Annotated in this window: 45 protein-coding genes and 2 pseudogenes; 20 read left to right on the forward strand and 27 right to left on the reverse strand. The window is 59.0% G+C overall.

The window, feature by feature from the left end:
* The 4 genes and pseudogenes from PHV01_RS08925 to PHV01_RS08940 form a co-directional block, all read left to right on the forward strand.
* Nucleotides 1–579 (forward strand): annotated as a pseudogene (locus PHV01_RS08925) (1-deoxy-D-xylulose-5-phosphate reductoisomerase); the annotation flags it as partial.
* A gap of 27 nt (nt 580–606) precedes the next feature.
* The gene (gene rseP / locus PHV01_RS08930; RefSeq protein WP_337290809.1) at nt 607–1,737 is read left to right on the forward strand and encodes an RIP metalloprotease RseP; all 1,131 of its coding nucleotides are present in this window, start codon (nt 607–609) and stop codon (nt 1,735–1,737) included.
* 1 nt (nt 1,738) lies between these two features.
* Nucleotides 1,739–2,815, forward strand: a complete 1,077-nt coding sequence (ispG, locus tag PHV01_RS08935) for a flavodoxin-dependent (E)-4-hydroxy-3-methylbut-2-enyl-diphosphate synthase (protein WP_337290810.1) — start codon at nt 1,739–1,741, stop codon at nt 2,813–2,815.
* 104 nt (nt 2,816–2,919) lie between these two features.
* Nucleotides 2,920–4,611, forward strand: coding sequence for a proline--tRNA ligase (locus PHV01_RS08940; protein ID WP_337290811.1), 1,692 nt, complete (start codon nt 2,920–2,922; stop codon nt 4,609–4,611).
* Between the two features lie 110 nt (nt 4,612–4,721).
* Here the strand turns inward: PHV01_RS08940 and PHV01_RS08945 are convergent, their stop codons facing one another.
* From PHV01_RS08945 to PHV01_RS08955, 3 genes are all read right to left on the reverse strand, one after another.
* On the reverse strand, nt 4,722–5,411 hold the full coding sequence (locus PHV01_RS08945; RefSeq protein ID WP_337290812.1) for a hypothetical protein: 690 nt from the start codon (nt 5,409–5,411) through the stop codon (nt 4,722–4,724).
* A 194-nt stretch (nt 5,412–5,605) separates the two neighbouring features.
* Nucleotides 5,606–7,018 (reverse strand): aspartate ammonia-lyase, encoded by a 1,413-nt coding sequence (locus PHV01_RS08950; RefSeq protein WP_337290813.1) that lies wholly within the window; start codon nt 7,016–7,018, stop codon nt 5,606–5,608.
* Between the two features lie 17 nt (nt 7,019–7,035).
* Nucleotides 7,036–7,548: a DNA polymerase ligase N-terminal domain-containing protein gene (locus tag PHV01_RS08955; RefSeq protein ID WP_337290814.1), complete on the reverse strand. Its 513-nt coding sequence runs from the start codon at nt 7,546–7,548 to the stop codon at nt 7,036–7,038.
* Between the two features lie 338 nt (nt 7,549–7,886).
* Here PHV01_RS08955 and PHV01_RS08960 point away from each other — a divergent pair, with 338 nt between their 5' ends.
* Genes PHV01_RS08960 through PHV01_RS08970 form a run of 3 tightly spaced genes read left to right on the forward strand, consistent with a single transcriptional unit; the run spans nt 7,887 to nt 10,283 of the window.
* Nucleotides 7,887–8,519, forward strand: a complete 633-nt coding sequence (locus tag PHV01_RS08960) for a uracil-DNA glycosylase (protein WP_337290815.1) — start codon at nt 7,887–7,889, stop codon at nt 8,517–8,519.
* A 31-nt stretch (nt 8,520–8,550) separates the two neighbouring features.
* Complete coding sequence (locus tag PHV01_RS08965; protein ID WP_337290816.1) at nt 8,551–9,246, forward strand: HAD family hydrolase; 696 nt, start codon at nt 8,551–8,553, stop codon at nt 9,244–9,246.
* Nucleotides 9,243–10,283: a hypothetical protein gene (locus PHV01_RS08970; RefSeq protein WP_337290817.1), complete on the forward strand. Its 1,041-nt coding sequence runs from the start codon at nt 9,243–9,245 to the stop codon at nt 10,281–10,283. The genes PHV01_RS08965 and PHV01_RS08970 overlap by 4 nt, the downstream gene beginning before the upstream one ends.
* Before the next feature lie 436 nt (nt 10,284–10,719).
* On the opposite strand, the gene PHV01_RS08975 is transcribed toward PHV01_RS08970, so the two are convergent.
* The 16 genes from PHV01_RS08975 to amrS form a co-directional block, all read right to left on the reverse strand.
* Nucleotides 10,720–11,103: a hypothetical protein gene (locus PHV01_RS08975; protein WP_337290818.1), complete on the reverse strand. Its 384-nt coding sequence runs from the start codon at nt 11,101–11,103 to the stop codon at nt 10,720–10,722.
* A 64-nt stretch (nt 11,104–11,167) separates the two neighbouring features.
* Nucleotides 11,168–13,327 (reverse strand): secretin N-terminal domain-containing protein, encoded by a 2,160-nt coding sequence (locus tag PHV01_RS08980; protein ID WP_337290819.1) that lies wholly within the window; start codon nt 13,325–13,327, stop codon nt 11,168–11,170.
* A gap of 81 nt (nt 13,328–13,408) precedes the next feature.
* A complete protein-coding gene (locus tag PHV01_RS08985) occupies nt 13,409–13,990 on the reverse strand; it encodes a hypothetical protein (protein WP_337290820.1) in 582 nt (193 codons plus the stop codon).
* A gap of 1 nt (nt 13,991) precedes the next feature.
* The gene (gspM, locus tag PHV01_RS08990; RefSeq protein ID WP_337290821.1) at nt 13,992–14,555 is read right to left on the reverse strand and encodes a type II secretion system protein GspM; all 564 of its coding nucleotides are present in this window, start codon (nt 14,553–14,555) and stop codon (nt 13,992–13,994) included.
* Complete coding sequence (gene pilM, locus PHV01_RS08995) at nt 14,552–16,000, reverse strand: pilus assembly protein PilM (protein ID WP_337290822.1); 1,449 nt, start codon at nt 15,998–16,000, stop codon at nt 14,552–14,554. Before pilM ends, gspM begins: the two co-directional genes overlap by 4 nt.
* The gene (locus tag PHV01_RS09000; protein WP_337290823.1) at nt 15,997–17,097 is read right to left on the reverse strand and encodes a hypothetical protein; all 1,101 of its coding nucleotides are present in this window, start codon (nt 17,095–17,097) and stop codon (nt 15,997–15,999) included. The genes pilM and PHV01_RS09000 overlap by 4 nt, the downstream gene beginning before the upstream one ends.
* A 5-nt stretch (nt 17,098–17,102) precedes the next feature.
* Nucleotides 17,103–17,849, reverse strand: coding sequence for a prepilin-type N-terminal cleavage/methylation domain-containing protein (locus PHV01_RS09005; RefSeq protein WP_337290824.1), 747 nt, complete (start codon nt 17,847–17,849; stop codon nt 17,103–17,105).
* Between the two features lie 21 nt (nt 17,850–17,870).
* On the reverse strand, nt 17,871–18,314 hold the full coding sequence (locus PHV01_RS09010; protein ID WP_337290825.1) for a type II secretion system protein: 444 nt from the start codon (nt 18,312–18,314) through the stop codon (nt 17,871–17,873).
* 96 nt (nt 18,315–18,410) lie between these two features.
* A complete protein-coding gene (locus PHV01_RS09015; protein ID WP_337290826.1) occupies nt 18,411–18,965 on the reverse strand; it encodes a GspH/FimT family pseudopilin in 555 nt (184 codons plus the stop codon).
* A complete protein-coding gene (gene gspG / locus PHV01_RS09020; protein ID WP_337290852.1) occupies nt 18,955–19,455 on the reverse strand; it encodes a type II secretion system major pseudopilin GspG in 501 nt (166 codons plus the stop codon). Before gspG ends, PHV01_RS09015 begins: the two co-directional genes overlap by 11 nt.
* Nucleotides 19,456–19,528: 73 nt before the next feature.
* On the reverse strand, nt 19,529–20,755 hold the full coding sequence (locus PHV01_RS09025) for a type II secretion system F family protein (protein WP_337290827.1): 1,227 nt from the start codon (nt 20,753–20,755) through the stop codon (nt 19,529–19,531).
* A 194-nt stretch (nt 20,756–20,949) separates the two neighbouring features.
* Nucleotides 20,950–22,665 carry a type II secretion system ATPase GspE gene (gene gspE, locus PHV01_RS09030; RefSeq protein ID WP_337290828.1) on the reverse strand — a complete coding sequence of 572 codons (1,716 nt, stop codon included), beginning with the start codon at nt 22,663–22,665 and terminating at the stop codon, nt 20,950–20,952.
* 237 nt (nt 22,666–22,902) lie between these two features.
* Nucleotides 22,903–23,775, reverse strand: coding sequence for an SDR family oxidoreductase (locus PHV01_RS09035; RefSeq protein WP_337290829.1), 873 nt, complete (start codon nt 23,773–23,775; stop codon nt 22,903–22,905).
* A gap of 129 nt (nt 23,776–23,904) precedes the next feature.
* The gene (locus tag PHV01_RS09040) at nt 23,905–25,686 is read right to left on the reverse strand and encodes an ABC transporter ATP-binding protein (protein ID WP_337290830.1); all 1,782 of its coding nucleotides are present in this window, start codon (nt 25,684–25,686) and stop codon (nt 23,905–23,907) included.
* Nucleotides 25,683–27,482: an ABC transporter ATP-binding protein gene (locus PHV01_RS09045; protein WP_337290853.1), complete on the reverse strand. Its 1,800-nt coding sequence runs from the start codon at nt 27,480–27,482 to the stop codon at nt 25,683–25,685. Before PHV01_RS09045 ends, PHV01_RS09040 begins: the two co-directional genes overlap by 4 nt.
* A gap of 248 nt (nt 27,483–27,730) precedes the next feature.
* Nucleotides 27,731–28,786, reverse strand: a complete 1,056-nt coding sequence (gene amrS, locus PHV01_RS09050) for an AmmeMemoRadiSam system radical SAM enzyme (RefSeq protein WP_337290831.1) — start codon at nt 28,784–28,786, stop codon at nt 27,731–27,733.
* Between the two features lie 198 nt (nt 28,787–28,984).
* Here amrS and PHV01_RS09055 point away from each other — a divergent pair, with 198 nt between their 5' ends.
* From PHV01_RS09055 to PHV01_RS09075, 5 genes are all read left to right on the forward strand, one after another.
* Entirely contained in the window at nt 28,985–30,715 is a 1,731-nt protein-coding gene (locus tag PHV01_RS09055) for an NAD-dependent malic enzyme (RefSeq protein WP_337290832.1), read from the forward strand.
* Between the two features lie 218 nt (nt 30,716–30,933).
* A complete protein-coding gene (locus PHV01_RS09060) occupies nt 30,934–31,767 on the forward strand; it encodes a hypothetical protein (RefSeq protein ID WP_337290833.1) in 834 nt (277 codons plus the stop codon).
* 214 nt (nt 31,768–31,981) lie between these two features.
* On the forward strand, nt 31,982–32,371 hold the full coding sequence (locus PHV01_RS09065; RefSeq protein ID WP_337290834.1) for a hypothetical protein: 390 nt from the start codon (nt 31,982–31,984) through the stop codon (nt 32,369–32,371).
* A gap of 339 nt (nt 32,372–32,710) precedes the next feature.
* Nucleotides 32,711–32,908, forward strand: a complete 198-nt coding sequence (locus tag PHV01_RS09070; protein ID WP_337290835.1) for a type II toxin-antitoxin system HicB family antitoxin — start codon at nt 32,711–32,713, stop codon at nt 32,906–32,908.
* Entirely contained in the window at nt 32,905–33,078 is a 174-nt protein-coding gene (locus tag PHV01_RS09075; RefSeq protein ID WP_337290836.1) for a type II toxin-antitoxin system HicA family toxin, read from the forward strand. Before PHV01_RS09070 ends, PHV01_RS09075 begins: the two co-directional genes overlap by 4 nt.
* Nucleotides 33,079–33,188: 110 nt before the next feature.
* Here the strand turns inward: PHV01_RS09075 and PHV01_RS09080 are convergent, their stop codons facing one another.
* From PHV01_RS09080 to PHV01_RS09100, 5 genes are all read right to left on the reverse strand, one after another.
* Nucleotides 33,189–33,602, reverse strand: a complete 414-nt coding sequence (locus tag PHV01_RS09080) for a CBS domain-containing protein (RefSeq protein WP_337290837.1) — start codon at nt 33,600–33,602, stop codon at nt 33,189–33,191.
* A gap of 52 nt (nt 33,603–33,654) precedes the next feature.
* On the reverse strand, nt 33,655–35,268 hold the full coding sequence (locus PHV01_RS09085; protein ID WP_337290838.1) for a thiamine pyrophosphate-binding protein: 1,614 nt from the start codon (nt 35,266–35,268) through the stop codon (nt 33,655–33,657).
* 6 nt (nt 35,269–35,274) lie between these two features.
* Complete coding sequence (locus PHV01_RS09090) at nt 35,275–35,976, reverse strand: ATP-binding protein (protein WP_337290839.1); 702 nt, start codon at nt 35,974–35,976, stop codon at nt 35,275–35,277.
* A 58-nt stretch (nt 35,977–36,034) separates the two neighbouring features.
* Nucleotides 36,035–36,910, reverse strand: a complete 876-nt coding sequence (locus PHV01_RS09095) for a PfkB family carbohydrate kinase (RefSeq protein WP_337290840.1) — start codon at nt 36,908–36,910, stop codon at nt 36,035–36,037.
* 129 nt (nt 36,911–37,039) lie between these two features.
* Nucleotides 37,040–37,312 (reverse strand): cupin domain-containing protein, encoded by a 273-nt coding sequence (locus tag PHV01_RS09100; RefSeq protein ID WP_337290841.1) that lies wholly within the window; start codon nt 37,310–37,312, stop codon nt 37,040–37,042.
* A gap of 178 nt (nt 37,313–37,490) precedes the next feature.
* Here PHV01_RS09100 and PHV01_RS09105 point away from each other — a divergent pair, with 178 nt between their 5' ends.
* The 8 genes from PHV01_RS09105 (at nt 37,491) to def (ending at nt 44,921) form a co-directional block, all read left to right on the forward strand.
* Nucleotides 37,491–37,730, forward strand: coding sequence for a hypothetical protein (locus PHV01_RS09105; RefSeq protein ID WP_337290842.1), 240 nt, complete (start codon nt 37,491–37,493; stop codon nt 37,728–37,730).
* A gap of 31 nt (nt 37,731–37,761) precedes the next feature.
* Nucleotides 37,762–38,661 carry a deoxyribonuclease IV gene (locus tag PHV01_RS09110; RefSeq protein WP_337290843.1) on the forward strand — a complete coding sequence of 300 codons (900 nt, stop codon included), beginning with the start codon at nt 37,762–37,764 and terminating at the stop codon, nt 38,659–38,661.
* A gap of 182 nt (nt 38,662–38,843) precedes the next feature.
* A complete protein-coding gene (gene ftsE / locus PHV01_RS09115) occupies nt 38,844–39,551 on the forward strand; it encodes a cell division ATP-binding protein FtsE (protein ID WP_337290844.1) in 708 nt (235 codons plus the stop codon).
* A gap of 54 nt (nt 39,552–39,605) precedes the next feature.
* A complete protein-coding gene (gene ftsX / locus PHV01_RS09120; protein WP_337290845.1) occupies nt 39,606–40,502 on the forward strand; it encodes a permease-like cell division protein FtsX in 897 nt (298 codons plus the stop codon).
* Between the two features lie 23 nt (nt 40,503–40,525).
* Nucleotides 40,526–41,761 (forward strand): peptidoglycan DD-metalloendopeptidase family protein, encoded by a 1,236-nt coding sequence (locus PHV01_RS09125; RefSeq protein WP_337290846.1) that lies wholly within the window; start codon nt 40,526–40,528, stop codon nt 41,759–41,761.
* 90 nt (nt 41,762–41,851) lie between these two features.
* Nucleotides 41,852–43,195, forward strand: coding sequence for a S41 family peptidase (locus PHV01_RS09130; protein ID WP_337290847.1), 1,344 nt, complete (start codon nt 41,852–41,854; stop codon nt 43,193–43,195).
* A gap of 138 nt (nt 43,196–43,333) precedes the next feature.
* Nucleotides 43,334–44,407 carry a tRNA (adenosine(37)-N6)-threonylcarbamoyltransferase complex transferase subunit TsaD gene (tsaD, locus tag PHV01_RS09135; RefSeq protein WP_337290848.1) on the forward strand — a complete coding sequence of 358 codons (1,074 nt, stop codon included), beginning with the start codon at nt 43,334–43,336 and terminating at the stop codon, nt 44,405–44,407.
* Nucleotides 44,408–44,417: 10 nt separating this feature from the next.
* Nucleotides 44,418–44,921: a peptide deformylase gene (def, locus tag PHV01_RS09140; protein WP_337290849.1), complete on the forward strand. Its 504-nt coding sequence runs from the start codon at nt 44,418–44,420 to the stop codon at nt 44,919–44,921.
* A gap of 14 nt (nt 44,922–44,935) precedes the next feature.
* Here def and PHV01_RS09145 read toward each other — a convergent pair whose 3' ends face one another.
* From PHV01_RS09145 to PHV01_RS09155, 3 genes and pseudogenes are all read right to left on the reverse strand, one after another.
* Nucleotides 44,936–45,973, reverse strand: a complete 1,038-nt coding sequence (locus PHV01_RS09145; protein WP_337290850.1) for a peptidylprolyl isomerase — start codon at nt 45,971–45,973, stop codon at nt 44,936–44,938.
* Nucleotides 45,970–49,410, reverse strand: a complete 3,441-nt coding sequence (gene mfd, locus PHV01_RS09150; protein WP_337290851.1) for a transcription-repair coupling factor — start codon at nt 49,408–49,410, stop codon at nt 45,970–45,972. The genes PHV01_RS09145 and mfd overlap by 4 nt, the downstream gene beginning before the upstream one ends.
* A 9-nt stretch (nt 49,411–49,419) precedes the next feature.
* Nucleotides 49,420–49,640, reverse strand: a pseudogene (locus tag PHV01_RS09155) (D-glycero-beta-D-manno-heptose 1-phosphate adenylyltransferase); the annotation flags it as partial.

The raw sequence follows: 49,640 nt of genomic DNA on the forward strand, positions 1-49,640 counted from the left end.
AAAGAGGCGCTGCAGCACCCGACATGGATCATGGGGAAGAAGATTACCATCGATTCGGCTACCCTCATGAATAAGGGGCTGGAAGTCATCGAGGCCAGTTGGTTCTTTTCTCTCACGCCGCAACAGATCGACGTGATTATTCATCCGCAGAGCATCATCCATTCGATGGTAGAGTTCATAGACGGGGCGATCCTGGCTCAGATGGGGGTGACGGATATGGGATTGCCGATCCTGTACGCCCTCTCATACCCTGACCGGCTTCAGACTCCACTGCCGCCCCTCGACCTGAACGCCCTGTCGGCTCTGACATTTGAACCGGTTGACCACGAGAGGTTCCCCTGCCTCGGATTCGCCTATCAGGCGCTCCAGGCGGGTGGAACCTATCCGGCCGTTCTCAACGCAGCCAACGAAGTGGCGGTAGACCTGTTTCTCTCCGGACGGGTCACCTTCCCTGACATTCCCGCCCTGATCGCTAAAGCGATGGACAGTCACCGAGGTCGCAAGATCGATTCTCTTGAAGATGCCCTGGATGCCGATCGCGAGGCTCGGAGGCTGGTTTTTGCGGCACTGCAAAACTAAGGCAAGGAGAGGGGCTTGTACGTTGGTATGATAGCCTCGGCATCTACGGTTGCTCTCAGCCTCTTAGATGTAGTCGATCCACGACCATTCCTTTCGCGTCTTGACTATCTCCTTTGGGCTGTCCTCGTCCTGGGCGCGCTCATCTTCGTCCACGAGCTCGGTCACTTCCTAGTCGCCAAGCGGGCGGGAGTCAAGGTCCTGAAGTTTTCCCTCGGTTTCGGCCCAAAGATCATCGGGCTCACGCGCGGCGGGACCGAATATCTCCTGTCCGCCATCCCGCTTGGCGGCTATGTCAAGATGCTGGGCGAGGATCCGAAGGAAGAGGTCGCCGACCCGGAAGGATCATTTTCCGCAAAACCGGTCGGGTGGCGCTCGCTGATCATCCTGGCCGGCCCTGGATCCAATCTTCTCCTTGCCGTCACCATTTTCTGGGTTGTCTTCACGGTCGGCGTCCCGACTCTCGCTACCAAGGTGGGGGAGGTGATGCAGGACTTCCCGGCGCACGAGGCCGGCGTGCTGGTCGGCGATCGGATCAAGGCGATCGACGGGCACCCCATTGAGAAGTGGGAGGAGTTGGCAACCCAGATCCATAAAAGCCCCGGGCGGCCTGTTCGTCTAACAGTCGAAAGAGCAGGAAACCGGTTTGATCTGGTAGTGGCTCCAAAGGCCACTCGTCAGAAGAATCTGTTCGGGGAGGAGCAGGAGATCGGTCTGCTTGGTATCGCGCCGGCAGAAGAGTTCCTGATCGAGCGAGCCAATCCAGTCACCGCATTTGCAAGAGCGATCTACAAGACGTACGATCTCAGCCGCCTGATCCTGCTGACCTTTGTCAAACTGATCCAGGGCGTTGTCCCGGCCAAGACGATCGGCGGACCGCTCCTTGTGGCGCAGATGGCCGGCCAGCAGGCGCGTCTGGGCATCTTGAACCTCCTGTTCTTTACGGCGCTGCTGTCCATCAACTTGGCGATCCTGAATCTGCTTCCGATCCCTATTCTGGATGGGGGGCACCTGTTCTTCTCGCTGATTGAAGCCATTCGCGGTAAACCAGTTAGTCTGCAGAAGCGAGAGATGGCCCAGCAGGTCGGATTAGCCCTGTTGGTGGCTCTGATGATTTTTGCCTTCTACAACGATATCTTCCGCCTGCTTGGAAGACAGTAACATGATTGAACGACGTGAGACGCGGCAGATTCAGGTAGGAGCAGTCAAGATCGGCGGTCACGCGCCGATATCGGTCCAGTCGATGACGAAGACCGACACGCGGGACGTCCGGGCCACGGTGGACCAGATCTGGGCATTGGAGGTGGCCGGATGCGACATCGTGCGGGTCGGTGTCCCGGTCAAGGAAGCCGCAGAAACGCTGGGCGAGATCCGCAAGCAGATCCGGATCCCCTTGATTGCCGATATCCACTTCGACTATAGGCTTGCCCTGATTGCCCTCGAACAGGGAGTAGACGGCCTCCGTCTCAACCCCGGCAACATCGGGGACCGTTCTCGTGTGGAGGAGATCGTCAAGGCAGCAGCCGAGCGAAAGATTCCGATCCGCATCGGCGTGAACGGCGGATCCCTGGAGAAAGACCTGCTGACCAGGGATGGCGGGCCAACGCCAAAGGGAATGGTGGAGAGCGCCCTACGCCACATCCGGATTCTCGAAGATCTGAACTATCCTGAGATGAAGATCTCACTGAAGGCCTCCGATCCCCTGATGATGATTGAGGCCTATCGCCTCCTGGCGGAAGAGATCGAGTACCCCCTCCATCTTGGCGTCACAGAGGCCGGAACGCCTGGGGTGGGAACGATCAGGTCGGCCGTCGGTATCGGAACACTGCTTGCCGAGGGGATCGGCGACACTATTCGGGTGTCGCTCTCGGCCGATCCCGTCGAGGAGATCAAAGCAGGAGTCGAGATCTTGAAGTCACTCGGTCTTCGAAAGGGCGGGCTGACCTTTGTCTCCTGCCCGTCTTGCGCGAGGGCCGATATCGATCTGGTTGCCATGGCCCAGGAGGTGGAGCGGCGACTGGCTGGGATCACCAAGGAAATCCACGTTGCCGCGATGGGGTGCGAGGTGAACGGACCTGGGGAGGCCAGAGCCGCCGACATCGGGGTCGCCGGTGGTAAGGGGATCGGCTGGATTTTCAAAAAGGGAGAGGTGATCCGGAAGGTCAAGGAGTCGGAGATCGCCGATGCCCTGATAGAAGAGATCAATAAGATGGTGGTAGAAGGCGACGGCCAGCCGTAAAAGCGGGAGTGGATGGCCGATCGGCGGCGAGCGAGGGAGGATGGACAATCCAATCCTCCTTTTGTTTTGGCTGATTAGATAGAGATGAAACGACGGGTGTTGCCATGCGCTGGACAAGGTCACTAATCCCAACCCTGAAAGAAGAACCAGCAGAAGCCGAAGCGATCAGTCACACGCTGATGCTCCGGGCCGGCTTGGTCCGGCAACTCGCGGCCGGGATTTACGTCTACCTACCGCTCGGGCAGCGGGTCATGGACAAGGTAAACGGTATCATCCGCGAGGAGATGAACCGGATCGGTGGGCAGGAGATTACCATGCCGATCCTGCACCCGGCCGAGTTGTGGCAGCAAACCGGACGATGGACGGCCATCGGTGAGGAGATGTTTCGGCTGCAGGATCGTGGCAAGCGTCAGATGTGCCTGGGGATGACCCATGAAGAGGTCATCGCCTGGCTTGCAGCCCGAGAAATCCGGTCATACCGGGATCTTCCGCAGATCTGGTACCAGATCCAGACCAAGCTCCGGGACGAGGCCAGGCCCAAGAGCGGTATCCTCCGGACGCGGGAGTTCCTGATGAAGGACTCCTATTCCCTTGACCGGGATGAGAAAGGGCTGGAGAGGAACTACGAGCTTCACAAGGAGGCCTACGGTCGCATCGTGACGCGGTGCGGCCTGTCCTGTCACGTCGTCGAGAGTGATCCTGGGATGATGGGCGGTGCAACCGCGCACGAATTCATGGCGCCGAGCGAGGCCGGAGAGGATGAGGTTGCCCTCTGTGAGCGCTGCCACTACTCGGCCAATGTCGAGATGGCTATCTCCAGACCGCGAAGCCCGGTATTTCCCGAATGGCCCCTCGAAGAGATCGCCACACCGGACGCCCGAACCATTGAAGAGGTATGCCGGTTCCTGAATATCGATCCGGCGCTGACTATCAAGTCGTTACTGCTTGTAAACTGCGATGGACCGCTTCTGGCTCTTCTGAGAGGCGATCAGCGACTTCACGAACGAAAGCTCGCACGCGTGACCGGAGAGGTTCGCCCAGCCCATCGCGATGAAGTTGTTGCCTCCCTCGGGGCCGAGCCTGGCAGTATCGGTCCCGTCGGGGTGAAGCTTCCCATCATCGCCGATGAGTCGTTGCGCGAAGGCCGGTATGTCGTCGGGGCCAACAAGAGCGGTTTCCACCTGCGTGGGATCGTACCAGGCATTCACTTTCAGCCCAGGTGGGCCGACATTCATCAGACCAAAAGCGGGGATGGGTGTCCGCATTGCGAGGGGAGTCTCTCTATCGAGCGCGTGATCGAGGTGGGAAATATCTTTAAGCTCGGGACAAAATATTCGACCCCTCTCAAGGCGATGTATCTGAATGAGGCCGGAGAGGAGCGTCCCATCGTTATGGGGAGTTATGGGATCGGGCCGGCCCGGATCGCCGCTGCCGCGATCGAACAACACCATGACGAACTTGGGATCGTCTGGCCCCCGGCCATCGCGCCCTTTCAGCTTCATCTGCTGCCGGTCAACGTGCGGGACCAGAAGCTGGTTGAACTGGCCGAGGCGATCTATACTCAACTGACCAGGGAGCGGATCGAGGTCCTATATGATGACCGAGATGAGCGCCCAGGCGTAAAGTTCAAGGACGCCGATTTGCTTGGTCTGCCTCTTCGAATGACCGTCGGGACTCGTGCCCTCAAGGAGGGGATGGTTGACTTGAAGATACGAAAGGCCGGCGAGGAGGTACAGGTCCCACTCTCTGAAGCGGTCGCCAGGGCGCACACCATCCTTTCTCACCTTTCTGATTAACAACCCAAAAATAAACCCCCCACCAGAGTCAGGTCTCTGCTGGAGGGTCCATCATTTTACGTCTGTTCGGCTACAATAGAGTTTCCGGATGAGGACCGTGGCGCCCCTTTTTAGGCCGGTTTCTTCCGCCTGCCGTTCATATAGAATCTTACGACCAATACCAAGGCGAAAATCGCCAACAATGAACCGGCCATCTGAAACCCAAGATTTGAGAAGAACCAAGGAAGACGGCTCTGCGCCCGTACCGCCAAGCCCACCGTAAAGGGGAAGCTGTAGGTAGGATCAACGGCATGCATCTGCGCTTCTGTCGGATCGGTCCCTGGCCCGTGGGTGTGGCTGACCCGCTGCCACTCCCCGATCTCGGAACCGCGATGAGGTTTGTGGGCAATGCCAGGACCTACCTTTTCCAATGTCATGAGGGCGATGTAGTGACCAGCCTTGAGGATCTCGGTATCGATCCGTATCGACCCATCACCGTACACAGCCGGCGGAAGAGAGAAGACCGTGTGCGAGTGCGCGCTATCGCCCTTGTCCTCGTGGGCCCCAACAGCCTCAACAATCCGGACAGAGATGGGAAGCTGTCGCATCTCTTCATTGTACAGGTCAAAGGCGATAGAAAACTTACCCGTCTTCGGGACGCCTTCGCAGTAGGACTGAAACTCCTTCTTTACCTGCGCCGAACCCACTTCGTGCAGTAAAGGAATCATGCCCGAACCTACAATCTCCTGATAGGCTGTAAAGTGAACGGTATAGTGGCCCTTCAGGGCGGTACAGGCATCCGCTGCATCCCAGTCGCCCATCGTATCACCACCACCATGACCACGAGCCTGAGATGCCCAGAAAACGGGCAGAAGTACAGCGCATAATAACAATATGAAGCGTTTCATTGTATTCCTGCTCCTCTCCCATACTAATCTAGGGCGCTCGTTCCCCGCCGTCAAGCTCAATATCCCCACTAGATCAGCAGTATATGGGATGTCTCTCCGTCAGACCATCACGATGACTTATCCAGCTTGCCTGGCAGGCCGGGCTCGGTCAGTTTCATCGGATCCAGGATCTGGATTATCTGAGCATCGGTGAGCAGCTTTTCCTCGCGGACGATGTCGATGATCGTCTTTTGCTCTCGTGCGGCGCGCTTTACTACCTCTGCGGCCCTAGCATAGCCGACCAACACATTCAATGCTGTCGCCAGCGCCATACTACGCTCGGCATAGCGGCGACATCGGTTGGCGTCGGCAACAATGCCGCCGACACAGCGGTCAATAAAAACCCGGATAGCATTTTTCAGGATCTCAATCGACTGGTGGAGATTATAGGCCATAACCGGCATCATGACGTTCAGTTCAAGCTGTCCGGCCTGGACCGCCATCGAGACGGTCAGATCGTTACCGATAACCTGAAAGCAGACCATGTTCAGCATCTCAGCCATAGAAGGGTTGATCTTACCCGGCATGATCGAGGAACCTGGCTGCACCGCAGGCAGCTTGATCTCGGCCAACCCGGTGGTGGGACCTGAGGTCAGCAGACGCAGATCGTTGCAGATTCGTGTAAGTTCAAGCGCCAACAGCCTCAGGGCTGATGAGGCCTCGGCGATAGGGAGATTCGACTGCATCGCTTCGCGCATGTCGGGCGCATTGCGCCATGCGATTCTCGTCCAGGCCTGCAGGTACCCCACCAGCCTGGCACGATATTGTGGGTGAGTATTCAGGCCGGTACCGGCCGCGCTCCCGCCGACCCCCAACTCTTCAAGCGATTGCGCCGCGGCAGCGATCCGCTCCCCACATTTTCCGATGGTCACGGCATAGGCCGCGAACTCCTGCCCCAAACGAATCGGAACGGCGTCTTGTAAATGTGTTCGAGCCGATTTCAGGATACCGTCAAACTCCTTGGCCTTTTCGGTCAGGGCGGTCTGTAGATCGTTCAGGACCGGCAGCAGCTCTGCAAGCAATAGGCGGCCAGCCATCCGTATGGCGGTTGGAAAGACGTCGTTGGTGGACTGAGCCATATTCACATGGTCATTGGGATGAACAATCGTATAGTCCCCCTTCTTCCCACCCAACAGCTCGATGGCCCGGTTGGCCAGGACCTCGTTCACGTTCATGTTAAAAGATGTCCCGGCACCTAGCTGGTAGACGTCTACAACAAACTGATCACGGAGCTTGCCGGTCAGGACCTCGTCGGCCGCCGCTGCGATCACCCTGCTGATCTCCGGCTTCAAGAGCTCCAGGTCAGCGTTGACCAGCGCGGCCGCCTTCTTCACCAGAACGATCGCCTCCACCATCCGAGGGTGCATCTTGAGGCCGCTGATAGGGAAATTCTCCATCGCCCGTACCGATTGCAGGCCATAATAGACCTCGGCCGGTACCTCCTGTTCCCCTAATACGTCCTTCTCGATTCGCGTCGCCATCTTTTTCTCCCTGGCGGCTATAAGGTTTCACACGGTGGAATCTTCACCGCCAGCGCCTTGAGTCGAGTCGGCGTGAGTTCACTCCTGAGCGTCCAGGCAGGATCGGCATACTGATCCCTTTTCTTCATCAGCAACCATTCCTTCCCGGTCTCGCCCCTGGCGAACCGGGCCAGCGCGAACGCCCCCTTCAGTTTCTGCCCTCTCAAAATGAACGCGAATTTCCCCGCTGCCATCTGCGCCTCTGGTAGCCCCGCCTCGCTCATTCCGTAGGTCCCGTGGTCCCAGACTACCACGGGTCCAGCGCCGTAGCTCCCCTCCGGGATGATTCCCTCAAAGTCGATATACTCCAACGGGTGATCCGCAACCATCATGGCCAGGCGCTTGTCAGCAGGATTCAGGGATGGACCTTTGGGAACCGCCCACGATTTGAGGACCCCGCCCATCTCGAGCCGGAAGTCATAGTGTAGCCGCGACGCCCTATGTTCGTGGACGACAAACCGTAGCGTCATGCTTACTGTGGGTTTCACCATCTTCTCGCATCTTCCCTGAAAGTAATCTCAATCCTTCCGGCATTATGTCATAAGTAAAAGTGGTGGAGCAAATATCTCGTGGCGTTCACCATTGATGCGGTTGCCCGCCTCGCATCCGCGTAGTAGAATGGCGCAGTGTCATTTTCCAGCGTAACGAAGCGGCGATTGAGTTGGCTGCAGGACGGGTTTATAACTCGCATTTACCACCGGAGTGAGGTGACGACACCATCAGCGCGAGCGTAGATGAAAAATCACTTCAGCATCATCTCACTTGCGAGACGCGCGGGCTGGAGACACTCTGCCAACAGGTCATCGCCTGTCGACGCTGCCTGCGGCTGGTGCAACATCGGGAGTGGACAGCTCAAGAAAAGGTACGGCGGTACCGCGAGTGGGAGTACTGGGGGCGACCGGTCCCCGGATTTGGCGATCCGGCCGCGCGCCTACTCGTGGTCGGCTTGGCGCCCGCCGCTCACGGAGGCAATAGGACTGGTCGGATCTTCACCGGGGATCGAAGCGGAGACTTTCTGTATCGGGCCCTCTATCGGGCTGGGTTCGCCAACCAGCCAACCTCAATCGATCGCAACGATGGCCTTCACCTCACGGATTGCTATATCACTGCCGTTGTCCGATGCGCCCCACCAGACAACAAGCCAACCCCAATCGAACTTAAGCGCTGTCTCTCCTTCCTCCTGGAGGAACTCACGCTGCTCCGGCAGGTCCGGGTGATCGTGGCCCTGGGCCAAATCGCCTTTCGGGCCTGCCTGGATGCCTTGGAGGCTCGTGACGTTCCACTCCCGACCCCCAGGCTCCACTTCCGGCACGGGCAGGTCACGGCCCTTCAGAATGATCTCGTACTGGTAGCCTCGTATCATCCGAGCCAGCAGAATACCCAGACCGGCAGGCTGACCGAGGTGATGTTTCAGCAGATCTTTGACGTAGGAAGGCGCTATCTGGATCCGCACTCGGGTTGACCAGACACACAATCACAACACAGTGAGTAAGATGCAAAACAAGGCGCGAGGCATCCTGTTGGATTTTGATCATACCCTCTTTGATACCGATCGCTTCTTCTGGGTCGATCTCAAGTCCGCCTTTGCCCGCTTCGGCATCCCCGATGACGCCTGGGAAAAGAGCTACGAGGCGATCTGGCCATCAGGATATTCGTTGGAGAAGCACCTCGAAAAGCTTGCGCGCCTCGGCACGGTTGCTGATTCTTCAACAGCACAGGCGATGCTGGAGGCCCTTAAGAGTGCCTTCTCAGATCTCCAACCTTATCTTTTTCCTGATGTCCTGGAGTTCCTGGATGCTGCGCGATACCGCGGGTTCGAGTTGATCCTCCTCTCCTTCGGTGATCCGGCCTGGCAGAGCTACAAGGTGCAGGCCTCCGGGCTCACGCCATACTTCACGCAGATCTTGTATACGGCCAAAGAGGCGGGCAAGGCAGCATTATGCGCTGAGTGCGCACTGGAGTACGGAGAACTTTACGCTATCGATAACAATCCGGCGGACCTTGATGCCATGAAGGCGTCTACCCCACGGTTGCAGACGTATCTGATCTGTCGTGTGGAGCCATCCCTCCTTGAGGGGGCTGATCCGCTGGTTCGGGATCGCTTCCGCGAGGCCGCCAGGTATCTTACGATTCCCTGTCTTCTCACGCATCATCGGTGTTATAGCCTCAAGGAGGTGTCTCTTTCATGACCGAACCGATCGTCGCGAGGGCTCCGACGCGCATCGACTTCGCTGGCGGCACACTCGATATCCCGCCGCTTTACCTCTTTCACCAACCGGCGATCACCATCAACGTCGCGATCGACCTTGTCGCCGAGGTTGCTGTGACGCGGCGGCCCGGTCGCGCTATCCGACTCTTTGCTTCTGACCAGGGGCGGCAAGCGACTTGGCCGTCGCGTGAACAGATCACCTGGAAGCGCCAGCCATTTCTGGAGATGCTGGCCAGGCTCATCCAGTCGCTCGCGCCTGATGGCGGCCTCGATGTCCGAACTGACTGTCAAGCTCCGGCCGGCGCCGGGACCGGCGGCTCTTCGGCGCTGGCGGTCGCAACGGCGGCTGCCTTGGCTGCGGTCGCAGACCTGCAGGTCAAGCGTTCAACGCTGATCGAATACGCAAAGAGTATCGAGACGCAGGCGATCCGTGTCCCCACCGGGTATCAGGATTACTACGCCGCGGTTTACGGCGGTGCCAGCAGCATCGAATTCGGGCTCACCGGCATCCGCCGAACCGTTATCGCGGAGAAGGCATTTCTTACGCAGCTCGAGCGGCACCTGCTGTTACTGTACCTCGGCAAGCCTCGCTTCTCAGGTGCCAACAACTGGGATTTATTCAAGCGCCACATAGGAGGGGATCACAGGACACTGGCTCTCTTCGACGCGCTCCAGGAGAATGCTCTCGCCATGCAGCGCGCCTTCCAATCGCAGGACCTACACAGTATCGCCCGTATCCTGAACCGGGATTGGGAGACCCGGCGACGGGCGCTTCCCACCATGAGTAGCCCGGCCATCGACCAATTGATTCGTTCTCTGAGGCGGGCTGGCGCTATCGGAGCCAGGGTCTGCGGCGCGGGCGGCGGCGGCTGCCTTGCCCTCATCATTGAGCCGGAGGCCAGAGCGACACTCATCGCCTTGGCCAAGGCCGCGGGCGCTAAGAGCCTGCCCTCCGTCGTCAATACGCGAGGCCTAGTAGTTCACCGCGGCAAAGAAAACTTTCAGGTGAGCACCTAGCAGTTAGGAGTGTGGGCTGAAGGCTGAAGTCTTTCGATATAGCCCCTCTCCCCCATTCAGTCTTCAGCCCATCTACCTACCTTTCCTTATGAGCTGATAACCGAACGCTCTTCAACTTTTTCCTTGCATCCGCCGAAAGGTTCCACTATCGTAAATGTACACAAGAAAGGAGGTGATCCAGTGGGCTTACCATTAACCATCTGGACATGTGAGGTGATTGTAACGTAGGCGTGTCCTCCTCACCGGATCGACTGCCTATGGATTTCGCCTGCGGAATCCCAGCAGTCACCGAGCCCTGAAGCCTTGGCTTTGTCCGACCAGGCCCTGCGATGCTATCGCAGGGAAGCGCTTCGGGGCTTTTTATTTTGTTGGCGACAACTTGAGCGTTACACCTTCGAAGAGACCATCATTGCATACACTTTGGTCTCACTCGCCCCTACTTGATCTGGAAGCTCTCTCTTAGCCGCATCATCGGGTCCTTCACCCAGCTACTGCAACTGCCCTTCTCCTCGCGGAGCCACGACTCGCCGAAAGCATCATATTCGATCCAGAAGACCCGGTTATCGAAGAAGTGGACCCTCAGAATCTCTATCTGTCCGGGTTTCATCCCGGGCACCCATCGTCCCCAGACCTCCTGCTTCAGATCCATGGGGCCCTGGGAGGAGACGAGCTTTGAGACCTGTTCGCGGGTCATGCCCAGCACAAGTGTCTGATACGCCTGGCGTGTAGGCGTGACGGCCGGCGGCGCTTGCTGCGCGAAAACCGGGGTTGCTAGGTAAAGCATTGCTACCAGCAGCAGGACGCTGGCTGCTCGGGTCATGATACCCTCCTTCCGTCTAGGTATGAGATTCGACAATAACGATCTTCGATATCGGATCCCTGATCTACCATCCAAGATCGCCTTTCCCCTGATCACCCGACTTCGGCGCAAGTCCTGATGGGGAGATCGTGGGTGACGATTTCATCAGCAACTCCAACGACTCCACCCTACTCCTGAACTGCTCGCTCATAAGCTTACCCTCTTCCGGGGTTCCAACGACATGAGGTGTGATCAGGATGAGGAGCTCGTCCCGATTGAGCGACTCAGTGGTTCCACGGAACAGATATCCGAGCAGCGGGATCGAGCTTAGAAACGGGATGCCGGTGTAGCTTTTCGATTTGTCAGTCCGGATGATCCCTCCAATAAGCAGCGACTGGCCATCCTGCACCACCACCGCTGTCTTTGTTGTCGTCTTGTTGAACGAGGCTCCGCCCTCAGACGCGGCCGTGGGACTGCCTCCGGTTGGAGCTATGCTGGTATTTTCTGTTTCTATGTCCAGGGTGACGAATCGCTTCTCATTCACGTGCGGCTTAATCTTCAGGATAATCCCGATATCCTTGCGCTGGAACGTGCTGAAAAGATTGGAGGTGGCGCCACCCTCGGTACTGCTAGTGGTCCCCAAAGTTTGTACGCCGGTGGGAATCGGTACCTCCTGACCGATCTGGATAGCAGCCTCCTTGTTATTCGCCGTAAGCAGATGCGGGTTGGCCAGGACCTGCGCTTTCGACACCTCAGCAAGATTTCTTAGGACCACGCGAACTTTATCCTTGTCTACGAAGGCGAAGGTAAGACCAGAGGCGAGTTTTTTTGTCGGGTCCTGCACAACTCCAGCGATCGCCTGGGTGATGGGACCGCCAAATTGTCCCCCCACGAGGAATTGACCGCTCCTGATAATCTCCTCCAAGCTAAAACTAAAACCGTCGCTCAAGGTGATCCGGGCGAGCATAAGCTCGATCAACACCTGTTTCGGAACGATGTCGATTTGCTTGATCGTTGCCTCGATGATCTCGTAGTTGCGCGGAGAGGTCTTGATGATCAGCGCATTGGTCGCTTCATCGGATACAATGGTCACCTCGCCTACGACTTCACCAGGCGCCGCCTCAGCGCCTGGCGGCAGCGCGGCCCCTTGGGTTGACGAAGCGGGGGCGGGCTGGCCAGGGGCCGGTTGGGGTGTAGGAGCGGCCGGTGGCGGCGTACCAGTTCCCGGTTTTGCGGACGGCTGGCCCGGTCTCGTCCCTGCCGACGCGGCACCCCGCACCAGGTCTCGGCGACCGTAGAGGGTATTGAGGGTATTCGCCAGCTCGGCGGCCTTCGCGTTCTCCACGAAATAGACGAAGATCCGCTGGATATTATCCCGCTTAGATGGGATATCAAGGGCCTTAATAGTGTCGAGCAGCCGATTGATCGTTGAGCTGAAGCCGGCAATGATCAGGCTGTTGGTCTCCTTGTGGACCAACATCTTGGCGCCCTTGGCTAAGAACGACTGAAGGATCTTGGCCATCTCGTCGGCAGAGAGGTGGTCAAGGTGAACAATCTGGGTCATGTAGCGTTCCCGCTCTTCAGCACGTTCTTTTCCCACCTGCACGTCCTGAGGTTCCTGCTGGGCGACCGCGATCGGGACAATCTTGTAATAAGAGCCTTCCTTCACCGCCACTAGGTTATTGACCTCCAGCACCGATTCCATGATGGAGAAGACCTCGGTAGCGGGAACCCTGGTCGTCGTCCGCATCGTGACGTTTGCCTTGACGCCGGGGCCGATGATGAAGTTGATCCCGGTGATATCGGCGATGGAACGAAGAACCAGCTCCAGATCGGCGTTGTCAAAGTTCAATGAAACGTACTGCGGTCCTCCAGGCTGGGCGGGTACTCCTCCTTTCGCCACATTATCGGGGTAAGCCCCCGATCCTGTTGAAGCAGCAGGAGCGCCTTCTTTCGACCCGGACGGAGGCACCGTGGCAGGTTCCAATTCTGTCACTGGCGAGCTTTCTGCCTTTTCCTCCTCTTTTTTCACCTCCATCTCTGTCTCCGCTACCTGCGGAGGCGCAGGGGTCGTAGCGGTGATCGGAGAAGCAGGCACCGGCGTCTGCGCCGGGGCTTCGGCCTTTGGAGGTGGTGCCTTCGGCTCCTGCCTGAATAGTCCCACAGTGTCAAAGCCAGTGCACGCTGACAGCAAAACCGCAACCGTCGAGATCAGAAGCACGAGAACATGCTTACGACTAGCCAATACTCGCTCCTTCCTCGTAGCAGGTGTCATGAGCCGACGGCCACTCATTCATGAAAAAGCCGTCAGCCCTCAATGAGGCTCTCACCGTGACGGCGCTCCCTCGACCGTCCCCGGAGGCCGGGGTAAGGGCGCGACCAAGGCAGGCGCAGCTCCGGCTCGCGCAGGCATGGGGGCCTGCGTGTGCGACGCCGCGCCAGGCTGAATCGGCGCCTTGAGCGTGATCTCCGAAATCGCGTCTCCCCGTTTGTAGAACACGCGATCTTCTCTGATATCGGTTACTGTCCCTCCCGCCACCTCCTGGCCAACTGAATAGATGTTCGCTTTGCCTCGGTCACTCAGGATCGCTTTGCGCTCGTGATCGACGAGCATAGTGCCGACAAGCGTTGGGGGCGGGATCGGGGGAGGGGGAGGGGGACCGGGCGGTCCCACGGGCCGGGGAGGTGGCTGCTTGAACGGATTTTTTTCGAGCAGTACATTGAACTGCGCCAGGGGCGGGCGCACGGTCGGGTTGAAAGTAAGAGATGTCGCCTCGGACGACGACTTCGCCGCGGCGAGGCTCGGGATCGGGGCACTGGGAGAAACCCAACTCTTTACCAGGGCGCCTCCGATCAGCACCGCGATCAGTCCCAAGGCGATATTCAGAAACCGCAGGGGCCTGTTCATGTCAGCTTTTTTCCTCAAACGTCGACGTGTATCCACTGACCACAACTGTCACCTGCAGTTCGGCGCCAGGCCTGGGGAAACTCGCGTTGACCATGAGCTTGGGCACGGTCAAGAGCTTTCCAGCGCTCTCGATCTTATACAAGAAGTCGCGAAGCTTCTGGAGATCAGCGTTCAAGGAAAGTTCCACCGCAACCTGTGTGAACCCCTCTGCTTTCTTCGGCGGGTGGATGCTTTCACTTACGATGGTGACCCCGCTCTCTGAAGCCACCTTGTGCAACATCGCCTGAAGGTCGGCAGCGGCGAGCGTTACTTTCTCGCCAGACAAGAGTCGCTGCTGCAGTTGCTTGTACAGCCCTTCGGCCTCAGCGAATTTCTTCTCGTACCGTCTCTTGCCCTCTACAACCAGTTGGAACCGTTCAAGGGCCTGGAGTCTTTCCCGGTACTCGCTTCGAACCTGCATTTGGCTTAAAATGGCCGGAACGATGGCATAATTGATGGTGAGAAAAGCCACCAAGGCGGCTCCGCCCGCCACAAGAAGCCTGCGCTCACGGGAGGAGATGGTCACGGCTGCTTCTCCTTCTCCTTCTCCTTTTTGGCCTCAAGGAGCGCCTTGATCTGAAACTCTTGCCCTTCAGCGCCTCGCTGGGCCACCGGCGAGGTGAATTGGGCGTTTTCGAAAACTGACGACTGTTCTAGAATCGAGATCAGATCGGAGGCAGAACCGGTGATGACGCCGCCGATCTTCACTTCTCTCTTCTCGACCGTAAAGAGCGTGAGGGTCACACCCTTCGGCAGGATCTGGAATAATTCGCGCAGCATATCGAGCTTCCTGACCTCCTCTCGGTCAATGGTTTCCAGGGTGGTAATTTGACCGGCGAGAGAAGCGACCTCCCCCTTGAGTGACTCCACCTTCGCTGCCTCGGCCTGTACCCGATTCAGCGTATCGGTCAGCTCCGCCAAAGCCCGGCGCTCATGAATCGCACCATTCACCAGATATACGAGACCTAGGGCCACAATAAGGGCCAGGAGTCGGAAGGTCATCGCAAGGCTGGGATCGCGGCGGGGGGGGACCAGCTCTTTGGGCAGCAGGTCGATATCAAGCGGGAGCGCGACGAGCCCGTGAAGTGCCAGTCCGACAGCCACACCAAGAGAATGGGCCGCCTGAGAATCTACACCTCTTGCCTTAATCCGTCGGAAAGGTTGAAGGAACTCTACCTCAAGACCGGTTCGTTCGGCCAGGTGGCGCAACAGGTCTCCCCTGCCCACGCCCATTCCTGCGACAGAGATTCGCCCCACCTGTCGACCGCCATTGGCTTCGAGGTGAGCGAAAAGGCCAGCAATTTCCGGTACCAGCACATCAAGCGGCGCGGCCTGGCCAAGGATCACGTATCGGGAGTATTGAAGGATTCCCCGCTTGGCCAGACCCAGCTCGGCCTCCCCGTTCCGCAGATCGATGAGGGCTCTCAGGGGCTCCGCACCTCGCTCCTGGTTGTAAAGGAGAACATTAAGCGACGCGAACGCCGAGACACCAACAGCAGTCGGTGTGATCCCTGCTTCCTGTAGCAGAGCAAGGTATCGGCCGATCTCCTCTTTCCTGGCCGCGGCCAACAGGACAACGGCCTTTTCGGCGTTGCGCTCAAGTATCTGGAAGTCGTACTGCGCCTCCTCTGGAGGGAAGGGAACGTATCGTTCAACCTCATAGTCCAGGATCCCCTGGAGTTCCTCCTCGCCCACCGCCGGCATGCTCACCGATCGCATTGTGACAAAACGCCGAGGCAGGCCAACCGTCACGAAGGCGGGACGCTTGGGGAACCGAGCCGAGAGACCGGCCAGCTTCTCTTTGAGGACTTCTGGCCTGTCTTTCTCTTCGGCCGGCAGCTCTTCGATACCCCAATCGAGGAGTTGAACCCTCCCAAACGCTTTGCTCAACAAAGCATGGCAGAGCAGGCCACCCCGAATGTCGATACCCAGACTGACTTTCGGTTTTGGGATCAACTCGCTGAGCGTCATACACCTCCCTGTCTCGGGTCAAGGCTCCAGAGCCGCACAGAGAGCTTCGGTCGGCCTGGCGTCCCGTCGTTTCGGAGAATGGCAGCCACGCGAACCGTGAGTCTTGATCCCGTCATCTGCGCAGCCGATTCAACTGAGAAACTCGATGAAGTAGCCCTGACAAGCGAGCCGAGGCTGGCGCGGACTTGGCTCTGGTTGTCGCGCCCAGACAGACCTGCGCAGCCGGCAGAAGTCAAGAGAACAGTCAGTTGCCCCACCGCATCCCCCCGAAAGGGCTCTCCTGTTCTCCGGCTGAGGACGCACTTCGTCTCTGCGGGCGTCAGCCCAAGCGCCATCAATACGTCTGAACTAGCCGTGTTGACATTCACCTGACCCGAGCTATGAACAGACAGGTGCTGTGCCACTCCAAGGTATTCGCCTGGCTTGAGATTCCGTTCCCAGGAAGGCTGGTCCCCCAGTTCCTTCAGCCTTTGCGGGCTGGCGATGTTGCCATACAGGATCTCCGAGGTCATCCCTTTGACTAGAAGCAGTTCGTCGATAGATTCGAAGTTGGCGTTCTTGGCCCGGTATGGGCTGGGGAGGGACAGGTAGTAGTCGTCCTCGGCGCCGCTTAAGCGATGAAGAGTGTCGGCGTCGCGCCAATCCTGAATCGAATCGACGATGGTGGAAAGGAGTTTCTCATCCCTCACGCCAGAGTTAGAGAACAGCCGACGAAGCATCGCGTCGTATTGGGGGGTAATCTGCCCGTTTAGGGGAATCTTGCTCTCCTCATCCCTGACCGCCACCCAGTAATGCCCACCCCCCAGCGCCACATTCTCATAGGCGGCCGGATTGGTATGCCAGTGCTCGTCCAAGGCGTCGTAGCTCTTTGAATCGGGCGGGAAATCGCGATCAGCATTGATGATCTCCGCCGCCGCCCGGTACACACCGGCCTCCGCCAGGTAGTACGCCTCCGCCTCCTGCCTAAAGTTGCCGGCCGCGGCCAGCTCTGTGCGCATCGAAAAGGTGAAGGCCGTAAATACGACACTCAGAAACGTAAGGATCCAAAGCACAACCACTAGCGCCAACCCGCGCTCTGTGCTCCGCGCTTCGGGCATTTTTTTCACAGCGTTCGTCCCACTTGTACCGGAAAGACCAGCGGTGGGAGGCTCACCTCACGGAACACCCCCTGCTTCGCCTGTCGGATGAGTACGGTCATTTCTACAGCTAATGGCAACTGATAAGGGCTCTCCAAAGTAAGTGGGCCCCCCAGCGAAAGCATAACAACCGTTCTGTCCCGAGAAGGATCCCACAACTCGCGCCATACGGGGGGCAACCTCTCTTCAGGTTTTCCCTCCGGTACCAGATATCGAAATCGGACCTCCGATACCCGCTCATCGATCTGTTTCGCTCGTTCTTCCTGGGAACCCTGGGCAGTCCCTGGACCCAACATCGGGTAGCTTTCGGTAGCCACTAATCCACGTCCCGATTCCACTGCGTACGTCACCATCCTGATCATATGACTGAATGGCTCAGCTCCATAGCTCTGGGGAAGCGTGGCAAATGTAAGGGAATCAGAACTACCACGAAAGACGGTAACATCCTTGTCCAGCTCTTTCACGCGCAAAGGGTATATCGTCGTCAGATCCCGTGCGAGGGCATCGACAAGAGCACGAGTGCGCTGGCTCTCTTCTGCCCGCGCCTCCCCGCTCTCCCACGACTTGACTCCAATCTGGATCGCACCCAGCACAGCGACAAAGATGAGCGCCAAGATTGTCAGCGAGATCAAGACCTCGAGTAAGGTAAAGCCGGAAACAGTATGGGGCGCTTCGGACTTCTTTGTTGGTACTTCACACAATACGTCAACCATTTCGTCGCCTGACCCCTGCGCCTACCTGCCGAGTGCCGAAGCGACACGCGTCTGCCCCAGTTTCTTCTCGTCTACCACCATCCTCAAGGTCTGAAGGTCCACAAACTTCTCTCCACGGCGACCAAGCCAACTGACGCGGACCCGCACACTGTAGAGCCGACCGGGAAGCTCTTCCTCCTGTTCGAACGGCTGGACTTCAGAGGCCCAACGGAATCCCCCGCCGAATTCCCCTGTGTTGGCCGAGCCCGTGAGATTCTGCGCCGCGGCGACCTCGGCCATTTTCTGCCGGGCCAACAGGACCGCCTGGGTGTAGTCCTCAGATGCCTTCGCAGAGCGAACTCCAGCGGCCAACAGTTCCATGGCCAAGGCGAACCCGACGCCGAGAATGGCCAGGGCAACAATGACTTCCAGTAAGGTAAAGCCGGACTCGGAAGAGCGTTCCTGGAACCTTGGTCGTAGGGACAAGAGCGATCTTAGGTCTTGGGTCTTGGGTCTTAGATCAAAGATCCAACATCTGAAATCTACGATCGCCGTTCTTCTATCCATGATCTAAGATCGCCTTCATATTTCTTTTGCGGTACTGATGCGAACCAGCCCAACCGACGGATCCACAACAATTCGATAGGCTCGCCCCTTCTCGTCAGAGAGGTCGATCGATCCACCCGTCGAGCTTCCCTGCGGGAAGAAGGCAATGCCGCCACGCTCATCTGACCGAAGAGGGCCGGTGACGAGGAGAACTGACTTCAGGCTCACGCCAGGCGGGAGGGAACGGACCCGGGCTTGCCGCATCTGCACCTGCTGTTCCGGGTCCTCGACCGTGGCTACCTGATCGATACCGCTCAGGCGCCCGACAATCCAGTCGGGTCCCCTCAACCAGTAGCGATTGGTCTGCCGGTCAAGCACCACCTCCAATACGTTCTGGTTAGCAATCGCCTGCGTTCTGGCAAATCGGCAGAGGGCGGCGATATCCCTCGCCGAGGCTTTGATCTGAGCCTGTCCGAATGAGCGACTGAAGGCTGGTGCGACCAGTACTGTCGCCAGCGTGAGGATGAACAGCACCACAGTGAGTTCGAGGAGCGTGAATCCACTCGCGCCCCGCACCGGTCTACTGTTCAACCCGCTCTCCCGCCCGTTTGATACCCATCCAGCTCACGATATCCTGGTTCTCGCCATCGCCGCCCGTCACGCCATCTGCACCATAGGAGATGATATCGTAATCCCCATGCTCCCCTGGCGACTTGTAGATATAGGCATGGTTCCATGGATCAACGGGAACCTCTTGCTTCTTCAAATAGGGACCATCCCAGTTCTCAATCCCGCCAGGATTGACGAGGAGTGACTTGAGTCCTTCGCCGCTGGTCGGGTACCGGCCAACGTCGAGTCGAAAGTTGTCCAGGGCGGCGCCAAACAGCTCGACCTGGGCTTGGGCTGCCGCCTGCTTACCCTTCCCCACTCTGCCGAACAGCTTCGGCCCGACGAGGGCGGCCAACAGACCGATGATGATAATGACAACCAGCAACTCAATGAGGGTGAAGCCAGCCTGATTACGGCGCGAGGTCCTGGCCCTCGCTTTTTGCCATGCCTGGATATCTTCAACTCGCTGCATTCTCACGCTCGGCTCCTTTTACTCCATGCTCCATCTGTATGTATTTTCACACTCCGCACCCCGCACACCGTACTTAGAGCGGAAGCTCATTGATGCTAAATATCGCCAGCAGCATCGACAGCACGATGAAGCCGACAATGAGACCGAGGGACAGGATCAGGACCGGCTCCAGCAACGAAGTCAAGCGCTTGACCGTCCGCCGCACCCGGTCATCGTAGGTGTCGGCCACCTTGATCAGCATCTCCTCCAGCTTTCCGGTCTCTTCTCCCACCCTGGCCATGTGGATGGAAAAGGAGGGAAAGGCGCCAGTGGCCCGCAGCGGGCCGCTGATTCCCTCGCCCCGCTTCACCCCCTCTTGTAATCTGGACATAGCGCCGGCGATCACCCGATTGGTAACCGTCTCTTTGACGATAGAGACGGCGTTCAGGACCGGGACCCCGCTTTGGAGAAGTGTCCCGAACGTCCGGGCAAAGCGGGAGACCTCGATCTCCTGAATCAGGCTACCCAGCAGCGGGAGCGCCAACTTCCACTGGTCCCACTGCATCTTCCCCTGCTCGGTCTGCAGATAGGCTCGAAGACCGATCCAGCCCCCGACGATCAGCCCCACAAACACCCACCAGTAACCGGTCGTGAACGCGCTGATCGCTAACAGTATCCTGGTCGGAAGTGGCATGAGCTGCTTGGTGTCGGCAAAGATCTGAGCAAACCGTGGAATCACGAAGTTCATCATAACCACTACCGCGCCGCCACCCACCAAGAGCAGCAGCAGCGGGTAGATCAGGGCCGACGTCACCTCATCACGGACCGCTTTGGATCGCTCCATGAACCCTGACAGTCGGGACAGGATGACCTCCAACACACCGCTCGCCTCCCCCGCCTTGACCATATTGACGTACAGCCGAGAGAAAAGCCGAGGATGTTTGGCCAAACTGTCGGCGAATGAGCTACCGGCCTGGATATCAGCCAAGGTACCACGGAGAATCAGTCGAAACCGTTGATTATCAGTTAAGTCGAGCAGGATCGCCAAGCTCCGGTCCAGTTCCATCCCAGCATCGAGCAATGTAGCAAGCTGTTGCGTGAAGGCCAGAACATCCTGGGCAGACGGTCCCCGGGCAAGTCGGATCTGGAACGGGATCTGACCGGGTCGAGCCCCCACTGCGCCACCGGCCTGTCCAATCTTGATCGGGTAGTAGCCGTTGGCATGAAGCCAGGTCACGACCGCCTTCTCGTCGGCGGCCTCCATACTCCCCTGGATGATCTTGGCGGTGCGATCAGTGGCGGTGTATTGAAATGTTCCCATACGTAGGTTTTACTATTATTGACACCGAATTACACTCGGTGGTTTAGGACTATAGCAACTACCGATGCACTGTCAACAGAAATCAGTCTCTGCAAGTTGCTTGAACCGATCTCAAAAACAAGGCAGAAAGGGGATCCCCTTTCTGCCTTGCTGACAAAAGTCGTACGATATCTCGCATCAGGAAATGGCTCTGCTTACGCCTCCTCTTTAGTGACTCGGAGCAGGTCCTCCAGGGTCGTGACCCCCAACTCGACGTTCCTCCATCCATCCTCCCAGAGCGTCTTCATGCCAAGCTGGAGCGCCTTCTGCCGAATCATGTTGGAGTCGGCTTTCTCCAGGATCAATTGTTGAATCTCTTCGCTGATCACCAAAAACTCGTAGATACCTCTACGACCATGATAGCCGGTAAAGTTACAGGCGGCGCAGCCCTTACCCCGAAACACATGCAGCGCGTGAGCGACCTCAGCCTTGATCCCCATTTTCCGGACAGCGGTCGCCTCCAATTGGTACGCCTCTCTGCACTCAGGGCAGATGACGCGCACCAGGCGCTGAGCCAGGACCGCCACCAGGACGCTGGAGACCAAGTAGTTTTCGATGCCCATGTCCAGAAGTCGAGTAATTGCGCCGGGCGCATCGTTCGTGTGCAGGGTACTGAAGACGAGATGTCCGGTAAGAGCCGAATGGATGGCGATATCCGCCGTCTCCGCATCGCGGATCTCTCCGATCATGATGATGTCGGGATCCTGGCGAACAATCGAGCGGAGGCCGTTGGCGAAGGTCAAGCCGATCTTGGCTTTGACGTGAATCTGATTGACACCCCGAAGCTGATACTCCACCGGGTCCTCGATAGTAATGATCTTTTTGTCGGCTGAGTTGATCTCGCTCAACGCAGTGTAGAGAGTCGTGGTCTTGCCGCTTCCCGTCGGCCCCGTCACCAGAATCATACCGTGGGGCTTGCGGATCAGGCGCTGAAACTGCAGCCGTACGTCATCGGGAAAGCCAATCTCCCCCAAGCTCAAGAGGAGGCTGCTGCGATCCAGGATCCGCATCACGACGCTCTCGCCGTACAATGTCGGGATCGTGGAGACTCGGAGGTCGAGGTCCTTGCCGAGAATCTGAAGGCGGATCCGGCCGTCCTGCGGAAGACGTCGCTCGGCGATGTTCATCTTCGACATGATCTTGACCCGCGAGATCACCGCTCGCTGGAGCCGCTTGGGAGGGGACTCGTGGTCCACCAGCACGCCATCCACCCGGTAACGGATCCGAAGGGTATCCTCGAACGGCTCGATGTGGATGTCGCTGGCGCGAGCCTCGACCGCCCGAGTGATGAGGAGGTTCACGAGCTGGATGACGGGGGCCTCGGAGGCCAGGTCCCGCAGGTGATCGACGTCTTCGCGATCCTCGCCAGGCGCCCCACCCTCCTCTTCGTTGTACCCCTTGACGATCTTCTCGATCGTTGTCTGACCATCGCCATAATACTGATCAATCGCCTCAAGGATCTCCCGCTCCTGAGCTAAACAGACTGTGATAGCGAGACCCGTGCTTAGCCGGAGGTCGTCCAGGGTATATGGATCAGTCAGATCGCTCATCGCAACGGTTAACGCGCCATCTTTGGCCTCAATCGGGAAGACCTTATGCTCTCGCAGGTATTTCGGCGACAGACGGTTCGGCACCGGTGTAATCGAGAGGGCTGCGAGGGACAGATAAGGGACTGCACATTGCAGGGCAAGAGCTTTTGCGACGTCTTCTTCTGATACATACCCAAGCTCTACAAGAGTTTCTCCAAGCCGTTTACTGACCTCCCGTTGGTGAACTAATCCTCGTTGAAGCTGTTCCCGAGTAACCCAGCCCTCACGAACCAGGATTTCACCGAGCGGTTCGCGTACCCCGCCAGCTTGCCGACTACTCATTATGCGATCCATCTTGCAAGATGTACAAACCGTCCCCTGCTGAATCGGCCACACCGGCCCAGAGATAATTTGCCAATCGAGTCACTCGAATGATAGACCGGCCCGGAAGAACGTGTCAAGGACTTAGCCCGACTTTGGCGGTTGACCTCATGCGTTAGTTTGCTCACAGAACCTGATCCGGCCTGGCTGCGTGGTCGACCTCCTCTGTTGCGCTAAACGAGGCCCATACATCCCTCATCAAGCGGGTGTCGGCCTTTCTGCACCTCCCGCCATGAAAGGGGAGTTGGTGGAGAACCCCACGATATCCTCGCCTCCATCCACCCCGAGCACGTTGCCCGTCATCCAGTAGGTTTCCGGGCGGCTCAAGACCACGAGGGCTGCGGCGATGTCCTCGGGCGTGGTGAGGCGGCCGGAGGGATTCATCGCCAGCGCGATCTGGACGATCTCCCGGTTTCCGGGAATCTTTCGAAGCGCCGGAGTATCGGTAACCCCTGCGCGGATAGCGTTCGCCGTGATCCCCAGGGGGGCCAACTCCATCGCGAGCTGTCGGATGTGCGACTCCAGGGCCGCCTTGGCCGCCGACACGGCCCCATAGCCGGCCCAGACCCGCGTCCCACCGGAGCTGGTCATCGCGTACACTCGCCCACCGCAGACCATCAACTTCCGCGTCACCAGCTCCTGTACCCAATAGATGAGGCTGTGAGCCATCACATCCAGGGTCATGTCCATCTGAGCTTGGGTGATGGTGTCCTTGGGCGAAGGGGCGACAAACGGCTTCAGTGTCCCGAAGGCGAGGGAGTGTAATATCACCTTCACCGAGGAAGACTCCCCTCGATCAGCCAGGATCTTCTCCATCTGATCCAGGACCTCGCGCCGTTTCTCCGGATCGGAGGCGTTCACGTTGAAGAAGACCGCTTCCCGCCCGGTTTGTTTGATCTCGGCGGTAATCCGGTCCACATTCGGCATCGTTGCTCTACGGTCCAGGTGTACACCGAAAATATGCATCCCTGCTTTCGCCAGGGCAAGAGAGGCGGCTCCACCGAAGCCGCTTGAGGCCCCCAGGATCAGGGCCCACCCATGCAGCCCAGGACTCTGCGTTGTTGTAGTCATGCACTCCTCCTCGTCTGTTTTTTCAGGTTGTTAGGCTGAAGGCTAAAGGCTAAGGTATCTTAAAAGCCGCATATCGTCCACCTTCAGCCTATCCTCCTTCAGTCTTCAGTCTATCTACCTGCCCTCATCTTAGGTCAAGGGTTGATACTGCAACTCGTAGAGTCGGCTATAGAGCCCGCCACTAGCCAGCAATTCCTGATGGGTCCCTTCCTCCCGGATGCGTCCCTTGTGCAGAACAATGATTCGATCGACGAACTGGATAGTCGAGAGGCGGTGGGCGATGATCAGGGCGGTCCGCCCGAGCAGCAGCGCCCTCAGGGCATCCTGAATCAGCAACTCCGTAGCCGTATCCACCGAACTGGTCGCCTCGTCCATGATCAGGATCGGTCTGTCGAAGGCCAGAGCCCTAGCGAAAGAGAGAAGCTGGCGTTCGCCCTGGGAGAGCGTCAAGCCACGCTCCTCCACAACGGCACGGAATCCACCGGGCAGCCGATCGATAAAACCCTGGGCGTGAACGCGTTGCACTGCTTCGATCATCTGCGCCTCTGAGACAGCGAGATCGCCGAGGCTGATATTGCGGGCGATATCTCCGGAAAAGAGAAAGACATCCTGCAGCACCAACCCCAGGTGCCGCCGTAACGTCCGTTTATCCCATTCCCGCACGTCGATGCCATCGATCCGAACGCTGCCGCTCTGAACATCGTAGAACCGGCAGAGGGCCGAGATGATCGAGGTCTTTCCGGCGCCCGTGGCGCCAACTAAGGCCACCTTTTCGCCGGGGGCCACCCGGAAGGAGATCCCCTTGAGGACCGCTTCGCCGGCCGCGTAAGAGAGCCAGACATCCTTGAACTCGATCTCGCCGCGTAGGCGAATTGGGTGGACGGGTGTGGCAGGTTCTATCAGCGATTCCTGCACATCGAGCAGCTTAAATACCCGTTCGCTCGATGCCATCGCCGCCTGAAGGATGTTGTACTTCTCCGCCAGATCACGAATCGGCCCAAAGAGGCGATGCACATACTGAGTAAAGGCGATGATGACGCCGGGGAGGACCCGCCCGTCGAGAATCATGGCGCCGCCCACCCAGAGGACGAGGCCGACGGTGATGGCGCTTAACAGCTCGATCGAGGGGAAAAAGATCGCATTGTACTGGATACTCTTGAGCAGCACGTCGCGATGCTGGGTATTGATCTCTTTAAACCTATTAAAGTGACGCGCCTCCTGACCGAAGGCCTGGATGGTGGCCATACCGGAGATGTTCTCCTGGAGGTAGGCATTCATCCGAGCCAGGATCCGTCGGCTGTCGCGGTAGTTTTCGCGTGCCCGCTTGCGATAGGCAGCCGTCGCGCTCAGCATCAGCGGGAAGGACACAAATGAGATCAGAGCCAGGCGCCAGTCCAACGCCAACATGGCCACCGCGATCCCGACCAGTGTCAGCAGATCGCCCAGCAGCGCGACGACCCCCGATCCGAACAGCTCGTTCAGGGTCTCCACATCGTTGATGACCCTGGTCATGAGCCGGCCGACCGGATTCCTGTCGAAGAAGGCGAGGTCCTGTCGTTGCAGATGGGTAAAGAGCTGTGTTCTGAGGTCATGCATGGCCCGCTGGCCGGTATACTGCATGGTGTAGCTCTGGGCGTATTGGGACAGGAATCCGACAAGCACGGTGATCAGATAGGCCAGGACCGCAAGGTTCAGGCCATGCAGATCGCGGGCGGCGATATAAGTATCGATCGCGACTTTGGTAATATACGGCCCAAGCAGTTGCATCCCCGTCGTCAGAAACAGGAGCAGAAGGGAGACCGCGACCCACCACCGATACGGCGCAAGGTACCCGCACAGCCGCCGTGTCAGTTGGGCATCGTAGGCCTTACCCAGCAGTTCCTCGTCCTGGCGACCCTGCTCTTCCTTCATGCCCTCGCCCCTGCATTGTCGCTTATGGCATCGATCTCCCGCGTCAACAACTGTCGGCGATACAGGCGGTAGTAGTGGCCCCGCAAGGACAGCAACTCTTCGTGACTGCCCCGCTCCACGATCCGACCTTCCTTCAGATACACAATCTGATCGGCCGCCATGACCGTTGAGATCCGGTGCGAGATCAGGATCGTGGTCCGCTCGCGCATGAACCCTTTCAACTGTTCGAGAATCCGCTCCTCGGTTTCGGTGTCCACGCTGGAAAAAGCGTCATCCAGGATCAGGATGGGCGAATTCTTGATGATGGCTCGAGCCAGGGCGGTACGTTGTTTCTGGCCGCCGGACAGCCTCACCCCTCGCTCCCCCAGCAACGTCTCGAATTGCTGCGTAAATCCCTGGATACTGGGGGTGAGTTGCGCGAGATCGGCCGCCATTTCCAGCTCCTCCGATGTGGCATCGCCGTTGCCAAAGAGGATGTTTTCTCGAATCGTATCGGAGAACAGAAAGATGTCTTGAGAGACATAGCCGATGGCTCGCTTCAGAGTTTTCAAAGGAAGCTGTCGAATCTCCACATCGTCGATAAACAGGGTTCCAGGCGGCGGCTCGTGCAGGCGCAGCAGGAGGCTCACCAGCGTACTCTTTCCAGCGCCGGTGTCGCCAACCACCCCGCACCAGGTGCCGGCCGGGATCGTCAGGGTAATCCCTTGCAGGGCGATCGGCGCATCGGGACCATAGCGGAAAGACAGATTGCGGAACTCGATCTTGCCGTGTAACTCTGGGACCTGCCCGGTTTCCGGTACCTCCAGTGAGGCTGTCGAATCCACCTGATACCCTGCCGCTACCGGCGCATCCAGAATCTCCACGAGGCGCGCCAGCGAGGCTGAACCGCGCTGATAGAGCGTAATGACATACCCGACCGCCATCATGGGCCAGGTCAGCATAGCCAGATACCCGTAGAATCCGGCCAGTTCCCCGAGGGACATCGTCTGCATGGCAACCTGGCGGCCACCGATCCACAAGACGACCGTCGCGGCCAGGCCGGACAGGACGCTCGTGACCGGCCAGAAATAGCCCCAGCGCTTGGTCAGCTCGAGGTTCTTAAATCGATACTCCCGGCTCAACCCATCGAAATATCGCTGTTGGTTTTCCTCCTGCGCGTAGGCCTGGACGACCCGGATGCCGGCCAGGTTCTCCTGGACAAATGTACTGAGGGTACTGAGATGCCGCTGGATATCCCGATACCGGTTGAAGATCCGGTTGCCGGCTACGAGCATGAGGGCGGTGATGCCGGGAAGGGGCAGGAGGCTCCATAACGTCAACCACGGATCGATGACCACCATCAGCAGCAGGCTACTGGAAACCATCAAGACGGCGTCGATCGTCGCCATGGCCCCCATCCCCAGCATCTCGCGGACGGAGACCATATCGTTGGTCAGCCGCGACATCAGGTCGCCGGTTTTGGTACGGGTGAAGTAACTGAGCGGCAGGCGCTGCAAGTGGGCAAAGATCTCATTCCTGAAATCCCATTCGATATGCCGCGAGAACCCGAATACGTGAGTCCGCCAGTAGTAGCGAAAGATCACCTGAAAGCCGGCGGCCAGGATAATCAGTGCAGGATACTTCCAGAGGGGAACGGTCATCTCCGGACCGCCCAGCAAGGCGTCCAGGGCATCCTTGGTCAACCACGGGATAGCCAGCCCGCACAGGTCAGTCATAACCAGCGCAGCTAGACCGATGAACAGGAACCGCCGGTGCCGGTACAGGTACGGTCGAAGCCGGGCGAACTTCTTGAAAATCTTACGCCTCCGTGTTTAGATGCAGGAATTTAGACCAGTTAGTAAAGTGATTGTACGTGAGCCTACGCCCCTTGTAAAGGTATTGCAGGCCGCAGTGGCCTTAGGTCAAGGCCGTGGCGTTCGGTTGGAAGAACTGTCCGATCGTTGAGGGTGATATCCTATCGAGTCTCCTGCCAGAAGGGAGGGGCCAGTGATGGGAAACACACCTGACTCGGCGCATCTGGCAGTAACGACGTTGGACGGCGTTATTAGTGCCAGACGCCGGGGATCGTGGTCCCGCAGGTGGGGCAGGCGCCGTCTTTGAGGGTATTTTTAAGGATGGTGTAGCCGTTCCGCTCGATCAGCAGTTTGTGGCACACAGGACAGTAGGTGTTCTCGTGTGCGCCGACGCGGCCCGGCAGATTGCCGGCATAGACATAACGCAGGCCGGCTTTCTTTCCGATCTCGGCCGCTCGGAGCAGGGTGGCAACCGTCGTGTTGGCATGGTCCAGCATCTTGTAATCCTGATGGAACGCCGTGACATGCCAAGGAAGATCGACGGAGACAGACGCCAGAAACTCGGCGATCTGGGTCAACTCCGCATCCGAATCGTTGAACTCCGGCACGATGAGTGTGACGATCTCAACCCAAAACTGCTTCTCCACAAGCAGCGTGATCGTCTCCAGGACGTTTCCTAACACGCCGCCCAGCTTCCGGTAGTTGGCGTCGTTGAACCCCTTCAAATCGACCTTGTACAGGTCCACCCAGGGCTTCAGGTGCTCGATCACCTGCGGCGTGCCGTTGCCGTTGCTGATGTAGGCAGTCTTTAAGCCGTTCGCTTTGGCCACGCGGAAGATCTCGACCGCCCACTCGCTGGTGATCAGGGGTTCGTTGTAGGTACTGGCGACGATCGGCGCGCGGTGACGTTCCGCCATGCCGACCAGGTCGTCGGCCGACACCAGCTCCGGCGGGCTCACCGCCTCGGGATCGCGCAACGCCTGCGACGTGAGCCAATTCTGGCAGTAGCCGCAATGGAAATCGCAACCGAGCATCCCGAAGCTCATGGCGAGTGAGCCGGGGAGCACATGATAAAATGGTTTCTTCTCCACCGGATCGACCTGCAAGGCGCTGACGTAGCCGGTGGGAACTTGCAGGACGCCTCCCTTGTTGAACCGGACCCGGCAGACCCCTTGTCGCCCCTCCGGGATCAGACATCGGTGGCCGCACGCATAACACCGCACCCGCCGGTTGGGAAGCTTCTCGTACAGCTCCCCCTCCTTGGTGAGTCTGGCTAAGGTATCAGCAAGGGTCATCACGGCCGGCATGGGAGTCCTCTGGTTGACAAGCCTCGTTGTCTCAGTTCCTACTCACAATATAGCGCTCCGCTTGGCCTCCTACAAGCTGCCGCTCTTCGTGGCTTTTTGCCATGCGGACTCGGCACTGGTTTTCTCGCCGCGCCTATGGATGCATTGACACCTCGGATCGCCTCGTTATAGAGTGCATCGACGTGAGCGGGCATAGAAATGATCGATGTCACAGAAGTTGTCGATGATCGTCGTACGGGCGAGACGGTCCTGGAGGTCCCCCTCTGGGGTCGGCTGTTGCTGGACTGCTCCCTGTTGAATAAGGGAAGCGCCTTTTCCGAACAGGAGCGACGCGACTTCGGCTTGGTCGGCCTGCTGCCTTCCCGTGTAAGCACCTTGGAGGAACAGGCGACCCGGAGGTATGAGGAGTACCTGAAGAAGACGACGGCGCTGGAGCACTTCCTTTTCCTCCGTGCCCTGCAGGACCGGAACGAAACGCTATTTTACCGTCTGCTGCAAGACCACCTCACCGAGATGTTGCCGATGATCTACACCCCGGAGGTGGGAGAGGTCTGTCAGCGCTACAGCCATATTTACCACCGGTCTCGCGGACTGTTCATCTCCTATCCACAACGGCAGGAGATGGACACCATTCTGGAAAACCGGCCGTATCGCCAGGTAGACGTGATCGTCGTGACCGATGGCGAGCGCATCCTCGGGCTCGGCGATCAGGGGGTGGGCGGGATCGGCATTCCAGTCGGGAAGTTGGCCCTGTACACCGTGTGCGGCGGGGTAGACCCCGGCCGGACGCTGCCCGTCGTGCTCGATGTGGGGACGAACAACCCGGAGAGGCTGGCGGACCCGGACTACCTCGGCTGGCGGCATGAACGCGTGCGCGGGCCGGACTACGACGCCTTCGTGGACGAGTTCGTGCAGGCTGTGGAGCGGCACCTGCCCGGCGTACTGCTGCAATGGGAGGACTTCGGCAAGGATCATGCCCGCACACTACGGGACCGCTACCGCGACCGGCTCTGCAGTTTCAACGACGACATCCAGGGGACCGCGGCGGTGACCCTCGCCGCCTTGCTGGCTGGGGGGAGGGCCACCGGCCGCCCTCTGGGCAGCCAGCGCGTGGTCATCTTGGGCCCCGGCTCGGCCGGGACGGGTATCAGCGATCTGCTGGTGGCGGCGCTGGTCCATGAAGGGTTATCCGAGGATGAGGCCCGATCGCGGCTCTGGCTGGTCGGGCGCCACGGTCTGCTGCACACGGGGATGTGCGATCTCAGGCCGGCTCAGCAGCGGTACCGCCAGCCGCTGGAGCGGCTCGCCGGCTGGGAGCGCGGGCCGGCCGGAGAGATTCCCCTGGCCGAGGTGGTGCGTCGCGTGCGACCGACGGTGCTGATCGGCGTGACCGGCCAGCCCGGTCTCTTCACCGAAGACGTGATCCGGACCCTGGCCCGGCAGGTTGAGCGCCCCATTCTCTTGCCGCTTTCCAACCCAACGGCCCAGTGTGAGGCTTTGCCGGCCGACCTGGTGGCCTGGACCGAGGGGCGGGCGCTGGTGGCAACCGGCAGCCCCTTCCCAGGTGTCGCGTACCAAGGACGCACCATCCCGATCAGCCAGTGCAACAACGCCTACGTCTTCCCCGGATTGGGCCTGGGCGTGATCGCCTCGGGGGCCCGGCGTGTCACAGACGAGATGTTCCTGGCGGCAGCACGGGTCCTGAGCGACAGTGCGCCCCCACAGACGGGATTCGACGCGCCCCTCCTGCCGCCGCTTGCAGAGATCCGCGCCCTATCGCGTCGCATCGCGCTGGTCGTGGGACTCGAAGCCCAGCGCCAGGAACTCGCCCCGCGAACCTCGCTCCAGGAGTGGGAGCAACTACTGGATACCAGACAGTGGGAGCCGCGTTATCGGCCCATGCGTCCCCAACGTCGCCCAGCGGATTGACTCGGATTGCATCCGGAGAGCGGCTCAATCGGGCGAGAATAGCCTAGCAATAGATGCAGTGTTTGTCCCCTCTGGGGAACCTAGAAAATCCTTGCTAACCGCTGAAAAACACAATAAACTCCACGTTAGCTACAAAAGTAGTTGATCAAGATAGGCTAAACAATCGACTCAATAGTTGTCGGGACATGGGTTTACCCACAGCGCGGAGCGCCTGAAACATGCCTTCGCTTTACTGGAAGAGTAGGACCGGCCGGGTTAAGCCAGTCACCCTGGCCCCATATCGCTCAGAGCAGGAGTTTGAGCAGGACGTCTTTCAAACTCCAGAGCTCTTGGAGGACGTCTTCCTTCTCAAGCGTCAGATTCGAGGAGGCGCCAAGTCCGGGATCCCCGACATCATCGGGATCGATGTCGACGGGAAGGTCTGCATCATCGAGATGAAGAATGTCCCAATCGATGCGGCCGTCATTCCGCAGATTCTCGAATACGCTATCTGGGCCGAAAGTAACCCGGACTCGATCAAGTCGCTCTGGTTGGAGGCTCACGACCGACCGAACGATCGCGTGATTGATTGGGACAACTTGGAGGTTCGCGTCCTTGTTGTCGCGCCGAGCATCGATCGGGCGACGCTCGAGCATGTCAACAAGATCAACTACCAGGTCGAACTTATCGAGATCACACGCTGGACGTCCGGTAGAGATACCTGGCTTCTCGTGAACCGCCTTGAACCCCTCCCTCCCAAGAAGAAACGCCCGGTCAGCGGGCTGACCATTTACGATCGAGCTGCATACGAGGAGAACCACAACGCAGAGGCCGTACGTGCTTTCCTCCAAACGTGCGACGATCTCCAGGAAATCGCCACGCGTCGCAAATGGCCCGTGGACCGTAAGTTCAACAAGTACTACTGTGGCTTCAAGGTCGGGAACTACATCGTCTTCGGCGTAAAGTGGATCAGCGGCAAGAGCTTCGGCGTCTTCCTGAAGATTCCGGAGGCTGCCATGCGCCGCTCCAAGATCGCGGGCTTCGAATCGAAATACGAGCCGCAATGGAACTAGGCGGTCTACCGGCCTAGGGGGCCATCGTTCAGCGTCGCCAAGATGAGACCGTTCCTGGAAAAGGCGTTGGAGGCCAGAGTGGAGTGACGGGCCGGATAACATGGCCATGAACCCGCTAGCCGGCGCGGAACGTCCTCAGACAGCGAGCAGGTTTGAATTTGCGCCAGCCGCGGGTTATCGCCGCGTTAGCTGCTTAAAGATGAGCGACGCATACATGACCATCGAGAGCATTTGGAACCGTTACTTTTCCGGTTTTGCTATTGATGTCTCGAAAGAAGTCCTGGACCTGCTGCTCCAGGAAGACATCAGGATTCGTCAAAAGGACGGTACGTTGAAGCAGATAAACATTTCACGGCCGACATCAATGCCAAGTAGCTTCGTGGTCGGTCTTCGCTACATGAAGAAGGACGGGACACCAACCGAAGATCATTTTCTCTGCCGAAACGGTTGCCCTATAGAGCGGCACTACGGGAAGCAACTTGAGATGGTGCTCCCGGAGTACAAAGGAACACATAAACAGAGAGTCGATCTTTCCGTGCCAAGTACAACCGGCATGCCCATCACGTATGTAAATACCATCAGCTTCCAAAGAAGCAATCCGTGAGTGGCCGGTGGCACGTACGCCTGACCAGCCGGGGACACGGGTTGCACTTGATGACGTGTCAATCTACCATATTCATCCTCGACCCGCATGTGGCGTTCATGGAGCCGACGGCGCAATGGTTTCCGCAAGTGCCGCAGGTGAACTTAAGCGTTAGAGGTTACACCTTGCCCTTAGGAATACGACAGGACAAGATATGATCCAAAAGACAGTGACGAAACGCCGCGCGCAGGATCCTGCCTCTACGAAAGAAGATTTGGTATACTGGTTGAGTAGACGTAGAAGGAACGCGTCGCAACCGTAAACCTTTTGGGGCAACAATACTTACGAAGGGGTATCCCGATGGAAACGAAGCTGAAAATGGTCTACTGGAAGGGAGAAAAGTATTGGGTCGGTAAGCTAGTCGATCACCCAGAGATCATGACGCAGGGCGAAAACCTTCAGGAGTTGGAAGAGAATATCGTTGATGCATATCGGCTGATGGCTTTTGATGATATTCCGGCGGAACATGCGATTAAAGAAATTACCTTGGTCGTATGAAGCGGAAGGAACTGATCAAGAAACTCATGGCCGCTGGTTGTGTTTTTGTCCGTCCCGGCGCACGACATGACTTATATATGAACCCGAAGACCAACCGGAAGCAACCCGTGCCTCGGCATACGGAAATAGACGAGAACTTGGCCAGACACATATTGAAGATTTTGGAATGATATCCCGCTTCAGTGCAGCGGCACAGCTCGCCGCTGCACTGGCAGATAATAACCTGCTTGACTCTACCGTTATACACACATCAGCGGCTACGCCCTCGCGCTGACCACCTTTACGAAGCCTCCTCCAGATCGATCAGGGCTCGGATCATGTCCGTCTCGGTGATAATGCCGACGACCTTCTCATCCTTTAATACCGGCAGCGCGCCAATCCGTCGGTTGAGGAGCAGGCGCGCCGCCTCGGCAATCGTGGTTTCCGGCGTCACGGCGATCACTTTCTTGGTCATGATCTCTTTCACTGTCAATTTATCCAGCAGGTAGTGAACCTCGTAGATAGACAGGCTCGTGGCAGGAGAGGGCCTCATAAGCCGAAAGTCCCGATCGGTGACGATCCCTCGTAGCTTGCCGTTATCGGTCACGAGGAGATGTCGAATACCCTTCTTCTTCATCATGTACAGCGCGGCGTTGGCCCGCTCCTCGAGACCGACCATGACCACTTTGGTTTGCATGTACCGTTTGACTAGCATGGGTTCTCCTTTGGCTTCATATACCCCTCCTTCGTGTTGGGTTCTCCATGAATTACTTGTGTGCCAGGCGGCGAACAGCGGCACCAAGGCGCTGCATCGGAGCCGAGTAGACACCTGGAGGAATGATCGCATCGATCAGGATTGTGGCATTGACCTCCAGTGCCTCCGCCAGTGCCCGCCCGAGCTCCTCAGCCGTACGGACGCGGAAGGCACGGGCCCCCAGGCTCTCTGCGAGTCGCACATAGTCGGGAGCCGGCAACTCATATGATTTGGCCGGCCCATTCAACGCGGCCAGCATGCCGTGGCTCCGATTGTTAAAGAGGATCACAATGGCGTGCAGGTTCAGGCGCACGCATGTGACCAGGTCCAGGCCGGTCATGAGGAAGGCCCCATCGCCCACAAGGGCCACGGGACGCCGACCCGGTGCGGCCAAGCCCGCGCCGACGGCTGCCGGTACGGCGAAGCCCATGCTGGAGTAGTAGCCCGGCCCCAGGAACATGTCCGTCGCCAGGTCTACACTCGCGAAGAGCGCATCACCCACATCGGCGGTGTACAGGACCGGCTGGCCGGCCGCCACCCGATTGAGCACGGCAATGATGGTATCGGGCGTCAGCGTCCCAGCCGTGGCCGATTGAGACGGTAGTGGCGGCGGAAGCGGCTCCATACGCTTCGGCGGCTCCGGTAGGGTCAGGAGCGCATCCATCAGCTCCTCCAAACTCACATCCGGAAATCTGTGATAGCTGACAGTGACACCCTCATGGACCGCCGAAATGACCTTGCGCCGATCGAATCGAGCCGTAAACATGCCGGTGTTCACGTCGGTCATGAGGGCGCCAAGCATCAGGACACAGTCGGCCGTCTCCAGCACCTTGCGGGCTCTGGGCGATCCTATTTCGCCGAGGTAGTTGCCCACAAAGAGAGGATGCTGCTCCGGGAAGACCGCCTTACCGTCCAGGGATGTGGCTACCGGCAGTCCGTACTTCTCAGCAAGCGCAACGAGCTTGTCGTGGAGCCGAAAGCGGCGGATCTCAGCCCCTGCATAGATGGCCGGCAACTCGGCCACCCGGATACGGGCCAACACCTCGGCCAGGGCTTCGTTAGCAGCGCGCTCATCTCGAGGCCGGACATCCTGCTCACGTCTGGCGGGGACGGGTACATCCGCTCGAATCAGGTCCCGCGGGATCTCGATGTAGCCGGGGCGCTTCGTGCGGAGGATGCTGTCGATCACCCGGTCCACCTCGGTGACAGCATGGGCCGGGTCGTCGAGGGCCGCAGCGGCGCCGGTGACCTCGCGGTAGACTCGCAACTGGCTGGCAAAAGTCTTGACCCGGTGATGCAGGAGGGCGTCGGGGTCTCGATGGGCGATCTCGGGCGCGCCGGAGAGGACGAGTACCGGCGATCGCTCGGCGTAGGCCTGGGCGATGGCGTTCACCATGTTAAGGGCGCCCGCGCCGTAGGTCACTGCCGCCACACCCAGACCTTGGATGCGCGCATAGGCATCCGCCGCATACCCCACGGACGGCTCATGGGTGAGGATCACCGGCTCGATCCCCGGCTCCTCCTCCAGGGCGCGGAAGAACGGCAGAAAGAAATCGCCCGGCAGGCCGAACACATGCCGTACTCCGACTTCCTTAAAACGCCCAAACAGATACCGACACAGCTCCATGCCTTCCTACCGTCCACCTGTCCCATCGCCGTCGGTTCCTGGCAGCAGGTCAGCGAAGACGAAACCGTCGCGGGTGACAACCTCGCCGAGGCTTACCGGAATGGAATGGGCGAACATCGGTCCGGCGCAGGCGAAGGTGTGAAACTCCCCCCGCTCGCCGCAGGGATCCACCTCATCAGGCAATTCATCCAACAGGATGCCATCAAACAGGCGTCCTGCATACGACGGAGAGAGTCTCTTCGGATCGATGCACGTGATCCGAGCCTTGAGGCCGGCGCCCACCATCTCGTAGGCAAGCGTGCGCGTTGGCCTGCCCCATAGCGGAAACAGCGGCGTAAGTCCGGTGCCTTGCATCCGACTCTCGCGATACTGCCGAACGTCCTCGAGAAAGAGGTCACCGAAGGCGACATGCGTAATCGTAAGCTGGGTACGGACCTCGGCCAGGGCTCGGCCCATCGCCTCCTCATAGGCCGCATTGGAGCAGGGCCAGGGCAGCGGCACATTGATGAGCGGAAGACCGGCGGCCCGTGCCTGCGCCTCGACCAGCCCTCGCCGTACCGCGTGCATGGCCACCCGGTCGAACACCTCGTTGAAGGTGGTGAGCAGCCCCACCACCTCCACCTCACCCGCCTGCCGCAGGACCTGGAGCGTCCAGGCCGAGTCCTTCCCGCTGCTCCAGGCGACGAGCGCCCGTGGACGGTTCGTCATCACGGAGCCCCGCCTTACGTCTGGTGCCGACATATACATTCGATCGGCGGTCAAGGCTCTAGCGCTCCTTTTCCCCTAGCCCTTCAAGGCCGATCTGGCCGCACTTCTTGCCAGCCAGGCGGCAGGCGAGCGACAGGGCGTCAGCCAGTCCCCGACCCCTGACGTAGGCATCGATCAGCCCGGCGTTAAAGGTATCGCCGGCCCCCAGCGTGTCTTTCACTTCAACGGGAGAGAAGGCAGGACTGTGGTAGATCGCTCCCCGCCGGTCGAGGCCGTAGGCGCCCTCCTTACCCCATGTGACGATCAGGTCGGCCTGCGGCGCCTGCTCCCGTATCTTGAACAGCAAGGCGTGGGGCGCATCGAATCCCAGATAGTTGGCATAGACACGTGAGAAAACCAGCATCTTCACGTCCGCAAACACTGCCTCGATTCCTGGGCGCGGCTTCTCCACCTCGACTGAGCATAGGAGGTCCGGGCGGGTCTCGCGGAGGCGGCGAACCATACGGGCCGTTTCCGGACCGTCTCGACCCTCGAAGTGGACCCAGTCAAACGGCGTCAGATCAATTCGCTTGAACTCGGCATCTCCGTACTCAGGCAGGTCTCGAAAGTGCACGATGGTACGCGTGCCCCCTTCGAGACTCACCAGGACGCATGAGATTGGCGGTCGGCCGGCGACGCGGCGGCAGGCGGTGAGGTCGATTCTATGCCCAGCCAAGCGCTCAAGGATCGGGGTAGCCTCCTGGCCATCCGCCAGCACACCACCAAAGGCGCACATGTGACCCAGTTGGCTGAGGACAACCAGGGTATTGGCAGCGTTACCACCAAGGCTGGGGCGAAGCCCCCTGGCGCGAAGCTCGGCGTCCTCATCGGGGTAGTGCGTGAGGGTGAAGATGAGGTCAAGCGTCGCAGTACCGATGGCCAAGATCCGCGCCATACCGGTTCCCCCTTGATGTGCTTCGACGGGCTCAGCACGAACGGGAAAACGTTAATCTTCTCAATGCCCATACCGTTCGCCCTGAGCATGTCGAAGGGTGAACGGGGGATTGCAGGATAGGCTCCCGGCTCAGTCAAACTGGTAATGCTTTTTGATGGGGCGGAGGATGTCCCAGGTACAGGCCATCCCGACGGGAAAGGTGACGAGATCCCCCTTGCCGATCCGGACCGGCTCCCCGCCCTCTGGCGTGACGATCACCTCCCCCTCCAGGACATAACAGGTCTCCGTACTATCGTAGCTCCAGGGAAAGGTCGAGACCTCTTTACTCCAAGTTGGCCAAGTCGTGATCCTGAGCGCCGTGAGTCGCTCCGGAGAAGGGTTGCGCTCTACCTGAATCTTCATCTGTCCGCCCTCCTTTCGTTTCAGTATGTCCCCTCAGCCAATGGCCGCATGGTAAGCTGCCCTTGACGTACCGGTCAAGCCGAAACTGGGACCTGAAGACGTGTGATGATCTGCCCTTTCGGACAACCATTGGAAACAATCGAGTGCTCTGTTATGATTCATATGAAAGGGAGAAGCTATGCCAACCCCTGAGGAACTCAAGGAAGAGGACAGGAAGATACGGCAACTTCGGCTCGTGGTCAACCTCACAATGAGCACGATCAGCCAGACGACACTGTCGTTGGAGGAGGCCTCCAAGATGGTCGTCGCCACGAGGGAGTTGGCGCTGCGCCTCTTTCCCGGCAAGGAGCTGGCCTTCGATCTAATCTATCAGCCCCGCTTCCGGAGGCTCCTGGCTGAACGGTTCCGCCTCCATTGAGGTTGGGATCTCCTCGGCATCCTCACTAAGAATGACGCAGAAATCGCAGCAGATCGCTAAGACCGACCTGCTCCTCGGCGCCCATATGTCGATCGCGGGCGGAGTCGATCTGGCGCCGCTGAGGGGCCAACAGGTCGGCTGTCGAACTATCCAGCTTTTTACCAAGAGCAGCAACCAGTGGCGGGCCAGGTCTCTGCCTTCTGACGAGATCGACCGATTTCGCGCCAATCTTCAGGCTGCCGCAATTGTTCCTGCCGTAGCCCACGGCGCCTACCTGATCAATCTGGCCTCGACCGATCCTGCGTTGTATCAGCGGTCGATGGCAGCCTGCCTGGAGGAGCTTGAGCGGGCCGAAGCGCTCGGCATCCCCTATCTGGTGATCCATCCAGGATCTCACATGGGAGCCGGAGAGGAGGCGGGATTACGACAGGTGGCGAACAGTCTCCGAGAGCTTCTGAAGCGAACGAATGGCTGTCGGGTCCAGGTGGTTCTCGAGACGACCGCCGGCCAGGGAACCGCTCTGGGGCATCGCTTCGAGCAGATCGCGCTGCTCTTGGATCAGATCGGACTGCCGGAGCGAACCGGCGTCTGCCTGGATACCTGCCATCTGTTTGCCGCCGGCTACGACATCCGGACCCTTGACGATTATCACGGCGTCCTCCGCGTATTCGATCAGGTTGTGGGCATCCCCTCCCTCAAGGTCATTCACGTCAACGACTGCAAAAAGGAACTGGGGTGCCGCGTGGACCGCCACGAGCACATCGGCAAAGGGACGATTGGCATCGAGGCGTTCCGTTGCCTGGTCACTGATCTCCGCCTATATGGAATCCCGATGATTATCGAAACCCCGAAGGACGGCGACTTCATGAAAGCCGATCGCCGGAATCTGAAGATCCTCCGAGGTCTTGTGAAGGAGCAGCGAACCGCGTGATAGCTTGCCGTGTAACCTCATTAATCGCTCCGCGCTTACCCGGGAAGGTTTTTAGTTGCATTGATTCTGAAAAGGGGTTAACGTGAAGCCGCAAGGAGAGGTGAGAATAGCTCCGCGCCTGTGATCCTGCCGCAGGCCAGCGGGATAGAAGATATAAGGAGGTCAATCAGGGCTGTTTCGCTATGATCCAGATGTTCCAGGTGTACAAGACGTTTGGAAAAGATCTGGAGGCCTTGGTCGATATCAATCTTCATATTCACAAGGGGGAGATGGTCTTCCTGGCTGGCCCCAACGGTGCCGGGAAAAGTACGCTACTCCGTTTGATCTTCCGCGACGAGCTTCCCACCTCTGGTCAGATCCTGGTCAATGGCCGCAACATCGTCCGCATGAAACCGAGGGCAGTCCCGTATCTGAGGCGGACTCTGGGGATCGTCTTTCAGGATTTCGCGCTCCTTCGCGACCGGACTATCGAGGAGAACCTTGCCCTGGTGGCCAGGGTGGTCGGTATGACGACGATACAGGTGCAGCGCAAGATCGCGCAACTGCTGAAACTGGTTGGGCTGTCTCACAAGGCACAAATGATGCCGTACAAGCTGTCGAGCGGCGAGCAGCAGCGAGCGGCGATGGCGAGGGCGCTGATGAATGATCCTCTCATCCTCTTGGCCGACGAGCCGACCGGGAACCTGGATGCTGAGCTGGCCGCAGACGTCATACGACTTCTTGTTGAGATTAACGTGCAGGGGACTACCGTCTTGGTGGCCACTCACAATCCCAAACTGGCAGAGGAGGCGGGCTGCCGAACAGTGTTCCTCAAACAAGGAAGGATCGTTGAGGAATGGCAGCGAGTGGACCGGCCGATAAGCTTGCCTCAACAGAAGGGGCTGGGGTAAAAGGCCTCGGGCTCAGGCGGGCCTCTCCCGTCCGGCGCACGGCGCATCCGACGAATGGTTGAGAAGCTAAAACAGCTGTTGGCCCATGCCCTGATCAACCTGGTTCGCGCTGGGTGGGGTGGGCTGGCGTCGATTACCAGCATCGCGATGTCGTTTCTCATCATTGGCATCTTTCTCCTGTTAGTCCAGCATTTTAATGCGCTTGTTGCCGAGTGGAAGGAACAACTCCAGGTCTCTGTCTTTCTGGATGACCGGATTACCCCGATGCAGCTAGAGATGCTCAGGCGTCGGATCGAGAACGAGGCAGCCGTCAAGGCCTTCACGTTCACAACGAAGGAAGAAGCGCTGGCCAACTTCCGCCGCGAACTCAAGGGGCAGGAGAGCCTCCTCGAGGGTCTGGGTGATAATCCGCTCCCCGCTTCGTTCCAGCTCAAGATCCGCGGAGGGTATCAAAGCCCGGAAGTCCTCAAAGGGCTCAGTGCGTTCCTGAGCCGCCTTGAGGGCGTGGAGGATATCCAGTACGGGCAGGAATGGGTCGAGCGCATTTCCCACGCTGCACGACTTATCAGGCTGCTCGGCATCATCATCGGTGCGGCGCTGACGCTAGGATCGGCCATGATCGTCTCGAATACTATTCGGCTCGCAGTCTACGCCCGTGCGCAAGAGATTGAGATCATGCGGCTGGTAGGCGCCACCAAGGCATACATCCGCGCCCCCTTCCTGGTGGAGGGAATGCTCCAGGGCAGCCTTGGCGCCGGCCTCGCCTTGGGTGTGCTGTTTGCGGCCTACCGATTCGTCGCGCCGACCTTCAACTTGGCCTCCCCGCTCTTCCCGACGGCGGCTGGCCCAGGATTCTTGGAATCGTCGATGATGGCAGGTCTGGTAGGCGGGGGCGCAGCGATCGGGGCCCTGGGCAGTTTGATCGCGGTCAGTCGCTTCCTCAAGGTGTAGCCGGCAGTCAGCAGAAGGGAGCAATGGCTCGTTCGCCTCTTACCATCCGGGTGATGGTGGTCTTCATGGCAATCTTTCTCCTCGGCCCGCCAGCCGGTCTGGCAACTACAAAAAGGCCGGTGCCGCCATCGCGCCTTCGCGAGAAGCGCGAAGAGCTCAATCAGGTAAAAAGGGAGCTGGACCGGGAGCGTAAGCAGACACAACAGGTGGCGCGGAAAGAGCGATCGCTTTCCGAGGATTTGGATCGGATCGATCAGGAGCTTCAGCAGAAGGGCCGAGAGCTGAAAGAGCTGCAGGCCGGGCTGAAGGTAAGTACGGAACGGCTTCAGGCCATCCAGAACAATATCAGGCTGATCAGAACTCGCCTGAACCAGACACAGGACCTGTTCCGGCGGCGTGTCCGCGCCATCTACAAACAGGGCCGGCATGGCTATGTCCAGGCCCTCTTGTCCTCAGAGGATATGTCGGGCGCCGGGCGTCGTATACGATACCTTGCTGCAATTGCGAATCAGGACCAGCGGATGGTTGCTGCCTACTCGACTGACCTCGAAACCCTGGGGGCTCAACAAGCTGAGCTGGAACGGTTGAAGGCTGAGCTGACCCTGAGCCAAAAAGCCGTCACCGCAAAACGCGAAGAGATCCTGGAGGAACAGCGTGCCAGACGCCTGTTGCTGGCCAAGGTTCAGGAGCAGAAAAAAAGCCATCTGGTCGCCATCCGGGAACTGGAGCTGGCCGCTCGCGAGCTTCAGGGCCTTATCGGTCGCCTGCAGCGAGAGAAACGGCCTCAGAGTGGGAGAACGCCCCATCCCGAGTCGTTGCGGGCTCCTGGGCCTTCTGAAGGACCAATTGGGCCGTTCGCATCGCTCAAGGGCAAATTGCCGTGGCCGACGACCGGCACCCTGACCTCTACCTTTGGCAAGCAAGAGCATGCGCGGTACAGGACGGTGACCTGGAGTCACGGCATCGAGATCAATGCTCCCGAGAGGCAGAAGATCGTTTCGGTCTTTGAAGGTGTTGTGCTCTACGCCGATTGGTTCAAAGGGTACGGCCGCTTGATCGTTCTTGACCACGGAGATGGCTACTACACCGTCTATGCGCATGCCGCAGAGATTCTCGTCAAGGTGGGCGATCGAGTGGCAAAGGGGCAAGCCATCGGGTTGGTCGGTACCACCGGCTCGGTAACCGGGTCTCAGCTCTATTTTGAAGTGCGGCATCGGGGCGGGCCACAGGATCCCGTAGCGTGGCTTGCCCCTAACTGATGTGAAACGAGAGGATCTAGGGTAGAGGGTTTAGAATCAAAGGGGACCCTCGAGACCCTAACCCCTATACCCTGTCCTTAGGAGGAATCGATGAGATCTGGAGGTCATTTTCGGAACGGGTGGAAGCGTCTGGTCGTCGCATTGGGCCTGGCGCTGTTGGTCATCAGTGGCGGCGGCACCCATGAGGTCACGGCTGTCGAGGACAGCTACGAGCAGTTGAAGGTCTTCACTGAGGTCCTGTCGCTGGTCCAGGCCAATTACGTGGAGGAGACGAAACCCCGCGATCTCATCTACAGCGGCATTAAAGGGATGCTAGAGTCGCTCGATCCTCATAGCGCGTTCATGCCGCCCGATATCTTTAAAGAGATGCAGGTCGAGACCCAGGGTTCGTTCGGCGGCCTGGGGATCGAGATTACGGTCAAGGACAGGATGCTCACGGTGGTGGCGCCAATCGAAGGGACCCCCGCCGATCGGGCCGGCATTCATCCGGGCGACCGGATTGTGAAGATCGACGGGAGCCAGACCAAAGACATGACCCTTATGGAGGCAGTGAAAAAGCTCCGGGGTCCCAAGGGCACGAGCGTCACACTGACCATCCTCCGTGAGGAGTCCCCTGGCCCGTTCGAGCTGACGTTGGTTCGGGAAGTCATCGAGGTGAAAAGCGTAAAGACCAAGGATCTGGGCGATGGGATCGTCTACGTCCGGATTAGCGCGTTCCAGGAGCGGACCGGGAAAGACCTCCTGAAGGCGATCGAGCAGTTGGGGCAGGGCGCGATGTCGGCCATGGTGCTGGACCTTCGCAACAACCCGGGCGGCCTCCTGAATCAGGCCGTCCAGGTGTCCGATCTGTTCCTGGACCAAGGGCAGCTCATCGTTTACACTGAGGGTCGAATCAAGAACCAGGATCTCCGTTTCTCGGCCGAACACGGGGCTCAGGTCCCCAAGATCCCCATTGTGGTCCTGGTGAATGGGGGCTCCGCCAGCGCCTCCGAGATCGTCGCGGGCGCGCTTCAGGACTGGAAGCGGGCAGTGATCCTTGGGACCAAAACCTTCGGGAAGGGGTCGGTGCAGACGGTTGTTCCGCTGAGCGATGGTTCCGGCCTGCGTTTGACCACGGCGAAGTATTTCACGCCAAAGGGACGGTCGATCCACGGCACCGGGCTTGTGCCTGATATCATCGTGGAGGTACCGAGGCCCACCGCTGTAGCCAAGGCGCCGGGTGGCCCGGGTGAAAAAGAGGGTGAGCCAATAAAAGTACAGGCTGAGAAACGGCAGGAGAAGAAGATTTCCGAAGAGGAGGGAGACGCGAGTCTCCAGATCGGCAAGCGAGAGGGACCAGATCCCAACAGCGACATCCAGTTAAAGCGAGCGATGGAGATTCTCAAGGCGAGCCGAATCATCGAGAAGGGATTTGTGAAAGGGAATGCAGGGTAAATGCAGCACTCAGTAAGGACAGGCAGGTGGATAGACTGAAGGCTGAAGACTGGAGGAGGTTATTAGGCTAAGGGCTGAATGTTTAGGTAGTTTTCCTTCGACCTTCAGCCTTCAGTCTAAACTCCTAACCGCTGAATAATGTCATATCTTACTCTTGGGATTGAAACCTCCTGTGACGAGACGGCGGCCGCTGTACTGGAGGATGACCGGCGAATCCGTTCTTCCGTGATCGCCTCCCAGGATACCGTCCATGCCCCCTACGGCGGGGTTGTTCCTGAGTTGGCCTCCCGCCGTCACGTGGAGGCTGTCTGGCCGGTCGTCCAGGAGGCGCTCACCAAGGCAGGGGTCAGCCTCGCCGAACTTGACGGGATCGCGGCAACGTCAGGACCGGGGCTGATCGGTTCCCTGCTGGTTGGTCTCTGCTTCGGGAAGGCGCTTGCCTTTGCCCGTCATATCCCACTGGTCGGTGTGAATCACCTGGAGGGGCATCTCTATGCCGCCCTGCTGGATCATGAGGAGCTGTCCTTTCCCTTTACCGGGCTCGTGACATCGGGTGGCCACACTCACCTCTATCTGGCCACAGCCCCTGGCGTCTATCGCTTGCTCGGTCGGACCAGGGATGATGCTGCAGGAGAGGCCTTCGACAAGGTGGCCAAGTTCCTCGGCCTCGGTTATCCAGGCGGGCCGGTGATCGAGGAGTGGGCGCGTAAAGGCGACCCAAACGCTGTGCGGTTTCCAAGGCCTATGCGTGAGCAAGATTCATGCGATTTCAGCTTCAGCGGTCTGAAAACCGCAGTGGTCAATTATGCGAAGGGTTTAGGGTTTAGGGTTCAGGGTTCAAGTAGTAGTTCGCTTCAGCCTTCAGCCTTCAGCCTTCAGCCTGTTCTCGACCCTACTCTCATAGCAGATATTTGCGCCGGATTTCAAGAAGCTGTGGTGGATGTGCTGGTTCGCGTGAGTCTGGCAGCGACGAAGGCGTCCGCCTCTCGCCGTCTCGTCCTGGCCGGAGGGGTAGCCTGCAATGGCAGGCTCCGGTCGAAGCTCACGGAGCGGGCGGCAGAGGAAGGGGTACAGATCTACTACCCCAGACCGTCCCTCTGCACCGATAACGGCGCCATGATCGCGGCCGCCGGTTACCCTCGCCTTCTGCGCGGCGAGCGAGCCTTACTTGCATTGAACGCCGATGCCGATCTCGCTCTCGGTGTGACATAAGGGAACACGAATGGCGAAGCTACCCATCCTGCTCTACCCATCCCCCGTCATCCGAAAGAAATCGCTGCTGGTCACGTCCATCGATGGCCAGCTTCAGCGCTTCATCGATGATATGGTAGAAACCATGTATGCGGCTCCAGGCATGGGCCTTGCCGCTCCCCAAGTGGGAGCACTCAAGCGGGTCATCGTCCTGGACCCTTCTCACGATCCCGCACATGCACGGCCCCAGGTCCTGATTAATCCCGTACTGGTTAGCGGTGAAGGGCAAGTCGTGGAGGAAGAGGGATGCCTCTGCATCCCGGATCTGAACGAGTCGGTCTCACGATTCAAACAGGTGGTGGTAAAGGCATATGATCGGAATGAGAAGGAGGTTATTCTGGAGGGGGCTGACCTGCTGGCCCGTATCCTACAGCACGAGATCGATCACTTGGACGGTGTCCTGTTCATCGACCGTCTGAGCACGGCAAAGCGTCTCTTACTGAAGCGGCGGCTCAAGAAGGCGAAAAAAGACTAGGACGTAGTAGAATCTTACAATTTCATCTCGACGTTAGCCTTGGTCTTGAGACCCTCGATCCACTCCTTGAATGTGGCCTCGGCCTTCCGATCAAACAGAATGGTGCGAATCTGCTCCTTCACCTGGTCGAATGGAAGGACCCGGCCAGGAACCCGCTCTTCCACGACAATGATGTGGAAGCCGGCCGGAGTCGTGATGATGTCGCTGGCCTGCCCAATCGGCAGGGCAAGGGCGGCCTGCTCCAACTCCGGCGCGAGCTCTCCGCGCCTCATCATCCAGACCTCACCGCTGGAGGCCGCGAGCGGCCCCTCCGAGTACTGCTGAGCGACCGAAGAGAAGTCGGTCCCTGACTTGATCAGCGCCTGCGCCTCCTCAATCCGGCGCTTGGCGCGCGATACCTCACTGGGCGTCGACCCCTTCGGTATAGCCACGAGGAGATGGCGCATCTTGAATTGGGACATGTCCCTGAATTGCGCCTGCTGTTGCTCGTAATATTGCTGGACCTCCTCGTCAAGTACGACGACCTTGGATCGCACCCGCCTCGCTACCAGCTTCGTCAGGACGACCTGGTCGGCAATCCCTCTCCGAAACTGCTCCTCGCTGAGCAGTTCTCTGGATAGAGCAGCCCGCAACTCCTCGTCGCTGGCCAACCCGTTGCGCTTCTTCAATTCCTCAATGGTCGACTGAATCTCTGCGGGGGCCGCCTCGATCTTCTCCTTTTTCGCCTCCTGAAGTTGCAACCTCCTGAGAATCAGCTCGTCCAGGATCTGGCGTTCCGTGCTGCGGAGCTGCTGCTCTCGCTCCATCCCCATCGTGTCCCGCACGATCCTTCGAATAGTCTGAAGCCCTTCCTCTTGCACCTCAGTCAGGGTGATCACGTCATCGTTGACAACGGCGACGACGCGATCGAGGATCACCCCGTGAGCCACGGAAGCCGTCAGCACCCCATAGAGGATGGCCATCCCCAACGGGAGCGTAGGGTATTGGAATCCACTGACCGCATTCCACTTCTGAACCTTGCGCTTTGCGCCTTGCGCTCTACACTGACTCATCGACACTCCTGAAGTCTCGACAGCAGGGCCTGAGTGGTAGCGATCTTGTCTACCCCGTCTACCCGGTATTCCAGTCTCTCATACCCCGCAGGCTTGGCATCTTTCGGGATGTAGCGCAACCGGCCGCCCTCTTCACGAAGCAGGGCTGCCACCTTGGCTGGAGCAAGAGGCGGCGACTCACTGAAAACGAGGCGGATCGTTTTACCGGAAGCATCGACCTCACGGATATGGAGCGTCCGAGCCAGAATCCTGAGAGTGATCGCGGTAAGCAGCCGCTCTGTCTCAGGGGGAGGCTCACCAAAGCGATCGACCAGCTCCTCCCGAAAGGCGGAGACCTCCTGTGCAGATGTGAGCGCAGCCAACCGTTTGTAGAGCTGGAGCCGGACGTTGGGATCCTCGACGTAGGCCTCCGGCATATACCCCTCCGCCTCCAACCTGACAGAAGGCTCGACAGGCTCCGCAGCCGCTTCACCCTTCAACTCCCTGACCGTTGACTCGATCAGCCTGCAATACAGATCAAATCCCACGGCGGCGATCTGACCGTGCTGCTCTGCTCCCAGGAGGTTGCCCGCTCCTCTGATCTCCAGGTCCCGTGCCGCCACCTTGAATCCGGAGCCGAGTTCGGTCAGTTCCGCGATAACCTGGAGCCTCTTTTTTGCTACCTCTGAGAGCACAGCATCCTCCGGCACCAGGAGGTAGGCGTACCCTCGATGCTTGTCCCGACCGACCCGCCCGCGAAGCTGGTAGAGCTGCGCAAGGCCCAAGGCATCGGCCCGATCAATGATGATGGTGTTGGCGGCACCGACATCCAAGCCGGATTCGATGATAGTGGTGCACAGCAGAACATCGAACGTACCGCTGTAAAAGTCGCACATGATCCGTTCCAGGCGCTCTTCAGGCAGCTCGCCGTGAGCCACTGTCAGCCTCGCCCGAGGGACCAACCGCTTGATCAGGCGCGCCACGCGCTGGATACTCTCTACGCGATTATGAACAAAGAAGACCTGTCCTCCTCTGTCCAGCTCCCGCTCTATCGCCTCCTTGATAAGGGCCGGGTCGAACCTGGCTACAGTCGTCCTGATCGAAAGGCGATCCTCCGGCGGGGTTTCGATAGTGCTGATGTCCCTGACTCCCAGCATCGACATGTGCATCGTCCTCGGGATCGGCGTGGCGGTGAGCGTCAGGACATTGACCTGTCGTCGGATCTGCTTCAGGCGCTCCTTAGCCGCGACACCGAAGCGGTGCTCCTCATCTACCACAAGCAGCCCCAGGTCCCGAAAGTGGACATCCTTCTGGAGCAGGCGGTGGGTGCCAATGACAATATCGACGATGCCGTCACGGACGCCACGCAGTACGTCGCCCTGCTCCTTTCGACTGCGGAAGCGTGAGAGCATCTCCACCGTGATCGGGAAACCGCCGAACCGCTCGGAAAAGGTCCGGGAGTGCTGCAGGGCAAGAACGGTGGTTGGGACTAGGATCGCGACCTGCTTCCCCCCCATGACCGTCTTGAAGGCGGCCCGCATCGCCACCTCGGTTTTGCCATACCCGACATCACCGCAGATCAGGCGGTCCATCGGCCGGTCTCGCTCCATGTCGGCCTTAGCCTCGGCGATTGCCTGAAGCTGGCCAGGGGTTTCCTCGTGCGGGAATCCAGCCTCGAATTCCCGTTGCCATGGCGTATCGGGGGGGAGGGCATACCCTTTGACCACCTGCCTGGCTGCATACAGCGTGAGCAGCTCCTGGGTCATCTCGCGAACGGAAGCCTTGACCCGCTCCTTGGCCTTGGTCCAGGAAGCGCTTCCTAACCGATCGAGGGCTGGTGGATTGCCATCAGCGCCCGCATACCGATGGACCAGGTGGAGTTTGCTCGTGGGCACATAGAGCTTGGCGTGGTCGGCATAGACGATGAGCAGATAGTCACCCTCTGTCCCACCGACAGCAATCTGCCGCAGCCCTTTGTATACGCCGATTCCGTGATCCTCATGAACGACAAAGTCACCGTAGGCCAGATCCTGGTAGGAGGCGATGAGGGAGACCGCCTTCGGTCGTAAGCGGCGGGGCGGAATGTGTCGAGTCCCAAAGATCTCGGCTTCAGTAATATAGGTCAGTGACGCCCCATCCAGGTGGAAGCCGCCACTGAGTTCGCCGGCGAGGATAGTGATTTCGCTTGGCGACGCCATTCCTGGGCTGAGAGAGGCTGCGACGTCATGCTCCTTCAGCACCTCAGCCAGGCGCCGACCCTGGGCCTCATTTCTGCAGACCAGGTGGATTCTTCGACTCTGCCGACGCCACCCTTCAAGGTCCCGTACGAGTTCCATCATTCGTCCACGGTAGGCCGGGATGGTGCGCATCTGGAAACCGATAGCCGCCTCTCCCGCAAGGCAGTTGGTTGGCAAGAACTCCTCCAGGAAGATCCGCGGCCTCAGGGAGAGTCTCTGCTCAAGGTCGCTCCAATTGAGGAATGAGAGACAAGATCCGGTAACACCCTCCCTACCGCGCTCCGCGAGGCTTGTACTATTGGCCTTCAGGCTCGACTGGTCTATCAGGACCCAGACGGTATCGGGCGCCACGTACTGCATGAGATCGGCTGGTTCCGGATAACAGTACGGAAGATAGGCATGAAGAGCTGGGAACGGGCGACGATCCTCAAGTGCCTGGATGATCTCGGAAGGAACTGAGTCGCTCTGGGCCTTCTCTACCTTGCGGAGTGCGTCCAGGGCCTGTTGACACGCTTCAGCCGTCAATGGCACTTCTACAACAGGCAGGACGGTGACCTGCTCGACAGAGCGGATGGACCGCTGTGTGGCCGGATCGAAGGCGCGGAGCTCAAGCAGTTCGTCGCCAAAGAACTCGGCGCGGACAGGAAGATCCGACCCTTCGACACGGCTCAGGACAGGTTTTGGAGGGAAGAGGTCGAGGAGATTCCCACGCAGACTGTATTCGCCGCGGTCGGTCACCTGATTTACTCGACGGTAGCCACCTACCTCCAAGGCGCCCAGAAGCTCATCCCGTGCGATCAGTCGTCCAACATACAGCGTAAATGCCGCTCCCAGGAGGGCCGAAGGAGGGAGAAGGCGTTCGAGGGCAGCCTGGATAGAGACAACCGCCAAAGGAAGCTCCTTGGTGGCAAGGCCCGCCAGACAGGCAATTCGCTGATACCCGGTCTCGGGATCCTCATCACGTTCTGACAGGAAGCCCACCGGGCTGCGAAAGAAGACGTGCAGATCCTTCGCCAGAAGCTCGGCTTCGGCGGACGAGGAGGTCAATACCACGAGGGGACGCCTCGTCAGGCGAGCAATCTGGGAGAGGATCAACGCCTTCGAGGCCCCAAAGAGGCCGGTCAGATACAGCGCGTCGACCCCACTGTCAAGTCGGGCCACGATCTCGGCAATCTCAGGGATCAGGAGATCCTCCGACTGCTCCATCGATCGTATCACCATGAGATCCTCTTACTGCTCCTGCAACCTGGCCATCGTCATGATACGACGCAGGATATTGCTTGTAGAAGAGCCCTCCACCAACGGGATCGTCACGACCCGCCCGCCATGCCTCTCTACCGTCTCCCGACCGATGACCTCTTCCTTCGCCCAGTCGGCGCCCTTGACTAATACATCAGGCTCAAGCGCTTCGATGATACGGCTCGGGTCCGGTTCCTCGAAGATCACCACGT

Source organism: Candidatus Methylomirabilis sp. (assembly GCF_028716865.1).
Classification (GTDB): domain Bacteria; phylum Methylomirabilota; class Methylomirabilia; order Methylomirabilales; family Methylomirabilaceae; genus Methylomirabilis.

What these genes read in the sequence shown, in the direction of transcription:
- ispG (WP_337290810.1), top strand. Translation starts at nt 1,739, where the DNA reads ATGATTGAACGACGTGAGACGCGGCAGATTCAGGTAGGAGCAGTCAAG.
- rseP (WP_337290809.1), top strand. Translation starts at nt 607, where the DNA reads ATGATAGCCTCGGCATCTACGGTTGCTCTCAGCCTCTTAGATGTAGTC.
- PHV01_RS08975 (WP_337290818.1), bottom strand. Translation starts at nt 11,103, where the DNA reads ATGACCCGAGCAGCCAGCGTCCTGCTGCTGGTAGCAATGCTTTACCTA.
- PHV01_RS09145 (WP_337290850.1), bottom strand. Translation starts at nt 45,973, where the DNA reads ATGAGTCAGTGTAGAGCGCAAGGCGCAAAGCGCAAGGTTCAGAAGTGG.
- PHV01_RS09065 (WP_337290834.1), top strand. Translation starts at nt 31,982, where the DNA reads ATGACCATCGAGAGCATTTGGAACCGTTACTTTTCCGGTTTTGCTATT.
- PHV01_RS09110 (WP_337290843.1), top strand. Translation starts at nt 37,762, where the DNA reads ATGACGCAGAAATCGCAGCAGATCGCTAAGACCGACCTGCTCCTCGGC.
- PHV01_RS09085 (WP_337290838.1), bottom strand. Translation starts at nt 35,268, where the DNA reads ATGGAGCTGTGTCGGTATCTGTTTGGGCGTTTTAAGGAAGTCGGAGTA.
- ftsX (WP_337290845.1), top strand. Translation starts at nt 39,606, where the DNA reads ATGGTTGAGAAGCTAAAACAGCTGTTGGCCCATGCCCTGATCAACCTG.
- PHV01_RS08985 (WP_337290820.1), bottom strand. Translation starts at nt 13,990, where the DNA reads ATGAACAGGCCCCTGCGGTTTCTGAATATCGCCTTGGGACTGATCGCG.
- PHV01_RS09055 (WP_337290832.1), top strand. Translation starts at nt 28,985, where the DNA reads ATGATCGATGTCACAGAAGTTGTCGATGATCGTCGTACGGGCGAGACG.
- PHV01_RS08955 (WP_337290814.1), bottom strand. Translation starts at nt 7,548, where the DNA reads ATGGTGAAACCCACAGTAAGCATGACGCTACGGTTTGTCGTCCACGAA.
- PHV01_RS08965 (WP_337290816.1), top strand. Translation starts at nt 8,551, where the DNA reads ATGCAAAACAAGGCGCGAGGCATCCTGTTGGATTTTGATCATACCCTC.
- mfd (WP_337290851.1), bottom strand. Translation starts at nt 49,410, where the DNA reads ATGGTGATACGATCGATGGAGCAGTCGGAGGATCTCCTGATCCCTGAG.
- PHV01_RS08940 (WP_337290811.1), top strand. Translation starts at nt 2,920, where the DNA reads ATGCGCTGGACAAGGTCACTAATCCCAACCCTGAAAGAAGAACCAGCA.
- PHV01_RS09090 (WP_337290839.1), bottom strand. Translation starts at nt 35,976, where the DNA reads ATGACGAACCGTCCACGGGCGCTCGTCGCCTGGAGCAGCGGGAAGGAC.
- def (WP_337290849.1), top strand. Translation starts at nt 44,418, where the DNA reads ATGGCGAAGCTACCCATCCTGCTCTACCCATCCCCCGTCATCCGAAAG.
- PHV01_RS09035 (WP_337290829.1), bottom strand. Translation starts at nt 23,775, where the DNA reads ATGACTACAACAACGCAGAGTCCTGGGCTGCATGGGTGGGCCCTGATC.
- PHV01_RS09095 (WP_337290840.1), bottom strand. Translation starts at nt 36,910, where the DNA reads ATGGCGCGGATCTTGGCCATCGGTACTGCGACGCTTGACCTCATCTTC.
- PHV01_RS09060 (WP_337290833.1), top strand. Translation starts at nt 30,934, where the DNA reads ATGCCTTCGCTTTACTGGAAGAGTAGGACCGGCCGGGTTAAGCCAGTC.
- PHV01_RS09070 (WP_337290835.1), top strand. Translation starts at nt 32,711, where the DNA reads ATGGAAACGAAGCTGAAAATGGTCTACTGGAAGGGAGAAAAGTATTGG.
- PHV01_RS09025 (WP_337290827.1), bottom strand. Translation starts at nt 20,755, where the DNA reads ATGGGAACATTTCAATACACCGCCACTGATCGCACCGCCAAGATCATC.
- PHV01_RS09005 (WP_337290824.1), bottom strand. Translation starts at nt 17,849, where the DNA reads ATGGTTGACGTATTGTGTGAAGTACCAACAAAGAAGTCCGAAGCGCCC.
- PHV01_RS09130 (WP_337290847.1), top strand. Translation starts at nt 41,852, where the DNA reads ATGAGATCTGGAGGTCATTTTCGGAACGGGTGGAAGCGTCTGGTCGTC.
- PHV01_RS09040 (WP_337290830.1), bottom strand. Translation starts at nt 25,686, where the DNA reads ATGAAGGAAGAGCAGGGTCGCCAGGACGAGGAACTGCTGGGTAAGGCC.
- gspG (WP_337290852.1), bottom strand. Translation starts at nt 19,455, where the DNA reads ATGCAGCGAGTTGAAGATATCCAGGCATGGCAAAAAGCGAGGGCCAGG.
- PHV01_RS08970 (WP_337290817.1), top strand. Translation starts at nt 9,243, where the DNA reads ATGACCGAACCGATCGTCGCGAGGGCTCCGACGCGCATCGACTTCGCT.
- PHV01_RS08950 (WP_337290813.1), bottom strand. Translation starts at nt 7,018, where the DNA reads ATGGCGACGCGAATCGAGAAGGACGTATTAGGGGAACAGGAGGTACCG.
- ftsE (WP_337290844.1), top strand. Translation starts at nt 38,844, where the DNA reads ATGATCCAGATGTTCCAGGTGTACAAGACGTTTGGAAAAGATCTGGAG.
- pilM (WP_337290822.1), bottom strand. Translation starts at nt 16,000, where the DNA reads ATGACGCTCAGCGAGTTGATCCCAAAACCGAAAGTCAGTCTGGGTATC.
- PHV01_RS08945 (WP_337290812.1), bottom strand. Translation starts at nt 5,411, where the DNA reads ATGGGCGACTGGGATGCAGCGGATGCCTGTACCGCCCTGAAGGGCCAC.
- amrS (WP_337290831.1), bottom strand. Translation starts at nt 28,786, where the DNA reads ATGCCGGCCGTGATGACCCTTGCTGATACCTTAGCCAGACTCACCAAG.
- PHV01_RS09000 (WP_337290823.1), bottom strand. Translation starts at nt 17,097, where the DNA reads ATGCCCGAAGCGCGGAGCACAGAGCGCGGGTTGGCGCTAGTGGTTGTG.
- PHV01_RS09080 (WP_337290837.1), bottom strand. Translation starts at nt 33,602, where the DNA reads ATGCTAGTCAAACGGTACATGCAAACCAAAGTGGTCATGGTCGGTCTC.
- tsaD (WP_337290848.1), top strand. Translation starts at nt 43,334, where the DNA reads ATGTCATATCTTACTCTTGGGATTGAAACCTCCTGTGACGAGACGGCG.
- PHV01_RS09100 (WP_337290841.1), bottom strand. Translation starts at nt 37,312, where the DNA reads ATGAAGATTCAGGTAGAGCGCAACCCTTCTCCGGAGCGACTCACGGCG.
- gspE (WP_337290828.1), bottom strand. Translation starts at nt 22,665, where the DNA reads ATGAGTAGTCGGCAAGCTGGCGGGGTACGCGAACCGCTCGGTGAAATC.
- PHV01_RS09105 (WP_337290842.1), top strand. Translation starts at nt 37,491, where the DNA reads ATGCCAACCCCTGAGGAACTCAAGGAAGAGGACAGGAAGATACGGCAA.
- PHV01_RS09075 (WP_337290836.1), top strand. Translation starts at nt 32,905, where the DNA reads ATGAAGCGGAAGGAACTGATCAAGAAACTCATGGCCGCTGGTTGTGTT.
- PHV01_RS09125 (WP_337290846.1), top strand. Translation starts at nt 40,526, where the DNA reads ATGGCTCGTTCGCCTCTTACCATCCGGGTGATGGTGGTCTTCATGGCA.